The 57,348-nt window shown below is 70.7% G+C and carries 51 protein-coding genes (1 of these 51 only partly in view); 19 read left to right on the top strand and 32 right to left on the bottom strand.

Annotated features, from left to right (window positions below; translation table 11 throughout):
• A protein-coding gene (gene gltB, locus ACFYWY_RS30380) for a glutamate synthase large subunit (protein WP_389192015.1) crosses the window boundary here: on the bottom strand, positions 1–3,036 show its 5' portion. Its footprint begins 1,530 nt before the window's first position; only the first 3,036 of its 4,566 coding nucleotides appear in the window; the start codon lies at positions 3,034–3,036; the stop codon falls past the left edge of the window.
• 492 nt (positions 3,037–3,528) lie between these two features.
• Positions 3,529–4,257 carry a VIT1/CCC1 transporter family protein gene (locus ACFYWY_RS30375; protein WP_389192012.1) on the bottom strand — a complete coding sequence of 243 codons (729 nt, stop codon included), beginning with the start codon at positions 4,255–4,257 and terminating at the stop codon, positions 3,529–3,531.
• 207 nt (positions 4,258–4,464) lie between these two features.
• Between ACFYWY_RS30375 and ACFYWY_RS30370 the strand changes: the two genes are divergently transcribed.
• The 7 genes from ACFYWY_RS30370 to ACFYWY_RS30340 all read left to right on the top strand — a co-directional run bounded on the left by ACFYWY_RS30370 (position 4,465) and on the right by ACFYWY_RS30340 (position 12,362).
• A complete protein-coding gene (locus ACFYWY_RS30370) occupies positions 4,465–5,523 on the top strand; it encodes an ADP-ribosylglycohydrolase family protein (RefSeq protein WP_389192010.1) in 1,059 nt (352 codons plus the stop codon).
• 80 nt (positions 5,524–5,603) lie between these two features.
• Positions 5,604–6,878 carry an ADP-ribosylglycohydrolase family protein gene (locus ACFYWY_RS30365; RefSeq protein ID WP_389192116.1) on the top strand — a complete coding sequence of 425 codons (1,275 nt, stop codon included), beginning with the start codon at positions 5,604–5,606 and terminating at the stop codon, positions 6,876–6,878.
• Positions 6,844–8,007 (top strand): ADP-ribosylglycohydrolase family protein, encoded by a 1,164-nt coding sequence (locus ACFYWY_RS30360; protein WP_389192007.1) that lies wholly within the window; start codon positions 6,844–6,846, stop codon positions 8,005–8,007. Before ACFYWY_RS30365 ends, ACFYWY_RS30360 begins: the two co-directional genes overlap by 35 nt.
• On the top strand, positions 8,004–9,479 hold the full coding sequence (locus tag ACFYWY_RS30355; RefSeq protein WP_389192004.1) for an ADP-ribosylglycohydrolase family protein: 1,476 nt from the start codon (positions 8,004–8,006) through the stop codon (positions 9,477–9,479). Before ACFYWY_RS30360 ends, ACFYWY_RS30355 begins: the two co-directional genes overlap by 4 nt.
• Positions 9,476–10,363, top strand: a complete 888-nt coding sequence (gene rbsK, locus ACFYWY_RS30350; RefSeq protein WP_389192001.1) for a ribokinase — start codon at positions 9,476–9,478, stop codon at positions 10,361–10,363. The genes ACFYWY_RS30355 and rbsK overlap by 4 nt, the downstream gene beginning before the upstream one ends.
• Positions 10,360–11,565 carry a CaiB/BaiF CoA transferase family protein gene (locus ACFYWY_RS30345; RefSeq protein ID WP_389191998.1) on the top strand — a complete coding sequence of 402 codons (1,206 nt, stop codon included), beginning with the start codon at positions 10,360–10,362 and terminating at the stop codon, positions 11,563–11,565. The genes rbsK and ACFYWY_RS30345 overlap by 4 nt, the downstream gene beginning before the upstream one ends.
• On the top strand, positions 11,562–12,362 hold the full coding sequence (locus ACFYWY_RS30340) for an HpcH/HpaI aldolase/citrate lyase family protein (RefSeq protein WP_389191995.1): 801 nt from the start codon (positions 11,562–11,564) through the stop codon (positions 12,360–12,362). The genes ACFYWY_RS30345 and ACFYWY_RS30340 overlap by 4 nt, the downstream gene beginning before the upstream one ends.
• 140 nt (positions 12,363–12,502) lie before the next feature.
• Here the strand turns inward: ACFYWY_RS30340 and lgt are convergent, their stop codons facing one another.
• The 11 genes from lgt to hisI all read right to left on the bottom strand — a co-directional run bounded on the left by lgt (position 12,503) and on the right by hisI (position 21,934).
• Positions 12,503–13,468: a prolipoprotein diacylglyceryl transferase gene (gene lgt / locus ACFYWY_RS30335; protein WP_389191993.1), complete on the bottom strand. Its 966-nt coding sequence runs from the start codon at positions 13,466–13,468 to the stop codon at positions 12,503–12,505.
• Positions 13,469–13,606: 138 nt separating this feature from the next.
• On the bottom strand, positions 13,607–14,449 hold the full coding sequence (locus ACFYWY_RS30330; RefSeq protein ID WP_389191990.1) for a DsbA family protein: 843 nt from the start codon (positions 14,447–14,449) through the stop codon (positions 13,607–13,609).
• A gap of 63 nt (positions 14,450–14,512) precedes the next feature.
• The gene (gene trpA, locus ACFYWY_RS30325; protein WP_389191987.1) at positions 14,513–15,328 is read right to left on the bottom strand and encodes a tryptophan synthase subunit alpha; all 816 of its coding nucleotides are present in this window, start codon (positions 15,326–15,328) and stop codon (positions 14,513–14,515) included.
• Positions 15,325–16,614, bottom strand: coding sequence for a tryptophan synthase subunit beta (gene trpB / locus ACFYWY_RS30320; RefSeq protein WP_389191985.1), 1,290 nt, complete (start codon positions 16,612–16,614; stop codon positions 15,325–15,327). The genes trpA and trpB overlap by 4 nt, the downstream gene beginning before the upstream one ends.
• A 526-nt stretch (positions 16,615–17,140) precedes the next feature.
• Positions 17,141–17,413, bottom strand: coding sequence for a tryptophan biosynthesis modulator TrpM (trpM, locus tag ACFYWY_RS30315; protein WP_389191983.1), 273 nt, complete (start codon positions 17,411–17,413; stop codon positions 17,141–17,143).
• A gap of 8 nt (positions 17,414–17,421) precedes the next feature.
• Entirely contained in the window at positions 17,422–18,231 is an 810-nt protein-coding gene (trpC, locus tag ACFYWY_RS30310; protein WP_389191980.1) for an indole-3-glycerol phosphate synthase TrpC, read from the bottom strand.
• Positions 18,232–18,380: 149 nt separating this feature from the next.
• A complete protein-coding gene (locus ACFYWY_RS30305) occupies positions 18,381–18,818 on the bottom strand; it encodes a DUF2752 domain-containing protein (protein ID WP_389192113.1) in 438 nt (145 codons plus the stop codon).
• A 134-nt stretch (positions 18,819–18,952) separates the two neighbouring features.
• Complete coding sequence (locus ACFYWY_RS30300; RefSeq protein ID WP_389191978.1) at positions 18,953–19,234, bottom strand: HGxxPAAW family protein; 282 nt, start codon at positions 19,232–19,234, stop codon at positions 18,953–18,955.
• A 140-nt stretch (positions 19,235–19,374) separates the two neighbouring features.
• Positions 19,375–20,022 carry a TIGR02234 family membrane protein gene (locus ACFYWY_RS30295; RefSeq protein WP_389191975.1) on the bottom strand — a complete coding sequence of 216 codons (648 nt, stop codon included), beginning with the start codon at positions 20,020–20,022 and terminating at the stop codon, positions 19,375–19,377.
• Between the two features lie 17 nt (positions 20,023–20,039).
• Positions 20,040–21,557, bottom strand: coding sequence for an anthranilate synthase component I (locus ACFYWY_RS30290; RefSeq protein WP_389191972.1), 1,518 nt, complete (start codon positions 21,555–21,557; stop codon positions 20,040–20,042).
• 11 nt (positions 21,558–21,568) lie between these two features.
• Entirely contained in the window at positions 21,569–21,934 is a 366-nt protein-coding gene (hisI, locus tag ACFYWY_RS30285; RefSeq protein WP_389191969.1) for a phosphoribosyl-AMP cyclohydrolase, read from the bottom strand.
• Positions 21,935–22,018: 84 nt separating this feature from the next.
• On the opposite strand from hisI, the gene ACFYWY_RS30280 reads away from it, so the two are divergent.
• A complete protein-coding gene (locus ACFYWY_RS30280; protein ID WP_389191966.1) occupies positions 22,019–22,654 on the top strand; it encodes a TIGR03085 family metal-binding protein in 636 nt (211 codons plus the stop codon).
• Positions 22,655–22,780: 126 nt separating this feature from the next.
• Here ACFYWY_RS30280 and hisF read toward each other — a convergent pair whose 3' ends face one another.
• From hisF to hisD, 8 genes are all read right to left on the bottom strand, one after another.
• Positions 22,781–23,536 carry an imidazole glycerol phosphate synthase subunit HisF gene (hisF, locus tag ACFYWY_RS30275; RefSeq protein WP_389191963.1) on the bottom strand — a complete coding sequence of 252 codons (756 nt, stop codon included), beginning with the start codon at positions 23,534–23,536 and terminating at the stop codon, positions 22,781–22,783.
• Positions 23,533–23,943, bottom strand: coding sequence for a RidA family protein (locus ACFYWY_RS30270; RefSeq protein ID WP_389191960.1), 411 nt, complete (start codon positions 23,941–23,943; stop codon positions 23,533–23,535). Before ACFYWY_RS30270 ends, hisF begins: the two co-directional genes overlap by 4 nt.
• Positions 23,940–24,665 carry a bifunctional 1-(5-phosphoribosyl)-5-((5-phosphoribosylamino)methylideneamino)imidazole-4-carboxamide isomerase/phosphoribosylanthranilate isomerase PriA gene (gene priA / locus ACFYWY_RS30265; protein ID WP_389191958.1) on the bottom strand — a complete coding sequence of 242 codons (726 nt, stop codon included), beginning with the start codon at positions 24,663–24,665 and terminating at the stop codon, positions 23,940–23,942. Before priA ends, ACFYWY_RS30270 begins: the two co-directional genes overlap by 4 nt.
• A complete protein-coding gene (hisH, locus tag ACFYWY_RS30260) occupies positions 24,665–25,306 on the bottom strand; it encodes an imidazole glycerol phosphate synthase subunit HisH (protein WP_389191954.1) in 642 nt (213 codons plus the stop codon). The genes priA and hisH overlap by 1 nt, the downstream gene beginning before the upstream one ends.
• Positions 25,303–25,470 (bottom strand): hypothetical protein, encoded by a 168-nt coding sequence (locus ACFYWY_RS30255; protein WP_389191951.1) that lies wholly within the window; start codon positions 25,468–25,470, stop codon positions 25,303–25,305. Before ACFYWY_RS30255 ends, hisH begins: the two co-directional genes overlap by 4 nt.
• A gap of 220 nt (positions 25,471–25,690) precedes the next feature.
• Positions 25,691–26,293 carry an imidazoleglycerol-phosphate dehydratase HisB gene (hisB, locus tag ACFYWY_RS30250; protein ID WP_389191949.1) on the bottom strand — a complete coding sequence of 201 codons (603 nt, stop codon included), beginning with the start codon at positions 26,291–26,293 and terminating at the stop codon, positions 25,691–25,693.
• Positions 26,290–27,414 (bottom strand): histidinol-phosphate transaminase, encoded by a 1,125-nt coding sequence (locus ACFYWY_RS30245; RefSeq protein WP_389191946.1) that lies wholly within the window; start codon positions 27,412–27,414, stop codon positions 26,290–26,292. Before ACFYWY_RS30245 ends, hisB begins: the two co-directional genes overlap by 4 nt.
• Positions 27,393–28,724 (bottom strand): histidinol dehydrogenase, encoded by a 1,332-nt coding sequence (gene hisD / locus ACFYWY_RS30240; RefSeq protein ID WP_389191943.1) that lies wholly within the window; start codon positions 28,722–28,724, stop codon positions 27,393–27,395. The genes ACFYWY_RS30245 and hisD overlap by 22 nt, the downstream gene beginning before the upstream one ends.
• Positions 28,725–28,952: 228 nt before the next feature.
• Between hisD and ACFYWY_RS30235 the strand changes: the two genes are divergently transcribed.
• The 4 genes from ACFYWY_RS30235 (at position 28,953) to ybaK (ending at position 32,938) form a co-directional block, all read left to right on the top strand.
• Complete coding sequence (locus tag ACFYWY_RS30235) at positions 28,953–30,554, top strand: oxidoreductase (protein ID WP_389191940.1); 1,602 nt, start codon at positions 28,953–28,955, stop codon at positions 30,552–30,554.
• Between the two features lie 102 nt (positions 30,555–30,656).
• On the top strand, positions 30,657–31,679 hold the full coding sequence (locus tag ACFYWY_RS30230; RefSeq protein ID WP_389191937.1) for a hypothetical protein: 1,023 nt from the start codon (positions 30,657–30,659) through the stop codon (positions 31,677–31,679).
• A gap of 2 nt (positions 31,680–31,681) precedes the next feature.
• Entirely contained in the window at positions 31,682–32,428 is a 747-nt protein-coding gene (locus tag ACFYWY_RS30225; protein WP_389191935.1) for an LON peptidase substrate-binding domain-containing protein, read from the top strand.
• Between the two features lie 15 nt (positions 32,429–32,443).
• The gene (ybaK, locus tag ACFYWY_RS30220) at positions 32,444–32,938 is read left to right on the top strand and encodes a Cys-tRNA(Pro) deacylase (protein ID WP_389191932.1); all 495 of its coding nucleotides are present in this window, start codon (positions 32,444–32,446) and stop codon (positions 32,936–32,938) included.
• Between the two features lie 419 nt (positions 32,939–33,357).
• Here ybaK and ACFYWY_RS30215 read toward each other — a convergent pair whose 3' ends face one another.
• Genes ACFYWY_RS30215 through ACFYWY_RS30200 form a run of 4 tightly spaced genes read right to left on the bottom strand, consistent with a single transcriptional unit; the run spans position 33,358 to position 37,144 of the window.
• The gene (locus tag ACFYWY_RS30215; protein WP_389191929.1) at positions 33,358–34,017 is read right to left on the bottom strand and encodes an ABC transporter permease; all 660 of its coding nucleotides are present in this window, start codon (positions 34,015–34,017) and stop codon (positions 33,358–33,360) included.
• Between the two features lie 34 nt (positions 34,018–34,051).
• Entirely contained in the window at positions 34,052–34,876 is an 825-nt protein-coding gene (locus ACFYWY_RS30210) for an ABC transporter permease (protein ID WP_389192110.1), read from the bottom strand.
• A 14-nt stretch (positions 34,877–34,890) separates the two neighbouring features.
• Positions 34,891–35,865 carry an ABC transporter ATP-binding protein gene (locus ACFYWY_RS30205; protein ID WP_389192108.1) on the bottom strand — a complete coding sequence of 325 codons (975 nt, stop codon included), beginning with the start codon at positions 35,863–35,865 and terminating at the stop codon, positions 34,891–34,893.
• A gap of 37 nt (positions 35,866–35,902) precedes the next feature.
• A complete protein-coding gene (locus ACFYWY_RS30200) occupies positions 35,903–37,144 on the bottom strand; it encodes an NYN domain-containing protein (RefSeq protein ID WP_389191926.1) in 1,242 nt (413 codons plus the stop codon).
• A gap of 242 nt (positions 37,145–37,386) precedes the next feature.
• Here ACFYWY_RS30200 and ACFYWY_RS30195 point away from each other — a divergent pair, with 242 nt between their 5' ends.
• Positions 37,387–37,566, top strand: a complete 180-nt coding sequence (locus tag ACFYWY_RS30195) for a hypothetical protein (protein ID WP_389191923.1) — start codon at positions 37,387–37,389, stop codon at positions 37,564–37,566.
• A 76-nt stretch (positions 37,567–37,642) separates the two neighbouring features.
• Here the strand turns inward: ACFYWY_RS30195 and dnaE are convergent, their stop codons facing one another.
• Positions 37,643–41,182 carry a DNA polymerase III subunit alpha gene (gene dnaE / locus ACFYWY_RS30190; RefSeq protein ID WP_389191919.1) on the bottom strand — a complete coding sequence of 1,180 codons (3,540 nt, stop codon included), beginning with the start codon at positions 41,180–41,182 and terminating at the stop codon, positions 37,643–37,645.
• A 204-nt stretch (positions 41,183–41,386) separates the two neighbouring features.
• Between dnaE and ACFYWY_RS30185 the strand changes: the two genes are divergently transcribed.
• The 4 genes from ACFYWY_RS30185 to ACFYWY_RS30170 all read left to right on the top strand — a co-directional run bounded on the left by ACFYWY_RS30185 (position 41,387) and on the right by ACFYWY_RS30170 (position 46,272).
• Positions 41,387–42,721, top strand: coding sequence for a DUF2252 domain-containing protein (locus tag ACFYWY_RS30185; RefSeq protein WP_389191916.1), 1,335 nt, complete (start codon positions 41,387–41,389; stop codon positions 42,719–42,721).
• A gap of 80 nt (positions 42,722–42,801) precedes the next feature.
• The gene (locus tag ACFYWY_RS30180; protein WP_389191913.1) at positions 42,802–43,491 is read left to right on the top strand and encodes a hypothetical protein; all 690 of its coding nucleotides are present in this window, start codon (positions 42,802–42,804) and stop codon (positions 43,489–43,491) included.
• 77 nt (positions 43,492–43,568) lie between these two features.
• A complete protein-coding gene (locus ACFYWY_RS30175) occupies positions 43,569–44,384 on the top strand; it encodes a DsbA family protein (RefSeq protein WP_389191910.1) in 816 nt (271 codons plus the stop codon).
• Between the two features lie 235 nt (positions 44,385–44,619).
• Positions 44,620–46,272, top strand: coding sequence for an alkaline phosphatase D family protein (locus ACFYWY_RS30170; protein ID WP_389191907.1), 1,653 nt, complete (start codon positions 44,620–44,622; stop codon positions 46,270–46,272).
• 93 nt (positions 46,273–46,365) lie between these two features.
• Here ACFYWY_RS30170 and ACFYWY_RS30165 read toward each other — a convergent pair whose 3' ends face one another.
• Positions 46,366–46,935, bottom strand: a complete 570-nt coding sequence (locus ACFYWY_RS30165; RefSeq protein ID WP_389191904.1) for a dienelactone hydrolase family protein — start codon at positions 46,933–46,935, stop codon at positions 46,366–46,368.
• A gap of 37 nt (positions 46,936–46,972) precedes the next feature.
• Between ACFYWY_RS30165 and ACFYWY_RS30160 the strand changes: the two genes are divergently transcribed.
• Positions 46,973–48,121: a mechanosensitive ion channel family protein gene (locus ACFYWY_RS30160; protein WP_389191902.1), complete on the top strand. Its 1,149-nt coding sequence runs from the start codon at positions 46,973–46,975 to the stop codon at positions 48,119–48,121.
• A gap of 14 nt (positions 48,122–48,135) precedes the next feature.
• On the opposite strand, the gene ACFYWY_RS30155 is transcribed toward ACFYWY_RS30160, so the two are convergent.
• The 5 genes from ACFYWY_RS30155 to ACFYWY_RS30135 all read right to left on the bottom strand — a co-directional run bounded on the left by ACFYWY_RS30155 (position 48,136) and on the right by ACFYWY_RS30135 (position 53,461).
• Entirely contained in the window at positions 48,136–49,722 is a 1,587-nt protein-coding gene (locus ACFYWY_RS30155; protein ID WP_389191899.1) for a Na+/H+ antiporter, read from the bottom strand.
• Between the two features lie 265 nt (positions 49,723–49,987).
• On the bottom strand, positions 49,988–50,461 hold the full coding sequence (locus ACFYWY_RS30150; RefSeq protein WP_389191896.1) for a GNAT family N-acetyltransferase: 474 nt from the start codon (positions 50,459–50,461) through the stop codon (positions 49,988–49,990).
• Positions 50,458–51,399 (bottom strand): RluA family pseudouridine synthase, encoded by a 942-nt coding sequence (locus ACFYWY_RS30145; RefSeq protein ID WP_389191893.1) that lies wholly within the window; start codon positions 51,397–51,399, stop codon positions 50,458–50,460. The genes ACFYWY_RS30150 and ACFYWY_RS30145 overlap by 4 nt, the downstream gene beginning before the upstream one ends.
• Positions 51,400–51,416: 17 nt before the next feature.
• Positions 51,417–51,983 carry a signal peptidase II gene (gene lspA, locus ACFYWY_RS30140; protein WP_389191890.1) on the bottom strand — a complete coding sequence of 189 codons (567 nt, stop codon included), beginning with the start codon at positions 51,981–51,983 and terminating at the stop codon, positions 51,417–51,419.
• A 59-nt stretch (positions 51,984–52,042) separates the two neighbouring features.
• Positions 52,043–53,461: a TraR/DksA family transcriptional regulator gene (locus tag ACFYWY_RS30135; RefSeq protein WP_389191887.1), complete on the bottom strand. Its 1,419-nt coding sequence runs from the start codon at positions 53,459–53,461 to the stop codon at positions 52,043–52,045.
• A gap of 571 nt (positions 53,462–54,032) precedes the next feature.
• On the opposite strand from ACFYWY_RS30135, the gene ileS reads away from it, so the two are divergent.
• Positions 54,033–57,170, top strand: coding sequence for an isoleucine--tRNA ligase (gene ileS / locus ACFYWY_RS30130; RefSeq protein WP_389191884.1), 3,138 nt, complete (start codon positions 54,033–54,035; stop codon positions 57,168–57,170).
• Positions 57,171–57,348: the final 178 nt, after the last annotated feature.

Here is a 57,348-nt window from a genome sequence, read left to right as displayed (position 1 = left end):
CTTGAGGTCGTGGATCAGCTGAGCCAGGTCCTCGATGGAGTAGATGTCGTGGTGCGGCGGCGGGGAGATCAGACCGACGCCCGGGGTCGAGTGCCGGGTCTTGGCGACCCAGGGGTAGACCTTGTGTCCGGGCAGCTGGCCGCCCTCGCCGGGCTTCGCGCCCTGCGCCATCTTGATCTGGATGTCGTCCGCGTTGACCAGGTACTCCGAGGTCACACCGAAGCGGCCGGAGGCGACCTGCTTGATGGACGAGCGGCGCTCCGGGTCGTACAGGCGCTCCGCGTCCTCGCCGCCCTCGCCGGTGTTGGACTTGCCGCCCAGCTTGTTCATGGCGATGGCGAGGGTCTCGTGCGCCTCGCGGGAGATCGAGCCGTACGACATGGCGCCGGTGGAGAAGCGCTTGACGATCGCGGAGACCGGCTCGACCTCTTCGAGAGGGATCGGCTGCCGGTCGGTCTTGAAGCCGAACAGGCCGCGGAGCGTCATCAGCCGCTCGGACTGCTCGTTCACCCGGTCCGTGTACTTCTTGAAGATGTCGTAGCTGCGCGAGCGCGTGGCGTGCTGCAGCCGGAAGACCGTCTCCGGGTCGAACAGGTGCGGCTCGCCCTCACGCCGCCACTGGTACTCGCCGCCGATCTCCAGCGCGCGGTGCGAGGCCGCGATGCCGGAGGCCGGGTAGGCCTTGGCGTGCCGGGCGGCGACCTCCTTGGCGACGACGTCGAGTCCGGCTCCGCCGATCTTCGTGGCGGTGCCGTTGAAGTACTTCTCCACGAAGGCCTCGTCGAGGCCGACGGCTTCGAAGACCTGCGCGCCGCGGTAGGAGGCGACGGTCGAGATGCCCATCTTGGACATGACCTTCAAAACGCCCTTGCCCAGGGCGTAGATCAGGTTGCGGATGGCCTTCTCGGGCTCCAGGCCCTCGATGAAGGTGCCGGCGCGGACCAGGTCCTCGACCGACTCCATCGCCAGGTACGGGTTGACGGCGGCCGCGCCGTAGCCGATGAGAAGCGCGACATGGTGCACCTCTCGTACGTCGCCGGCCTCGACCAGCAGACCCACCTGGGTGCGCTGCTTGGTGCGGATGAGGTGGTGGTGCACGGCGGAGGTGAGCAGCAGCGACGGGATCGGCGCGTGCTCGGCGTCCGAGTGCCGGTCGGAGAGGACGATCAGTCGGGCGCCGTCCTCTATGGCGGCGTCGGCCTCGGCGCAGATCTCCTCGATACGGGCCGCGAGGGCCTCGCCGCCACCGCTGACGCGGTAGAGACCGGAGAGGGTCGCGGCGGTCATCCCGGGCATGTCGCCGTCGGCGTTGACGTGGATGAGCTTGGCCAGCTCGTCGTTGTCGATCACCGGAAACGGCAGCGTGACCGACCGGCAGGAGGCCGCGGTCGGCTCGAGCAGATTGCCCTGCGGGCCCAGCGAGGAGTGCAGCGAGGTGACGAGCTCCTCGCGGATGGCGTCCAGCGGCGGGTTGGTGACCTGCGCGAACAGCTGGGTGAAGTAGTCGAAGAGCAGCCGGGGGCGCTCGGACAGGGCCGCGATCGGGGAGTCCGTACCCATGGAGCCGAGCGGCTCGCCGGCGGTCCTGGCCATGGGGGCGAGGATGACGCGCAGCTCCTCCTCGGTGTACCCGAAGGTCTGCTGGCGGCGGGTGACAGAGGCGTGGGTGTGGACGATGTGCTCGCGCTCGGGCAGGTCCTCGAGCTCGATCTCGCCGGCCTCCAGCCACTCCTGGTACGGGTGCTCGGCGGCGAGCGCGGACTTGATCTCGTCGTCCTCGATGATGCGGTGCTCGGCGGTGTCGACGAGGAACATCCTGCCGGGCTGGAGGCGGCCCTTGCGGACGACCTTGGCCGGGTCGATGTCGAGGACGCCGACCTCGGAGGAGAGGACGACGAGTCCGTCGTCGGTGACCCAGTAGCGGCCGGGGCGCAGACCGTTGCGGTCGAGGACCGCACCGACCTGGGTGCCGTCGGTGAAGGTGACACAGGCCGGGCCGTCCCAGGGCTCCATCATCGTGGAGTGGTACTGGTAGAAGGCGCGCCGGGCCGGGTCCATGGAGTCGTGGTTCTCCCACGCCTCGGGGACCATCATCAGCACGGAGTGCGGCAGGGAGCGGCCGCCGAGGTGGAGCAGCTCCAGGACCTCGTCGAAGGACGCGGAGTCGGAGGCGTCCGGCGTGCAGACCGGGAAGATCCGCTCCAGCTGCTCCGCCCCGAAGAGCTCGGAGGCGAGCTGCGACTCACGGGCGCGCATCCAGTTGCGGTTGCCCTTGACCGTGTTGATCTCGCCGTTGTGCGCGACGAAGCGGTACGGGTGGGCGAGCGGCCAGCTCGGGAAGGTGTTGGTCGAGAACCGCGAGTGCACGAGCGCGACGGCGGTCGCCAGACGACGGTCGGAGAGGTCCGGGAAGAAGGGCTCCAGCTGGCCGGTGGTCAGCATGCCCTTGTAAACGATGGTGCGGGCGGAGAGCGAGGGGAAGTAGACGCCGGCCTCGCGCTCGGCGCGCTTGCGCAGCACGAACGCCTTGCGGTCCAGCGCGATGCCCTTGGCGCCGTCCGTTCCGTCCGACACGAAGAGCTGGGAGAAGGCCGGCATGGTGGCGCGCGCGCCGTTGCCGAGCAGATCCGGGGTGACCGGGACTTCGCGCCAGCCGAGGACCGTCAGGCCCTCTTCTGCGGCGATCGTCTCGATGCGTGAGACGGCGTCCGCGGAGTCCTCGTACGGCAGGAAGGCGATTCCGACAGCGTACGAACCGGCTTCGGGAAGATCGAACTTGCTGACCTCACGCAAGAACGCGTCCGGGACCTGAAGCAGGATGCCCGCGCCGTCACCCGAGTCGGGCTCTGAGCCGGTGGCACCGCGGTGCTCGAGATTACGCAGTACGGTCAGCGCCTGCTCGACCAGCGCATGGCTGGCAACACCGGTGAGGGTGGCCACGAACCCGACGCCGCATGCGTCGTGTTCGTTACGGGGGTCGTACAGCCCCTGGGGGGCGGGGCGACCGTCCATGGGCGACCAGGCGTCGGAACGCATTGGCACTCCCGTCGTCGTCGTGGCATATGCAACTGCCGAGGGACGACGTTGGCCCTCCGCGAAATTTCGTGCAGGTTACATGATGGAGTGCTTCTCGGAAAGTGGATAGGTCATTCCAACATGCGGACACCGCGCATAGCGGTGAAGGTGGGGCACAGTCGGACAGATCAATGCCCGTGGGCCCGTCGCAGAGCAGGCTTCATTGCCGGCAGCGCCTACGGCTCATGCCCAGTGATTAAGGGGCCGAAACCGCGGAGTAACGGCTGCATGTGTAGCGCCATGCACAGTGTCTCACCTGAGGCGGTTTTGGTAGAGGGGGCGTACGTCACAACCTTGGGCGCGACCGGCCCGGGAACGCACGCGAAGGCACCGCCGCCCTGGTGGGAGGCGGTGCCCTGGTGGGAGGCGGTGCGTCCGGCTCGGATGTTTTTGCCGCGCCCAGGGGCCGCGGATGTGGGGGCTGCGGGTGCTGCGGGGGCTGCGGGGCTGCGGTCAGAGGGCCGCACCGAAGAGCGTCCCGAGTCCGTAGGTGACGGCCGCCGCCGCGCCACCGAGGAGCAGCTGGCGCAGTCCGCTGTACCACCAGCGGCGGGCGGTGACCCGGGCGACGAGCGCGCCGCAGGCGAAGAGCCCGGCCAGCGCGAGCAGCACCGCGGGCCACAGGGAGCTCGCGCCGAGCAGATACGGCAGTACGGGCAGCAGCGCGCCCAGCGCGAACGAGCCGAAGGACGAGACGGCGGCGACGGTCGGCGAAGGCAGGTCGTCCGGGTCGATGCCCAGCTCCTCGCGGGCGTGGATCTCCAGCGCCTGCTCCGGGTCCTTGGAGAGCTGCAACGCCACCTCGCGGGCGAGTGCGGGCTCGACGCCGCGGGCCACGTACAGCGCGGCGAGCTCCTCCATCTCGTCGACCGGGTGCTTGCGCAACTCCCGCCGCTCCACGTCCAGTTCGGCCTCGACGAGCTCCCGCTGGGAGGCCACGGAGGTGTACTCGCCGGCCGCCATCGAGAATGCGCCCGCGGCGAGTCCGGCGAGCCCCGTGATGACGATGGCCTGCTGGGACACGGCGCCGCCCGCGACTCCGGTCATCAGGGCGAGGTTGGAGACCAGTCCGTCCATCGCGCCGAAGACCGCGGGGCGCAGCCAGCCGCCGCTGACATCACGGTGGGTGTGGTTGTCGCGGTGCGCCACGTGGAGCGACGCCTCGGTTTCGATGATGGACACAGGTCTCCCCTTCTCCGGGAGCGGGCCCGGTGGTCCCGCTCCCACCAACACCCTCGAAAATACGCACGATGTAAGGGGCGCGCCAGCAAGGCAGGCCGTACTTACCTGTAGTCAGGCGGGTGACAGAAACGTTTCTCAGACTCGTCGCCCGCCGCGTGTGGCACAGATGCAGGAACAGGCTCGGCGCGCGCGAAAGGGGCCCGCCCCATGGAGTTGATTGCATGCAATCCCGCCGATCCCGCCGCCCGCGCCCCCACAGCCCCTGTAACGGCCGCCGCCGTACTCCGCGACCGAGCCTGCGGCGCACTGCTCGGCCTCGCGGTGGGCGATGCGCTCGGCGCTCCCGCGGAGAACTTGCGGCCGTCCGAGATCCGCCGCCGGTGGGGCCGTATCGAAGGCTTCGTGAGCGAGGACCCGGCGGGTACGGACGACACGGAGTACGCGATCTTCTCCGGGCTGCTGCTGGCGCGGCACGGCTCGGCGCTGACCGTCGCGCATGTCGAGAAGGCGTGGCACCACTGGATCGCGGATCTGGACGAAGGCCCGTTCCGCGGGGCGGGGTTCAGCGAACGCGGCACCCTGGAGAACCTGCGGCGCGGGCTCGCCGCCCCGATCTCGGCCCAGCACCGGCACGCGTGGAGCGACGGGCTGGCGATGCGCGCGGCGCCGTTCGGCGTCTTCGCGGCGGGCCACCCGGCGGAGGCGGCGCGGCTGGTCGCGATCGACGGCACCGTCAGCCACGACGGCGAGGGCATCTACGGCGGCCAGGCGGTGGCGGCGGGCGTCGCCGCGGCGATGGCGGGCGCGGGCCCGGCCGGAGTGATCGGCGCGGCGCTCTCCGTGGTCCCGATGGACTCCTGGACGGCCCGCTCCCTGCGCCGCGCGGTGGTCGCGGCCCAGCGCACCCACGCGCACACCCTGGCGATGGAACGGGCGGTCCGCTCGGCGGTGGTGATCGGCGGCTATCCGTGGACGGACCTGGCCCCTGAGGCGGTGGGCCTGGCGTTCGGCGCGTTCGCGGCGGCCCGCGGGGACTTCCGTACGTCGGTTCTCACCGCGGTCAACATGGGCCGCGACGCGGACACCACGGCGGCGGTCGCGGGCGCGCTGGCCGGGGCGATGTCAGGGGCCACGGCGATCCCCCCGGAATGGTCCTCGGCCATCGGCCCGGTCCGCGGCAGCTGCCTCCCGTCGATGACCGGGTACCACGTCCTGGACATCGCGGAACTGCTCACCCCGGACGACGACCCGCAGGCGGCGTCATGACGTGCGAGCCGCGGTGGCGCGAGGACGCGGGACGCGAGGGGCCTGCCCCGGCAGCCCCGCCGCCGAGCACCGAGTCGGGCATGCCGCGACGCCCGGACACGGCGCGTGGCATCGCTCCCGAGAACCCGCCCGCGACGCGTAAAGCGCCGCGCGCCGTCGGCCGGGCCCCGGGCCTGCGCGCAGGCTCCGGGCGCCGTGGGCCGGCTCGGGGCATCGAAGGGCTGCTTCTCGGGCTCGCCGCGGGGGACGCCGCCGGGTGGCCTTCCGCGCGGCATCGCGCCGCGCGGATGCCCGAGTGGACCCGGCGGCTCACCCGTGAGCTCGACGACTTCGCCGAGCAGAACGCGACCACCACGCTGCCCGTCCCCATCGCCCTCAACCAGCCCCCCGAACCCCTCCGTCTCGGCCCCTCCGACGACGCCGAGTGGGCCGCCTTCGCCGCCGAGACCGTGCTCACCGCCGCCGGTGATCTCTTCGCCGGGCTCGCGCCCGGCCGCCGGATGCGCGCCGCCGTCGATCTCGCCTGGAATTCCCTCGCCAGCGAGGTCGCCGCGGCCGCCGACCGCGCCCCCGAGGTCGAGTCCGCCGTACTCCCCCTCCGCGCCCGGATCTCCGTACGCGCGGGGCTCGGCAATCTCGCCACCGGCCTCCGCCCGCCCGCCACCGGCCACGACAATCCGCACTTCTTCGACGACGCCGCCTGCGTACGCGCCGCCGTCCTCGCCGTCGTCCACCCCGGCGACCCGGCCGCCGCCGCCGCGCTCGCCGAGTTCGACGCGCGTTACAGCCAGGACGGCGACGGGGTGCACGGCGCCCGGGCCATGGCCGCCGCCGTGGCCGCGGCGCTCGGCGGCGCGCCGGTCGACGACGCCGTCGACGCCGCCCTCGCCGAACTCCCCGACGCCACCGAGATCGGCCGCAACGCCCGGCACGCCGTCAAGCTCGCCCGCGACGCCCACGGCGCCTTCGAACTCGTACCGCTCCTCGAGCACCAGATCGTCGACCACGTCTACAGCTACGGCATCGCCGCCGCAGAGACCGTCCCCGTCGCCCTCGCCGTCGCCACCGCCGCCCGCGGCCGGGTCTCGGAAGCCGTGCCCGCCGCCGCCTGTCTGTCCCGCGTCGCCGACTCCGCGCCCGCCCTCGCCGGCGCCCTGACCGGCGCACTCGGCGGCGGCGATGCCGTGCCCGCCACCTGGCGCGACGCCTGCCGCATTCTGGCCGGCTGCGCGCTCCCCCGGCTCGCCGGCACGGATCTCGTCGAACTCGCCGGGCTGCTCGCACACACGGAACTGACCGCCCCGGGTGGACAATTCCGGCATGACGACGACACTCGCGACGCTCACACTCGATGACCGGATCAGCGGCAGCCTGATCGGCGCGGCGGTCGGTGACGCGCTCGGCGGCCCGGTCGAGGGCTACACCCCGGAGCAGATCGTGGAGCGGCACGGCGGCCGCATCCACGGCATCGTCGGCCCGTGGCACGGCGACGACTGGCGCACCGCCCGCCCCATCGCGCCCTACCACAAGGGCGACGGACACGTCACCGACGACACCCTCATGACGCACGCGCTGATCCGCGTGTACACCACCGTCCGCGACCACCTCGACGCGTACGCGGTCGCCGACCATCTGGTCCCCGACCTGATCTCGAATCCCCGCTGGATTCCGGAGCTCGAGTCGGAGGCGCTCCCCGTGCATCGCGTCTTCCTCGCCGAGAAGTGGTTGGTGGCCCGCCTCCACTACGGGCACAACGACCCGCGCGAGGCGGGCGTCGGCAACATCGTCAACTGCGGCGCGGCGATGTACATGGCCCCGGTGGGCCTGGTCAACGCGGCGCATCCGGCCGCCGCCTACGCCGAGGCCATCGACATCGCGGGCGCGCACCAGTCCTCGTACGGACGTGAGGCGGCGGGCGTCTTCGCGGCGGCGGTCGCCGCGGCGTGCCTGCCCGACGCGACGCCCACGACGGTCGTGGACGAGGCTCTCTCGCTGGCCAAGGACGGCACGAGCGCGGCGATCGAGGCGGTGGCCGAAGTCGCCCCGCACCACACGGACTTCGAGTCGGCACTGGCCCCGCTCCGGACGGCCGTCGCCCCCTTCGACACGGTCGGGCCGGAATACCGCGCCCCGTCGCTGGCCGCCCGCCGGCCCTCCCGCCTGCACGCCATCGAGGAGCTCCCGATCGCCCTGGGCATGCTTCTGGTGGGCGACGGCGACTACCGCCGTACGGTCCTCGGAGCCGTCAACTACGGCCGCGACTGCGATTCGATCGCCACGATGGCAGGGGCGATCGCGGGCGCGCTCCACGGCGAGTCCGCGGTGCCGAGTGACTGGGCGAAGACGGTCGCCGAGGCCAGCCGCCTCGACCTGCACGCACCGGCGGCGGCGCTGACCGCGGTCACCCGCGAGGTCTTTGCCCGCGACACGACCCGCCGCCGCGCCCACGAATCGGCGTTCGCCCATATGACGGATCCGCGATGACCGGCCTCCGCCTCACCTGGGTCCAGCCGGAGGACCTGGTGTGCCACGAACTGCGCCAGGCGGACGAGGACGGCCGCGACACGACGGAGATCCGCACCCGCTGGGCACGCGCGGGCGGCCCCCTGTCCCCGCCGCGGGACGGAGCGTCTGCGTCACCGGCGTCCCCGGAGCTGAGGGCCCTGGCGTACGAGCTCCTGGACGAACTGGCCCTCCTCCCGTCCCCGTTGACGGAACAGGAGCCCACATCTCTCGCATCGATCAAGGCCGGCTGCCCGGCCTGGCCCACGCGCGAAGCGCCGAGCAGCCGGGGGCCCGGGGGCTCGCCCCCGGTTCCGGGATCTGGGTACTCCCCCTGGCTGCGCCGGAGGAACCCCCACCCGGGCGCGGCTCCGGGGGAGGGCGGGAGAGGGGAAAGACACCGCCCCGACGCCCTGCACGCCTCCTGGCTCGGCCGCGCCATCGGCTGTCTCCTCGGCAAGCCGGTCGAAAAGCTCCCCCTCAGCGCCATCCGCAGCCTCGCCCGCGCCACCGGCAACTGGCCCCTCCACACCTGGTTCACCGCCAAAGGCCTCCCCCAGGACCTCGCCGCCGCACACCCCTGGAATCGCCGGTCCGCCGGCACCTCACTCGCCGAGAACATCGACGGGATGCCCGAGGACGACGACCTCAACTACCCCCTCCTCAACCTGCTTCTCCTCCAGCGTCACGGGAAGGCGTTCACCACCGCCCAGCTCGCCCAGCTCTGGCTCGACGAACTCCCGGCCGGCCGTACCTTCACCGCCGAGCGCGTCGCCTTCCGCAATCTCCTCTCCGGCGTCGAACCCCCGCTCACGGCCGGCCACCGCAACCCCTTCCGGGAGTGGATCGGCGCCGCCATCCGCGCCGATGTGCACGGCTGGACGCACCCCGGCGACCCCGCCGCCGCCGCCGCGCAGGCCCATCGCGACGCGTCGCTCACCCACACCGCGAACGGCGTCTACGGCGCGATGTTCATCGCGGCCGCCATCGCCGCCGCGGCCGGCGGCCGGAGCGACGTCCACCAGTGTCTGCGGACCGGCCTCGCCGTCGTCCCCCCGCGCTCCCGGCTCGCCGAGGCCATCCGCCTCGGCATCGACACCGCCCGCGCGGAACCCGAATTCGACACCGTCGTGGACCGCCTCCACACCGCCCTCGGCCACCACCACTGGGTCCACGTCATCCCCAACGCAGCCCTCCTCTCCGCCGCCCTCACCCACGCCGACGGCGATTTCACCGGCTCCGTCTGCCGTGCCGTCTCCGGGGGCTGGGACACCGATTCCAACGGCGCGACCGCCGGCTCCATCGCCGGCCTGCTCGCCGGCCACCCCGCCGCGATCCCCGACCGCTGGAGCACCCCCCTCAAGAACCGTCTCGCCACCTCCGTCGCCGGCTTCGACGGCATCGGCTTCGACACCCTCGCCCACCTCACGCACCAGGAGGCAGTCCGCCCATGACCGGCATCGCGGTGCTCGGCAGCACCAACATGGACCTCGTCGCGTACGTCTCGCACGCGCCGAAACGCGGAGAGACCGTCACCGGGAGGGAGTTCCGTACGATCCCCGGCGGCAAGGGCGCCAACCAGGCCGTCGCCGCGGCCCGCGCAGGCGGCGACGTCGCGATGATCGGCGCGGTCGGCTCGGACGACTTCGGCGTACGGCTGCGGCACACGCTCGAATCGTCCGGCGTCGGCACCGACCTTCTGCGCACCGCGGAAGGCCCCTCCGGCACCGCGCACATCGTCGTCGACGACGAAGGCGCCAACTCGATCGTCGTGATCCCCGGCGCGAACGGCACCGTCACCTCCCTCGCCCCCGGCGACGAGGCCCTCATCGCCGGGTCCAGCGCGCTGCTCCTCCAGCTCGAACTCCCCCTGAGCGCCGTGCTCGACGGCGCAGAAGCCGCGCGCCGGCACGGTGTACGGACCGTCCTCACCCCCGCCCCCGCGCAACCCCTTCCCCCCGAACTCCTCGCCGTCACCGACCTGTTGGTGCCCAATGAGCACGAGGCGGCCACCCTCGCCGGGGTCGCCGACCCGCACATGGCCGCCGCGGCGCTGCTGCGTCAGGTCCCCGAGGTCGTGATCACGCTCGGCTCGGCGGGCAGCCTGTACGCGGCCAGGGGCGCGGACCCCGTCAGCGTGCCCGCGCCCCGCGTACGGGCCGTCGACACGACCGGCGCCGGCGACACCTTCGTCGGCGCCCTCGCCGTCGCGCTCGTCGAGGGCCGGCCGGTACAACAGGCCCTCACCTGGGCCTCGGCCGCCGCCGCCCTGTGCGTGCAGCGCCCCGGCGCCTCCACCTCCATGCCGTACCGCTCAGAGATCGACGACGCCTCATGACCCTCACTCCCCCGCCGGCCGCTCCCCTCTCCGGCCTGCGCGTCCTCGATCTGGCCACTCTCTTCGCGGGCCCGCTCGCCGCCACCATGCTCGGCGACTTCGGCGCGGAGGTCATCAAGGTCGAGCACCCCACCCGGCCCGATCCCTCCCGGGGCCACGGCCCCGACAAGGACGGCGTCGGCCTGTGGTGGAAGCTGCTCGGCCGCAACAAGCGCACCCTCACCCTCGATCTGTCCACCCCCGGCGGCCACGAGACCCTCCTCCGTCTCGCGAAAACCGCCGACGTGATCATCGAGAACTTCCGTCCCGGCACCCTGGAGAAGTGGCAGCTCGGCTGGGAGGAGCTGAGCACGGCCAACCCCCGCCTCGTGCTGACCCGCGTCACCGGCTTCGGACAGTTCGGCCCCTACTCCCACCGGCCCGGCTTCGGCACCCTCGCCGAGGCGATGAGCGGCTTCGCCTCCATCACCGGCGAGCCCGACGGTCCGCCCACCCTCCCTCCGTTCGGCCTCGCCGACTCGATCGCGGCGCTCGCCACCGCGTACGCCGTCATGACCGCGCTCACCGCCCGCACCGCCACCGGCCGCGGCCAGGTCGTCGACATGGCGATCATCGAGCCGATCCTGACCGTGCTCGGCCCGCAGCCCCTCTGGTACGACCAGACCGGGTACGTACAGGCACGGACCGGCAACCGCTCCTGCAACAACGCCCCGCGCAACACCTACCGCACGGCCGACGGCTCCTGGCTGGCCGTCTCCACCTCCGCCCAGTCCATCGCCGAACGCGTCATGCAGCTGGTCGGCCGCCCGGACCTGGTCGACGAGCCGTGGTTCAGCACCGGCAGCGGCCGTGCCGAGCACGCCGACGTACTCGACGAGGCGGTCGGCGGCTGGATCGCCGGCTGCACCCGCGCCGAAGCCATGGCCGCCTTCGAGAAGGCAGAAGCGGCGATCGCTCCGATCTACGACATCCGTGACGTCTTGGAAGACCCCCAATACCAAGCGCTCGGCACCATCGCCGAGGTCCCCGACCCCGAACTCGGCACTCTTCGGATGCAGAACGTCCTCTTCCGGCTCTCCGAGACCCCCGGTGCCATCCGCTGGGCGGGCCGCCCGCACGGCGCCGACACGGACGACGTCCTCACCGAACTCGGCCTGTCCCGCGCCGAAATCACCGCTCTGCGCACCCAGGGCGCCCTATGACCACCCCCCTCACCTGGCTGTACGCCCCCGGGGACCGGCCCGAGGTCGTGCACAAGGCCCTCGCCTCCAACGCCGACGTCGTGATCGTCGACCTGGAGGATGCCGTGTCCCCCGACCGCAAGAAGTACGCCCTGGCCGCCACGGCCGAACTTCTCGCTTCCCCCCAGACGCTTCCGGTCCATGTCCGCATCAACACCCCCCATGATCTCGAGGCCCTGACCCCGCTCCCCGGCCTCTGTGCTCTGCGTATCCCCAAGGTCGCACACGCCACTGACATCCGGCGGATCGCGGCCCGCGCCCCCGGCGTCCCCCTCTATGCGCTCCTCGAATCCGCCCTCGCCATCGAGCACGCGTACGCCATCGCCACCGCACACCCCGCCGTCCACGGCATCGCCATCGGCGAGGCCGACCTCCGCGCCGACCTCGGCATACGGGACGGCACCGGCCTCGACTGGCCGCGCACCCGCATCGTGGTCGCCGCCCGCGCGGCCGGTCTCGCGCCCCCGGTCCAGTCCGTCTTCCCCGACATCCGCGACCTGGACGCCCTCTACGCCTCCTGCACCCACGGCCGCGCTCTCGGCTTCCTGGGCCGGGCGGCCATCCACCCCCGCCAGCTCCCGGTCATCGAGCGGGCGTTCCGCCCCACGCCCGAGGAGATCGAAGCGGCGGAGGAGGTCGTCAAGGCGGCCGCAACTGACGAGGGCGCGCTGGCCCTGCCGGACGGCCGCTTCGTGGACGCCGCGATCGTGGCCGCGGCGCAGCGGACCCTCGCCCTCGCGCGACGCGAGGGCGGATAGGAACGGAGGAGCACAGGGAGCGGAGGAGCCGCGTAACGCACGAGGCCGCCGGGACCCTCTCGGTCCCGGCGGCCTCGTCACGCGAGTCATGCAGGTTGCGCGAGTCGCGCAAGTCGCGCGAGCCTCACAGATGCCCGCGGTCAGCCCTTCTTGGCCGACTCCGCGTCCGCGCCCGAGTCGTCCGCGGCGCTCTCGTCCCCGTACGCCGGGTCCGTCGCCAGGTCCTTCGCCGGGTCGCCCGCGGCGTCGTCCGCCTCCGGCTTCGCAGCCGCCGCCTTCGCCGACTTGTCGGGCCTCTCCGGCTCGACGATCTCCTCGCGCCCGGGCCGCACCCGCGCCGAGATCACCATGTACGTCACCGCCAGCACGAAGACGATGATCGAGGTCCACACATTGAGGCGCAGCCCCAGCACGTGGTGCGCCTCGTCGACCCGCATGTACTCGATCCAGGCCCGGCCCACGCAGTACGAGGCGACGTACAGCGCGAACGCCCGGCCGTGTCCCAGCTTGAAGCGCCGGTCGGCCCAGATGACCAGCAGCGCGACACCGATGCACCACAGGGACTCGTACAGGAACGTCGGGTGGTAGAGGCCCGCCTCGCGGTTCGTACCCTCGGTGATCTCGAGGGCCCACGGCAGATCCGTCGGCCTGCCGTACAGCTCCTGGTTGAACCAGTTGCCCCAGCGGCCGATCGCCTGCGCTATGGCGATGGCGGGCGCGAGGGCGTCCGCCCAGGCCGGCAGCGGGATTCCGCGGCGGCGGCAGCCGATCCAGGCGCCGACCGCGCCCAGCGCGATCGCGCCCCAGATACCGAGGCCGCCCTCCCAGATCTTGAAGGCGTCGACCCAGTTCTCACCCTCGCTGAAGTACAGCTGGTAGTCGGTGATCACGTGGTACAGCCGGCCGCCGACGAGGCCGAAGGGCACCGCCCAGACGGCGATGTCGGCCACGGTGCCGGCCTTGCCGCCGCGAGCGATCCAGCGCCTGTTGCCGTACCAGACGGCCGCGAAGACACCGATGATGATGCAGAAGGCATAGCCGCGCAGCGGGAGCGGTCCGAGGTGGATCACTCCGGTCGACGGACTGGGAATGTAGGCAATATCCATGGCAGGACCGACGCTACCCTGCCGGGTGGGACGCACGGCAACCCACCCGGCAACGTATGGATAACGAGCCGCACCCCGGGCGTACGTCGATATACACCGATGTGTGCCGATGTACGCCGGGAGGCCGCCCGGAAGCCGTCAGGAGGAGGCCGGGGCGCCCGGACTCGGCGTGGACCGGTCGGTGCCCGGCTTCTTGCCCTTGTTCGCCTCTTCGACCCACTTCTTGAAGTTGGCGACGGAGATCTGCTCAGTGCCCTTCTGCGGGAAGACGGACTCCCCGTTGAGCAGCACGGTCGGGGTACCGCGGAAGCCGCCATTCTTGAAGGCGGTGTTCGACTTGGCCACCCAGCTGTTGTGCTTGCCTTCCTCCACACAGCTGCGGAATTCGGGGGTGTCCAGGCCCTGGACCTTGCCCGCGAGCTCGACCAGCTTGCTGTTGTCTGCGAAGGCGTCGTCCGTCTCCGGCGGCTGGTTCTGATACAGAACGTCGTGGTACGGGACGAACTTCCCTACGTCCTGCGCGCACGCCGCGGCGTTCGCCGCGTGCAGCGAGCCGCTGCCGCCCATGTTCCCGTCGATGATGGTGGCGAGGTGGTACTCGATCTTGAGCTTCCCCGCCTGCTCCAGCTCATGGATGGTGTCCCGGAAGCCGTTCTCGAAAGCGGCGCAGGCCGGGCAGCGGAAGTCCTCCCACACCGTGAGCGTGGACGGGGCGTCGCTCGCGCCCACCGGGATCGAGAGCTGGTCCTTGCCCTGCACGCCCGCGGGCGCGAGGAGCGGACCGGCGTCCGAGCCGCCGTCCTTCTTCTTCCCGGCGTTCGCGGCGATCACGCCGACGACGGCGGCGAGGCCGAGGACGCCGACCACCGCGGCGGAGACGATCAGCAGCCGCCGTCGTTTCTCACGGGCCTTCTCCGACTCACGTTTCTGTTGGAGCCGCTCGCGCGCGGTCCGCTTCCGTTCCTGGTTCTTCTCGCTCACATCCCGCAAACGAACCGGGGAGGCATGTGCATGCCTCCCCGGTCCCAGATCCACCCTTATGGGCTACGCGGTCCGGCGCACGCCTTCGGCGAGCTCGGCCGCCAGTTCCCGTACCGCCACCAGACCCGCGGCCCGGTCAGGTGCGTCGAGGAGCAGCTTGACGAACGCGGACCCGACGATCACGCCGTCCGCGAAGGAGGCGACCTCGGCGGCCTGCCCGGGGTTGGAGACGCCGAGGCCGACGCAGACCGGCAGTTCGGTGGTGGCGCGGGTGCGCCGCACCAGGTCCTGGGCCTGCGCGCCCACCGACTCGCGGGTGCCGGTCACGCCCATCAGCGAAGCCGCGTACACAAAGCCGGAACCGACCGCCGTGATCTTCGCCAGCCGGGCGTCCTTGCTGCTCGGCGCGACGACGAAGACAGTGGCGAGGCCGTGCTTCTCAGCGTGCTCGCGCCACACTCCGGACTCCTCGACCGGCAGGTCGGGCAGGATGCAGCCGGCCCCGCCCGCATCGGCGAGCTCGGCGGTGAAGCGCTCGATGCCGTAGCGGTCGATCGGATTCCAGTACGTCATCACGAGGACCGGCTTGCCGGTGGCCTCGTGCGCCTCACGGACCGTACGCATTACATCGGCGATCTTGACGCCGCCGCGCAGGGCGATGTCGTCGGCGGTCTGGATGACGGGGCCGTCGAGGACGGGGTCGCTGTGCGGCAGCCCGACCTCGACCACGTCCGCGCCGCCTTCCAAGACGGCCTTGACGGCCTCGATCCCGCCGTCGACGGTCGGAAAGCCGGCCGGCAGGTAGGCGATGAGCGCGGCCCGGTTCTCGGACCTCGCCGCCGCCAGAGTGTCGCTCAGCAGCTGAATGTTTCCGCTCACTTGGCGTCCCCCTCGATCTCGGCGATCTCGCCGGCCGCGTCGGCCTCGACTGTGGCCGCGTCCGTTTCGTACAGCCCGAAGTAACGGGCGGCCGTGTCCATGTCCTTGTCGCCGCGGCCGGACAGATTGACGAGGATCAGCCCTTCCTTGCCCAGCTCCTTGCCGATCTCCAGCGCACCGGCCAGCGCGTGCGCGGACTCGATGGCCGGGATGATGCCCTCCGTACGCGACAGCAGGCGCAGTGCCTGCATGGCGTCGGCGTCGGTCACCGCGCGGTATTCGCCCCGGCCGCTGTCCTTGAGGTACGAGTGCTCCGGGCCGATGCCCGGATAGTCGAGCCCGGCCGAGATCGAGTACGGCTCGGTGATCTGGCCCTCCTCGTCCTGCAGGACGTACGAGCGCGAGCCGTGCAGGATGCCGGGCTCACCCGCGGTCAGGGTGGCCGCGTGCTCGCCCGAGTCGATGCCGTGACCTGCGGGCTCGCAGCCGATGAGGCGTACGGCGGCGTCGGGGATGAACGCGTGGAACAGCCCGATCGCGTTGGACCCGCCGCCGACGCAGGCGACGGCCGCGTCGGGGAGGCGTCCTGCGCGCTCCAGGATCTGTCGGCGGGCCTCTACCCCGATGACCCGGTGGAAGTCGCGGACCATGGCGGGGAAGGGGTGCGGGCCCGCGACCGTACCGAAGAGGTAGTGGGTGTGGTCGACATTGGCGACCCAGTCGCGGAACGCCTCGTTGATGGCGTCCTTCAGCGTGCGGCTGCCGGACTTCACCGGGATGACCTCGGCGCCGAGCATCCGCATCCGGGCCACGTTCAGGGCCTGGCGCTGGGTGTCGATCTCGCCCATGTAGATGGTGCACTCGAGGCCGAAGAGCGCGCAGGCGGTCGCGGTCGCGACGCCGTGCTGGCCGGCGCCGGTCTCTGCGATGACCCGGGTCTTGCCCATGCGCTTGGTGAGCAGCGCCTGGCCCAGCACGTTGTTGATCTTGTGCGAGCCGGTGTGGTTGAGGTCCTCCCGCTTCAGGAAGACCCGCGCCCCGCCGGCGTGCTCGGCGAACCGGGGCACCTCGGTGAGGGCGCTGGGGCGGCCCGTGTAGTTGACCATCAGGTCATTGAGCTCGGCGACGAAGGCGGGGTCGGTCTTGGCCTTGTCGTACTCGACGGCGACCTCGTCGACCGCGGCGACGAGCGCCTCGGGGATGAACTTGCCGCCGAAGGCGCCGAAGTAGCCCTCGGCGCTGGGAATTTGACCCTCCGGGTCCGGGATGAAGAAGTCGCTCGACATGCGACGTGCTCCTTGTCGGGGCGGTTGCCCCAGATGTCTGGTGTGCAGGGACACGGTATGCGTGCGCGATCGGCGGGTCTTTCCCCCACCCCGCCCCATCCCGTAACTGGGGGCAAGCCCCCAGACCCGTCCCCAACGCCCTGCGGGCGTGGGGACCCCCGGTACGCCCTTCGGGCGTGTCCTCAATCTCCCCCCAGACTTCGTCCGGGGGGACCCCCAACAGGCTTGATTTCCGCCGGCCCGGCGGAAACTCAAGCCCCGCCGACGATTGAGGCGCGGGGTCCGGGGCGGAGCCCGGAAACCAAGCCTCGCCGGGTCTGGGGCGGAGCCCCGGAAACCAAGCCCCGGCCGGCGTTTGAGGCGCGGGGTCCGGGGCGGAGCCCGGAAACCAAGCCCCGCCGGCGATTGAGGCGCGGGGTCCGGGGCGGAGCCCGGAAACCAAGCCCCGCCGGCGTTTTAGGCGCGGGGTCCGGGGCGGAGCCCCGGTTGGGAAGGGGCAGCGGGGGAAACCCCCCGCCGCAGCGGCCTAGCGGCCTTCGCGCGCGCGGTCCTCACGCCATCGCATTCCGTTGACCTGGCCCGGCTCGGAGCCGATCACATACCGCACCCGGCGGCCGTGCACCCGGCGGGCCGGGGCCCGGCAGCCGCGGGGCTTGCAGCCTCTGGCCAGCCGCGCGTACCGGTCGCCCGCGGCGGCGAGCGCCGCTCCGCGGGGAGCCTTGACCGTCCTGCACACGTCGCCCGACGCCGGACGCGTCGGCGTCCGGTACTGCGGGGCCACAAGGCCGAGGGCGGTCATGGGGTCGGTCAGCTCCGCCCGTGACGCAGTGCCGGGTGCGCGCCCGCGGCGACCAGGTCGGCAACCGCCGACTTCGGGTCGCGGCCGGTGACCAGGGACTCGCCGACCAGCACCGCGTCGGCGCCCGCGTTCGCGTAGGCGATCAGGTCGTGCGGACCGCGCACACCGGACTCGGCGATCTTGACGATGTGCGCCGGAATCTCGGGGGCGACCCGCTCGAACGTCGAGCGGTCGACCTGCAGCGTCTTCAGATCGCGGGCGTTCACGCCGATGATCTTCGCTCCGGCCTCCACCGCGCGCTCGACCTCGTCCTCGTCGTGCACCTCGACCAGGGGCGTGAGCCCGATCGACTCGGCGCGCTCGATCAGCGAGACCAGGGCTTCCTGCTCCAGCGCGCCGACGATCAGCAGGATGAGGTCGGCGCCGTACGCCCTGGCCTCCCACAGCTGGTACGCGGTGACGATGAAGTCCTTGCGCAGCACCGGGATGTCCACCCTGGCGCGGACGGCTTCGAGGTCGGCGAGCGAGCCGCCGAAGCGGCGCTGCTCGGTCAGTACGGAGATGACGGCCGCGCCACCCGCCTCGTAATCGGCGGCGAGCCCGGCCGGGTCGGCGATCGCGGCCAGTGCGCCCTTCGACGGGCTGGAGCGCTTGACCTCGCAGATCACATGGACGCCCTCGCCACGCAGCGCGGCGACGCCGTCCTTGGCCGCAGGAGCCTTGGCGGCGCGCTCCTTGAGCTCGTCGAGGCTCACACGCGCCTGCCGCTCTGCGAGGTCGGCGCGAACGCCTTCGATGATCTCGTCGAGCACACTCACGCGAGCGGCCCCCTTCCGGACGGTTCAGATGGATCAGGATCAGCCATGTCGATGGTATCCGCAGGACGGCCCGGGCCTCGCATCCGGTTGACGCCCGTCCCACTACCTGGGACTTTGCGGGTCCGGGGTCGTCCCCCGGACGGACACGGTCAAGGCGCGAGCGCAGAGCCGAAGGGCAGGTTCCGGATCACGCTGAAGACCAGGAGCAGACCACCGAGCGACCACCACCACACCGGCGCGACGGCGGTCCGCAGGGGCACGCCCCGTACGGCGTGAATCAGCCACACCACCCACACTACGGCGAAGATTCCGTAGCCCGCGACGGCCATGGCATTGGCCCCCAGGGCGGTGGTCAGATCGCCGTGGATGAAGGCGTGGGCGCTGCGCAGCCCGCCACAGCCCGGGCAGTAGATCCCGGTGAAGCGGAGCAGCGGGCAGACCGGGTAGTGGCCCGGTTCGTTGGGATCGACCGTGCCGACATACGCGAAGGCCGCGGCGACCCCGGCGAGGGTGGCCAGGGGCGTCGCCAGTCGCCGTGCGAGCGGGGCGGGGCCGGGCTCACGGGCGGGTGCGGCGGAGGAAGGCATGGCGTCCACCCCGTGATTGTCTCCGTTGATACGGAAGGGCGCATACGGAAAATGCGGCTGCCCGAAGGCGCACACGGAGAGGCGCAACCCGGCAACGCTGGGCTGCGCCTCGCAGCGTGGAGCCTACGGCAGCGTCAGGAGGACGCCTGCGCCGTGGCGGGCTGGGCCGTGGCGACCTGCGTCTGACCCGCCTGCGACCTCGCCCGTACCTGGGCCTCCGACTCCTTCGGCATGCCGAGCCCGGCGGCCTTCATGGCCATGCCGACGACGCCGCCGAGGATGATCACGGCCATTCCGGCCCAGAAGCCGAGCGGATTGGCCGCCACCATGAAGACGCCCGCGACACAGAAGCCGATGAAGGCGATGGTGACACCGGTCCAGGCGGCCGGGGTGTGTCCGTGGCTGCTGCCCGCCATAGGTTTGCTCCTTGTTGATGCTCTGCAGAATGCTCTGCTGACTGCGCTGCTGACTGCTCTGTGGCGAGCTTCCGCTCTCCCCTTAGCCGGATGCTCACGGGCCATTGTCCCGTACGCCGGAACATGCTCCGCTCTGGGGGTCACGCTTCCCGCGTCGGGTCCTCACCGCGGTCCAGGGCCTTCCACAGGTCCTCGGGCCGGTCCGGGTCCACGACCGGGGCCTTGCGGGGCCGGGGGGTGCCGTCGCGCTCGTACCGGCCGGACATCGTGGGCCACTGCCTGCCGTAGCGCAGCGCGAGCAGGCCCGCGAGCAGGATCAGCAGGCCGCCGGCCACGGTCACATAGGGCCAGGCGGTATGGGTGAGCGCCTCGACCGTGGCGGCCGCGTCGCCCGTGGTCTTCGCCGCCTTCTCGTCGAGGGCCGTGCTGTCGGAGGCCCCGAGGAAGGCGGCGAGCGCCGCGCCCGCGCCGCTCAGGGCGAGCAGTGCGGCGACGAGCAGCCGGCCCGCGCTGCGGACCGCGAAGACGGCGACGAGGGCGGCCAGACCGACGATGGCGAGCGCCGTCGGCACACCGGTGACATCGCCGCCGTCGGCGTCGAGCGGCAGCGTGCCGCCGCCGACGGCTGCCGTGCCCTCGGCCCAGACCTGGCCGGCGGCGAGCAGTACGACGGTGGCGCCGACGGCGCCGAGGAACAGGGCAGCGGCGAGGCTGCGGCGGCTGCCGGTGGCGGCGGATGCCGATGGGGCACGGGGCTGGGGTACGGGTACAGCGCTCACGCACCCCACTATCCCTTACCGCCCAGTCAGCTGTTGAGGCGGTTCGCGGTATGTACGGCGCGGAGCACCGCGGCCGCCTTGTTGCGGCACTCGGTGTCCTCGGCGACCGGGTCCGAGTCGGCCACGACCCCCGCTCCGGCCTGCACGAACGCCGTGCCGTCGCGCAGCAGCGCGGTACGGATGGCGATCGCGGTGTCGGAGTCACCGGCGAAGTCGAGGTAGCCGACGCAGCCGCCGTACAGTCCGCGCCGCGAGGGCTCGAGCTCGTCGATGATCTGCATCGCGCGCGGCTTGGGGGCGCCGGAGAGGGTGCCGGCGGGGAAGCAGGCCGTCAGCACGTCGAAGGCGGTACGGCCCTCGGCGACCTGGCCGGTCACCGTCGAGACGATGTGCATGACGTGGGAGTACCGCTCGATCGACATGAAGTCGACGACCTCGACGCTGCCGGGCTCGCAGACCCGGCCCAGGTCGTTGCGGCCGAGGTCGACCAGCATCAGGTGCTCGGCGCGCTCCTTGGGGTCGGCCATCAGCTCGTCGGCGAGCGCCTGGTCCTCCTGCGGGGTGGCGCCGCGCGGCCGGGTCCCGGCGATGGGGTGGACCATGGCGTGCCCGTCCTCGACCTTGACGAGCGCCTCGGGGCTGGAACCGACGACATCGAAGCCATGGAGGCGGAAGAGGTACATGTACGGGCTGGGGTTGGTGGCCCGCAGCACGCGGTAGACGTCCAACGCGCTTGCCGTACAAGGGGTTTCGAACCTCTGGGAGGGCACGACCTGGAAGGCCTCGCCGGCCCGGATGCGCTCCTTGATGTCCTCGACGGCGTCCTGGTAGTCCTCGCCGCCCCACAGCGCGGAGAACTCCGGCAGCTCGGAGGGCGGCAGCACGGCGGGAGCGGACGCCAGCGGCCGGGTCAGATCGGCCTCCATGGCGTCCAGGCGCGCGACGGCGTCGGCGTATGCCTCGTCGACCCCGGTGTCGAGGTCGTTGTGGTTGATCGCGTTGGCGATCAGCAGGACGGTGCCGTCCCAGTGGTCGAGCACGGCGAGGTCGGAGGTGAGCAGCATGGTCAGCTCGGGGAGCTTCAGGTCGTCGCGCTCGCCGGGGCCGATCTTCTCCAGCCTGCGGACGATGTCGTACCCGAGATAGCCGACCATGCCGCCGGTGAAGGGCGGCATTCCGGAGGCGAGGCCGTGCGTGGGGGAACCTCCCACGCCGCTGGGTGTAGGGGGGGTGTGCAGGGCCTCGACTGTGGCGCGCAGGGCCTGCAGGGGGTCGCCGTCGACCGGGACGCCGACCGGCGGCGTGCCCAGCCAGTGCACCTGGCCGTCGCGTTCGGTGAGGGTCGCGTCGGAGCGTACGCCGATGAAGGAGTACCGGGACCAGGAGCGGCCGTTCTCGGCGGACTCCAGCAGGAAGGTGCCTTCGCGCTCGCCGGCGAGCTTGCGGTAGAGCCCTACCGGGGTGTCGCCGTCGGCGAGGAGCTTGCGGCTGACGGGGATGACACGGCGGTCGGCGGCGAGCTTGCGGAAGGTGTCGAGATCCATGGCGTCCGACCCTACTGGCCCAGCGGGAGTACGTCGGCGTCGAAGCAGGTACGGTCCCCGGTGTGGCAGGCGGCTCCGACCTGGTCGACCTTGACGAGGACCGCGTCTGCGTCACAGTCCAGAGCGACGGCCTTGACGTACTGGACGTGGCCGGATGTGTCGCCCTTGACCCAGTACTCCTGGCGGCTGCGGGACCAGTAGGTGCAGCGGCCGGTGGTCAGGGTTCGGTGCAGGGCCTCGTCGTCCATCCACCCGAGCATCAGCACCTCACCGGTGTCGTACTGCTGGGCGATGGCCGGAACCAGGCCGTCGGCGCTGCGCCTGAGGCGGGCGGCGACGGCGGGATCGAGGGAGCTGGCGGGGACACTGCTGGTCATACGGCCATTGTGCCGTGCCCGGCGGGTGCGGCGGGCGGTGCGTCCACTGGGCGGACCCGGTGTGGCCGCCGTAGGCTGGGGAGCATGTCGACCCATGCCAAGCGTGAACGACTTCTGCTCGCCGACCTGTTGGAGACGGCGGGCCCCGATGCTCCGACTCTGTGCGAGGGCTGGAAGACCCGCGATCTGGCCTCCCATGTGGTGGTGCGAGAGCGGCGGATGGACGCTGCGGGCGGGATTCTGCTCGGCGCGCTGAAGGACCGGCTGGAACGGGTCCAGGCGGAGTTCGCATCGAAGCCGTACGAGGAGCTGATCCAGCTGATCCGTACGGGCCCGCCGCGGATGTCTCCGTACGGGATCAAGCAGCTCGACGAGGCGGCCAACACCGTCGAGTTCTATGTGCACGCCGAGGACGTGCGGCGGGCCGAGCCGGACTGGACGCCGCGGGAGCTGGACCGGGTCTTCGAGGACGCCCTGTGGTCGCGTCTCGAGAAGGCGGCCAGGCTGCTGGGCAGAAAGGCGCCGGTCGGGCTCGTGCTGCGGCGTACGAACGGGCAGACGGCGGTCGCCCACCGCGGCACCCCGGTGGTGACGGTGACCGGGGAGCCGGGTGAGCTGACGATGTTCGCCTTCGGGCGGCGGGACGTGGCGCGGGTGGAGCTGGAGGGCGACAAGGAGGCGATCGCGCGGCTGCGCGAGGCCGAGGCGTTCGGGATGTAGGTCACCCGTACGCACCCGTACGTCGCCGGTGCAGGTCACCCGTACGGCAGACGGCAGCGGTGCCGCCGGTGGCGTCGATCGTCGATGTCCTGCCACGCCAGGGACTGCCGCGCCAGGACCTCGAGGTCAGCGGACGGGGTGCCCCGCCTCGCGCAGGACATCCTTGACCTGGGAGATCCGCAGATCGCCGAAGTGGAACACGGACGCCGCCAGCACCGCGTCCGCGCCCGCCGCGACGGCCGGGGGGAAGTCCGCCGGCTTGCCCGCGCCGCCGCTCGCGATGACCGGGACGGACACATGCTTACGGACCGCCGCGATCATCTCGATGTCGTAGCCGTCCTTCGTGCCGTCGGCGTCCATCGAGTTCAGCAGGATCTCGCCCGCGCCCAACTCGGCGGCCCGGTGCGCCCATTCGACGGCGTCGATGCCGGTGCCCTTGCGGCCGCCGTGCGTGGTGACCTCGAAGGAGCCATCGGCGGTACGCCGCGCGTCGACCGAGAGCACCAGCACCTGGCGGCCGAAGCGCTCCGCGATCTCGCGGATCAGCTCGGGACGTGCGATCGCGGCGGTGTTCACGCCCACCTTGTCCGCGCCCGCGCGCAGCAGCTTGTCCACGTCGTCGGCGCTGCGCACGCCGCCGCCCACGGTCAGCGGGATGAAGACCTGCTCGGCGGTGCGGCGCACCACGTCGTACGTTGTCTCACGGTTGCCGGACGAGGCCGTGATGTCGAGGAAGGTCAGCTCGTCGGCGCCCTCGGCGTCGTACAGCTTGGCCATCTCGACGGGGTCGCCCGCGTCGCGCAGGTTCTGGAAGTTGACTCCCTTGACGACCCGGCCGTTGTCCACGTCCAGGCAGGGGATGACTCGGACCGCGAGGGTCATTCGGCACCTCCTCTGTAGGCCTCGACCTCGACCTCGACGACCAGGCTCGGGTCGACAAAGCCGGAGACGATGAGCATCGACGCGGCCGGGCGGACCTCGCCGAACAGTTCCTTGTGGGCGCGGCCGACGTCGTCCACGTCCCGGGCGTGCGTGATGTACATCCGCGTACGCACCACGTCTTCGCGGCCGAGGCCGAGCTGCTTCAGCGCGTCGAGGGCGACACCGAAAGCGGTCATCGCCTGGTCGTAGGGACCGCCCGCGGCGATCTGACCGCCCACGACCGAGGTGCAGCCGGAGACCAGGACCAGGCCGTTCGGCAGCTGGACGGCGCGGGAGTAGCCGAAGGCCTCCTCCCACGGCCCGTCCGAGCCGATGCGCCGTACGGAATCAGACTGTGAACCGGTCATGCCGACACCACCGCGAGTGCCTCTTCGAGGGTGAACGCCTTCGCGTACAGCGCCTTGCCGACGATCGCGCCCTCGACGCCCTCGGGCACCAGCGAGGCGATCGCCCGCAGATCGTCGAGCGAGGAGACGCCGCCGGAGGCGACGACCGGCTTGTCGGTGGCCGCGCAGACGTTCTTCAGGAGTTCCAGGTTGGGACCCTGGAGGGTGCCGTCCTTGGCGATGTCGGTGACGACATAGCGGGCGCAGCCCTCGGAGTCGAGCCGGGCGAGCGTCTCGTAGAGGTCGCCGCCGTCGCGGGTCCAGCCGCGGCCGCGCAGCGTCGTGCCGCGTACGTCCAGGCCGACCGCGATCTTGTCGCCGTGCTCGGCGATGACCTTGGCGACCCAGTCGGGGGTCTCCAGCGCGGCCGTCCCGAGGTTGACCCGGGTGCAGCCGGTGGCCAGCGCGGCCGCGAGCGAGGCGTCGTCGCGGATGCCGCCGGAGAGCTCGACCTTGATGTCCATCGCGCCGGCGACCTCGGCGATCAGCGCCCGGTTGTCGCCGGTGCCGAAGGCCGCGTCCAGGTCGACCAGATGCAGCCACTCGGCCCCCGCGCGCTGCCAGGTCAGGGCGGCCTCCAGCGGAGAGCCGTACGACGTCTCCGTACCGGACTCACCGTGCACGAGGCGGACGGCCTGGCCGTCGCGGACGTCGACGGCGGGGAGGAGTTCAAGCTTCGGCATTACAGCGTCTCAATCCAGTTGGTCAGCAGCTGGGCGCCGGCGTCGCCGGACTTCTCGGGGTGGAACTGGGTCGCCCACAGCGCGCCGTTCTCGACGGCGGCGACGAAGCGCTCGCCGTGCGTGGCCCAGGTGACCTGGGGCGCGCGGATGGCGGGATTGGTGACTTCCAGGCTCCACTCGTGCACGGCGTAGGAGTGCACGAAGTAGAACCGGGCATCGGGGTCGACTCCGGCGAAGAGCTTGCTGTCGGCCGGAGCCTCGACGGTGTTCCAGCCCATGTGGGGAACGATCGGAGCCTTCAGCGGGCCGACCGTGCCGGGCCATTCGTCGAGGCCCTCGGTCTGAACGCCGTGCTCGATGCCGCGCGCGAAGAGGATCTGCATGCCTACGCAGATGCCCATGACCGGGCGGCCGCCGGAGAGCCTGCGGTCGACGATCCACTCGCCGCGGGCCTTCTTGAGCCCTTCCATACAGGCGGAGAAGGCGCCGACGCCGGGGACGAGGAGCCCGTCGGCGTTCATGGCCGCGTCGTAGTCACGGGTGATCTCGACGTCCGCGCCGACGCGGGCCAGCGCCCGCTCGGCGGAGCGGACATTGCCGAATCCGTAGTCGAAGACGACGACTTTCTTCGGAGTGCTCATACCCAGATCCCCTGAATCCGCAGGACGCCGGCGACCAGGCACATCACGGAGGCGATGGTGACAAGCGCGATCAGGCCCTTCGGCATCTTCTGCTTGGAGAAGGAGTACACACCGCCGGCGAGGAAGAGCCCGACGACGATGAGAATGGTGGAGAGGCCGGTCATGTGGTTGCTGCGCCCTTCTGGTTCTCACCCAGAGCCTTCGGCCTGGGGGTGCCCCCATCTCCGCCCGCGCGGCGCAGAGGTGCCGCCATCGCAGTCGCCTGCGGCCCGGCGGCCGCGCGTGCGTCGCTCACTGCGCCGTTTTCGTTCGCTTCTCCGCCCGCGCGGCGCAGAGGTGCCGCCATCGCAGTCGCCTGCGGCCCGGCGGCCGCGCGTGCGTCGCTCACAGTGCGCCCTTCGTGGAGGGAAGAATGCCCACCGCTCGCGGGTCGCGCTCGGAGGCGTACCGCAGAGCGCGGGCCAGCGCCTTGAACTGGCACTCCACGATGTGGTGCGCGTTGCGCCCGTACGGGACGTGGATGTGCAGCGCGATCTGGGCCTGGGCGACGAAGGACTCGAAGATGTGACGGGTCATGGTCGTGTCGTACGAGCCGATCATGGGCGCCATGTTCTCTGGCTCGGTGTGCACGAGGTACGGGCGGCCCGAGAGGTCCACGGTGACCTGGGCGAGGGACTCGTCCAGCGGCACGGTGCAGTTGCCGAATCGATAAATTCCCACCTTGTCGCCGAGCGCCTGCTTGAAGGCGGCGCCGAGCGCGAGGGCGGTGTCCTCGATGGTGTGGTGCGAGTCGATGTGCAGATCGCCCTCGGTCTTCACGGTGAGGTCGAACAGGCCGTGGCGGCCGAGCTGGTCGAGCATGTGGTCGTAGAAGCCGACCCCGGTCGACACGTCGACCTTTCCGTTGCCGTCGAGGTCGATCTCGACGACGACGGACGTCTCCTTGGTGGTGCGTTCCGCTCTTCCAACACGGCCAACGCGGCTCATGCGTCGTACTCCTTCTTCAGCTGACGAACCGCGTCGAGAAACGCGTCGTTCTCTTCGGGGGTGCCGGCGGTGACCCGCAGCCATCCGGGCACTTGGTTGTCACGGACCAGGACGCCCCGGTCGAGGATCTTCTGCCAGGCCTCATGGCTGTCGGCGAAGCGGCCGAACTGCACGAAGTTGGCGTCCGATTCGGTGACCTCCCAGCCAATCGCACGCAGCTCGGTGACCAGCCGGTCCCGCTCGCGCTTCAGCTGCTCGACATACCCGAGCAGCGTATCGGTGTGCTCCAGCGCGGCCAGCGCGGTGGCCTGGGTGACGGCGGAGAGGTGGTAGGGCAGGCGCACCAGCTGGACGGCGTCGACCACTGCGGGGTGCGCGGCCAGATAGCCCAGGCGCAGACCGGCCGCGCCGAAGGCCTTGGACATGGTGCGCGAGACCACGAGGTTCGGCCGGCCCTCGATCAGGGGCAGCAGCGAGGCGCGGTGGCTGAATTCGACGTACGCCTCGTCGACGACCACCAGGGACGGCTTGGCGGCCTGGGCCGCCTCGTACAGCGCGCGGACGGTGCCGGCCTGGACCGCGGTGCCCGTCGGGTTGTTGGGCGAGGTGATGAAGACGACGTCCGGCCGGTGCTCGGCGACGGCCTCGCCTGCCGCGTCGACGTCGATCGTGAAGTCGTCGCGGCGCGGTCCTGAGATCCAGTCGGTGCCGGTGCCGCGCGCGATGAGTCCGTGCATCGAGTACGAGGGCTCGAAGCCGATGGCGCTGCGGCCGGGGCCGCCGAAGGTCTGGAGCAGCTGCTGGATGACCTCGTTGGAGCCGTTGGCTGCCCAGACGTTGGCGAGGCCGACCTCGTGCCCGGCAGTACGGGTGAGGTAGCGGGCGAGCTCGGTGCGCAGTTCGACGGCGTCCCGGTCGGGGTAGCGGTTGAGGCCGCGCGCGGCCTCCGCGACCCGCTGGGCGATCCGCTCGACCAGCGGCTCGGGCAGCGGGTAGGGGTTCTCGTTGGTGTTCAGCTGTACGGGGACGTCGAGCTGGGGCGCGCCGTAGGGGGACTTGCCGCGAAGCTCGTCGCGGATGGGCAGATCGTCGATTCCGGTCACTGCTGAGGCACCTTCCATCCGAAGCGTGCCTTGAGGGCGGCGCCGTGCGCGGGCAGGTCCTCGGCCTCGGCGAGCGTGACGACATGGTGCGTCACCTCGGCGAGCGCGTCGCGTGTGTAGTCGACGATGTGGATGCCGCGCAGGAAGGACTGGACGGACAGGCCCGAGGAGTGGCAGGCGCAGCCACCGGTCGGCAGGACGTGGTTGGAGCCCGCGCAGTAGTCGCCGAGCGAGACGGGCGCCCACGGGCCGACGAAGATCGCGCCGGCGTTGCGGACCCGGGCGGCGACCGCGGCGGCGTCGGCGGTCTGGATCTCCAGGTGCTCAGCGCCGTACGCGTTGACGACCCGCAGGCCCTCTTCGACGCCGTCGACCAGGACGATCGCGGACTGCTTGCCGCTCAGCGCCGGGACGATCCGGTCCTCGATGTGCTTGGTGGCCGCGACCTGCGGCTCGAGTTCCTTCTCGACCGCGTCCGCCAGCTCCACGGAGTCGGTGACCAGCACGGCGGCGGCCATCGGGTCGTGCTCGGCCTGGCTGATCAGGTCGGCGGCGACGTGCACCGGGTCGGCGGTCTCGTCGGCGAGGATCGCGATCTCGGTCGGGCCGGCCTCGGTGTCGATGCCGATCCGGCCGGTGAAGTACCGCTTGGCGGCGGCGACCCAGATATTGCCGGGTCCCGTCACCATGTTCGCGGGGGCGCATCCGTCGGGTCCCGCGGTGCCGTACGCGAACATGGCGACGGCCTGGGCGCCGCCCGCGGCGTACACCTCGTCGACGCCGAGCAGCGCGCAGGCGGCCAGGATCGTGGGGTGCGGCAGTCCCCCGAAGGCTTTTTGCGGCGGAGACGCGAGCGCGACGGATTCGACGCCCGCCTCCTGCGCCGGCACCACGTTCATGATCACGGAGGAGGGGTAGACGGAGCGGCCGCCCGGTGCGTACAGACCGACGCGCTCGACCGGCACCCACTTCTCTGTGACGGTGCCGCCGGGGACGACCTGGGTGGTGTGCTCGTCGCGACGCTGCGCGCGGTGCACGATCCTGGCGCGCCGGATCGACTCCTCCAGAGCGGCCCTGACCTTGGGATCCAGCTGCTCCAGGGCGTCCGCGAGCGCCGCGGCGGGCACGCGTACCCGGTCCAGCTTCACACCGTCGAATTTCTCCGCGTACTCGATCAGCGCCGCCGTGCCGCGATGATGCACGTCCTCGCAGATGGGCCGCACCTTCTCCAGGGCGGCTTCCACGTCGAACTCGGCACGGGGCAGCAGGTCGCGCAGGGTGGCACCCTCGGGGAGAGCGTCGCCACGCAGATCGATTCGATAGATCACAGAGCAATTCTCTCAGACCGGATTCAGCCGCTGGTCTCCGTATCACTGGCTGATACACCCGCCCGGCTCCGCACCACCACCCCCTCGGCGAGGCTCCCCCGACTTCGTCCGGGGGGGGACCCTCATACGCGACCCCCCTGCGCCGGAAGTTGTTCATGACCACTAGCGTTCAGTCCGTCACTCAGCGGGAAGAACAGCTGTACGAACCAACGAAGCGGAGGAGCGGCAGTGACCGAGCCGCTGGACGACGGGCCTCCGAATGGACTGAGCCCGACCGAGCTCCACATGTGGAACGCATTCCGGAACGGAAGTACGTACGACCTCAGCGACCCGAATCCCCTGCTGAACGATCCCTTCTCGCCACGCCCCTGGGGCCCCGAGCGCAGCGTCCGCGCGTCCATCGTCGCCCGGCTGCTGCTCAGCGGCCCCAGCGCACAGCCCGGCCGGGTCGCCGCGCTGAAGCTCCGCGGGATCCAGATCACCGGCACCCTCAAACTCGCCGGCGGCAGCATCGCGCCCTACGTCGAGCTGAACGGCTGCCGCTTCGAGAGCGAAATACTGATGCCCGAGGCGCACTTCACCACGGTGCGCATGGTCGGCTGCGCGATCCCGCGGATCGAGGCGGCCCGGCTGCGTACCGAGGGCGATCTGCATCTGCCGCGCTGCCGCATCGAGCACGGCATCCGGCTCACCGACGCGCAGATAGGCACCGACCTGCTGATCAACCAGATCCATGTCCGGCCGGACCGTCGGGGCCGGGCGATCACCGCCGACGGCATGTCGGTCGCCCAGGACTTACAGGCCGAACTGATCGAGACGTACGGCGAGTTCAGTCTGCGCGGCGCCAAGGTCGGGGTCTCACTGAGCCTGCGCGGCAGCCGGCTGCGCGCGGCCGGGGAGCGGCGCGCGCTGAACGCGCCGCAGCTGAGCGTGGAGCGGACGCTCTATATGACGGGCGCGTGGGTGAGCGAGTCCACGGGCAACCAGGGCTCCACTCCCCCGTTCGGCATCGGCAGTTCCGCGACTCCGGCGCGCGGCACCCGGCTGCAGCCCTTCCAGTGCCACGGCGGGGTGCGGCTGGACGACGGCCGGTTCGGCGACGCGGTCGATCTGCACCATGCGCGGTTCGTGCTGAGCTCGCGCGAGGAGCTGTCGCTGCGCCGGATCGCCACTCCGGAGCTGCGCTTCAACGCGGAGCGCCCGGAAGAGGGCCGCGTCGTGCTGAACGGCGCGAAGATCGTGACGCTGATCGATCTGGCGGCGAGCTGGCCGGGGCCCGGCGGCCTCGCGATGGGCGGCTTCGTCTACGAGAACCTCGTGCCGTACGAGGAGTTCCCGCTCAGCCGCCGCCTGGAGTGGGTGGCCTCGGCGACTCCGGAGTACTCCCCGGAGCCGTACGAACGACTGGCGACCGTCCTGCGCAACAGCGGTGAGGACGCGGACGCCCGCGAGGTGCTGCTCGCCAAGCAGCGCCGCCGCCGGGAGACGCTGCCGCTGGCCGCGAAGCTGTGGGGCTATCTGCAGGACTGGACGGTGGCGTACGGCTACCGCCCGGGCCGGGCGGCCCTGTGGATGGCGGTCTTATGGGCGGCGGGCGCGGTGGCCTTCTCCCAGATCGATCCCGCGCCGATCAAGGCCGAAGAGCATCCGCGGTGGAACGCCGCGCTCTACGCCCTGGACCTGCTTCTGCCGGTGATCAATCTCGGCCAGGACGGCTACTGGCAGCTGAACGGCCGCTGGCAGTGGGCGTCGGCCGCGCTGATCCTGCTCGGCTGGATCCTCGCGACGACGGTCGCGGCGGGCGCGTCCCGCCTTCTCCGGCGCGGCTGAGGCACTTTCTTTACGCTCTCTTGGCTTTCGCCAGGACAACCATTCCGCCGCTACGAACTCTTCACAGCTGCCCTCTGGCGCGCCTCCGACCTGCAGTTTTCAATGGTATGCACCATGTCATTGCTCCGCGCCCTGATCCGCACCGCGCGCATGATCCGTCATACGCCGCTGCTCGCCGACGGCCTGCCGCCCGACGAGGCGGTACTGCTCGACGCCCCCGACGAGCGGCTGAGCCCGGCGCTGGTCGCGGCTGCCCTCGGGGAGTACGAACCGGCCGCCAAGCTGCTGGCGACCACACGTGAATCGGCCGAGTGGGAGAACCGCGACCGGTACGTGATGCGGCTCGCCGCGTTCGCGTACAGCCGCGACGAGTGGCTCACGTCCTGGCTCGCCGCCACGCCGCGCGACCCCGACGCGCTGGTCGTCAAGGCGGAGCTCGCGGTCCGCAAGGCCTGGGAGTCGCCGGCCAGGGCCGAGCGGCTGCGCGAGATCGGTCCGCTGATCGACGCGGCGGCGGAGGGCGATCCGCACGATCCGGTGCCGTGGCGGATCTCGCTGGACCACGCGCGCGGCACCCATGCCACGCACACGGCGTTCGAGTCGCTGTGGGAGCGGGCCGTGCGGCGCTCCCCGCACCACTACGGCTGTCATGTCGCGGCCCTGCAGTATCTGTCCGCGCAGTGGTACGGCTCACACCGCGAGTGCTTCAACTTCGCCGAGCAGGCGGCGGCGGACGCGCTTCCGGGCTCGCTGGTGCAGGCGCTGCCGGTAAGGGCGGCCTTCGCGCAGCAGCTGAGCGGGGACACCACCTCCGTGCAGGACGACCGGATCGACGCGGCGGCGGATCTGGCGATCACGCTCTCCGCGGAATACCCGGCCGGGGATCCGTGGCCCGCGGAGGTCCGCAATCTGCTGGCGTACGTGCTGGTGGGGCGGGGGCGGTGGACCGAGGCGCTGGAGCAGTTCCGGCTGATCGGCCCGTATGCGACGTCGTTTCCCTGGAGTTATGCCTCCGACGACGCACTGGGCCAGTTCCTCGATGCGAGGGACGGTGTACGGATCGAGATCGCCTCTGCGATGCCAGTGCGTGGACGGGGCGGACGAAGCAGGTCGTTCGGCCATTAGGCTTGACCGTTGTGACCGCAAGCCTCCCCCTCTTCCCGCTGAACTCGGTGCTGTTCCCGGGCCTCGTCCTGCCCTTGAACGTGTTCGAGGAGCGTTATCGCGCGATGATGCGCGAACTGCTGAAGACGGACGAGTCCGAGCCGCGCCGTTTCGCGGTGGTCGCCATCCGCGACGGCCGCGAGGTGGCACCCACCGCGCCCGGCATGCCGGACCCGACCGCGCTGCCCGAGCGCGGCCCGGCAGCAGGCTTCGGCGACGACCCGATCCAGGCCTTCCACCGGGTGGGCTGCATCGCGGACGCGGCGACGATCCGCGAGCGCGACGACGGCAGCTTCGAGGTGCTGGCGACGGGCACGACCCGGGTCAAGCTCCTCTCGGTCGACGCGAGCGGCCCGTATCTGACGGCCGAACTGGAGGAGATCCCGGAGGAGTCGGGGGACGGCGCGGGGGCGCTCGCCGAGGGCGTGCTCCGTGCCTTCCGCAGCTACCAGAAGCGGCTGGCGGGCGCGCGGGAGCGGTCGCTGTCCACGGCTGCGGATCTGCCGGACGAGCCGTCGGTGGTCTCGTACCTGGTCGCCGCGGCGGCGGTGCTGGACACCCCCGCGAAGCAGCGGCTGCTGCAGGCCCCGGACACGGCGTCCCGGCTGCGTGAGGAACTCACCCTGCTGCGCTCGGAGACCGCGGTGATCCGCCACCTGCCCTCGCTGCCCGCGGTCGATCTGACCCGGGCGCCGACGAGCCCCAACTGACGGGAGTCTGCTGCGGTGCCGAAGAAGCCCAAGAAGCCCGGCGGTACGCCGGCGACGGTCGCCCTGACCGCGGCGGGCACGGACTTCACGGTCCACGCGTACGACCACGACCCCGCGTCGCCCTCGTACGGCGAGGAGGCCGCGCAGGCCCTCGGGGTCTGTCCCGACCGGGTCTTCAAGACCCTCGTCGCGGACGTCGACGGCGAACTGACGGTGGCCATCGTCCCGGTGGCGGGGCAGCTGGACCTCAAGGCGCTGGCCTCGGCGGTCGGCGCGAAACGCGCGACGATGGCCGACCCGGCTGCGGCGGAACGCACGACGGGCTATGTCCGCGGCGGCATCTCGCCGCTTGGCCAGCGCAAACCCCTCCGCACGGTCCTGGACGCGTCCGCGTCCCAGCACCCGACGATCTGCGTCTCGGCGGGCCGCCGCGGGCTGGAGGTCGAACTCTCCCCGTCGGACCTGGCCGCGCTCACCTCAGCGGTCCTGGCTCCGATCGGCCGCGCGTAGGACCACGCCCGCGGCGGCCAGATCCCGGGGCTCCGCCCCGCACCCCGCGCCTCAAACGCCGGCGAGGCTTGTTTCGGGGCTCCGGGGCTTGATATTGCCCCGGGCGGCTGCTTTTCGGGGCTCCGCCCCGGACCCCGCTCCTCAAACGCCGGCGGGGCTTGATATTGCCCCGGCGCCGACCTGAGGTTCCAGCCGGCGAGGCTTGGTTTTCGGCCGGGCGGGCTTGGAGTTCTCGCCGGACGGGCGGAACTCTTAAGCCCGTTGGGGGTCCCCCCCGGACGAAGTCAGGGGGAGATGAGGACAACGCCCGGAGGGCGTACGGGGTCTGGGGCAGAGCCCCAGTTACGGGATGGGGGTACCTCCCACGGCCTCCAGGCCGTAGGGGGAGGGCGGGGTGGGGAACAAACCCGCCGCAGGCGTCAGGCCGGTCCCGGCGGCTGCTCCGGCCCCGGCACCCCGTACCCCGCCCCCCACTCCGGCTCCGGATCCCGCGGGCCGAACAGCGCCGTCAGCGCCAGGTGGACCACCATCGCCGCCACCGGCCACGCCAGCACCGCACCCTTCGCCCTCAGCTCCAGGTACGCGTCGAAGGGCACCCCCTCGCCGACCGCCCTCGCATGCGCGACCACATCATGCGTGGGGCCGAACCACACCCCGATCCCCCAAGCCAGCAGCGATCCCAGCAGGCCGCCCAGCGCCAGCGCCACCACCAGGGCGATCCCCCCGCGCCTGCGGATCCAGAAGACCGCCGCCGCGCTCACCGCGCCGAAGGCGAGTGCCAGCAGCACGAACACTCCGTCCGCGGCCACCGCCTCCTCGCCCTCCGTGTCCTTGAGGAAGACCGCCTTGCCGTTCGAGATCAGCGGCACCCGTGGCGCCAGCCACAGCCACAGCAGCCCCAGCGCCACGCCCAGAATGGTCACGGCCACCAGCACCACGGCCGCGTCCCGCAGGTCCGTCTTCAGGTCCGGGTCATCCTCCGCCCCCTTGGCGTGCAAGGGTCCGTGCCCGGTCGGCGGGGAGTGCCACGGGTCGTTGTCCGGCGGAGGCTGGTGAGGCGGAGTCAGAGGTGCGGTCACACCGCCATCGTGCCAGGCGGGTCCGGACGCTGCCTCACCGGACTGCCGCCCGCCGGTATGCCCACGTCGCGACCGTCAGCGAGACGACACCCACCAAAGCGCAGACCGCGAGGTCCAGCCCGACGACCGCCCAGTCCGGACGCGCGTCGAAGGTCCGTGCGAGAGCCTCGACGCCATACGTGGAGGGCAGCAGATCACGGGCGTACGAAACCGGCCCGGGCAGCCTGTCGGCCGGCAGCACACCGAGCAGCAGAGCCGCTGACATGCCCAACTGCCCGAACAGCGTGGCCAGTTCCTGGCGCGGCGCGAGCAGCCCCAGCGCCGCGCCGAAACCGGCGAGGGCGGCGCCGGACAGCGGAATGACCGCGGCGAGCACCCATAGATGCGTCAGCGGCAGCTGGAAGAGGACGCTGCCGACGACGGCGGTGACGACCGTGCCGGGCACGGTGAAGGAGGCGTACGCACCGGCCGCACCGAGCACCACCGCAGCGGGCGGCACCGGCAGCGTGGCGTAGTGGTCGAGACCACCGCTGGCCCGCAGCTGCCCGAAGTACTGCGAGAGGAGATTGAGCGCGACGAACGCGACGACGAGGACGCTCGACCCGGCGACGACGGCCCGCGCCTCCGCGCCCCCGTCGACGACCCCCCGCATCAGGACCATGATCCCGATCGACTGGAAGGTCGCCACGAAGAGCAGCGGGATCCGGGCGACCCGCGCCCGCGACAGCTGAGCGCGGTACACGGCGCCGAGCGCGGGCAGCAGCCGCGCCCGTGGCGCGAGCGGCGCGGCGACCGCGGCCACGGCGCTCTTCTCCACCCCGATCCGCCCGGACACCGCCTCCGCGGGCACGATGCTCACGCCTTGACCGATGCTCACGCCTTGACCAGCCCCTTCGTCGCGTTCCCGCCGAGCGCCAAGTACACGTCCTCCAGGCTCGGCGTGGCCAGCGTGAAGTCGTCGAGCGCCGCGAACGCCGCGCCGCCCGTCACCGCCGCGACAGCCGCCCGCGCCTCGTCGGGCGCGAGCCTGAGCACCCAACGGCGCCCGTGCTCCTGCGCGGACCCGCGCAGCGCGGCGACCTCTGGCACGTCCAGCGGCGCCCGCTCCCGCCACACCAGCTCGACCCGCACCTCGCCGGCGACCCGGTCCTTGAGCCCGGCCGGGGTGTCGCAGGCGATGACGCGACCCCGCTCCAGCACGGCGACCCGGTCCAGGACGGTCTCGGCCTCGATGACGTTGTGGGTGACGAGGATGACGGTCGCCCCGTTCTCCGCCCGCCGCCGGTCGACCGCGGCCCACACCGCGCGCCGCGCGACGGGATCCATGCCGGTGGTCGGCTCGTCCAGTACCAGGACCGGCCGCTCGCCCACGAGCGTCGCCGCGAAGCAGGCCAGCCGCCGCTGTCCGCCGGAGAGTTTCTTCAGGGGGCGCGCGGCGAGCCCGGTCAGCCCGAGCTCCTCCAGTACGGCGTCCCGCTCGGCCCGCGCGTCCCGCAGGGAAAGGCCGCGCAGCCGCCCGGTCGTCTCTGCGGCCAGCGCGACGGTCAGCTCGTCGAGCGCGGTGGACTCCTGCCCGAGGTAGCCGATGAGCCGGGCGGCCCGCTCCGGGTGGTGTACGAGATCGTGGCCCAGCACCTCGACGCTGCCGGCGTCCGGGCGCATCAGCCCGGTGAGCTGTCGTACGAGGGTGGACTTGCCGGCGCCGTTGGGCCCGAGCAGGCCGAAAATCTCGCCACGCCGGACCACCAGCGAAATCCTGTCAGTGGCACGCACCTCGGGCGTCCCGGGGGTGCCTCGGCGGCCGCGCGCGGCGGGGTACGTCTTGACCAGCTCCCGCACCACGCACACCGTACTCACAAGGGACGAGCCTAAGGGGTCGGCGGTACTACTCCCCCGCGGGGGCGTGTTCCGCGGCCGCCCGCACGTCGATCTCGCGCCAGAATCCGGCCCGGATGGCATAGCGGTCGTGCTCGTCGATCTGGTCGTCCTTGTGCGCGAGGAGCCCGAAGCGCGCGGCGTACCGCAGCAGTTCGCCGTCGATGCGGTGCGGGATCCGCGGGTACATGGTGGACAGCTTCTGCACATGGCCCGCCTCCGGCAGCCGTTCCATCCAGCGCCGGGCGAAGACCTGGCCGACCTCGAAGGGGTCGCCGCCGACCGTGGTGATGTCCTCCTCGCGGTCGGCCCAGCGCTGCTCGGCGCTGGTGAGTTGGGCGAGCGTCGGCAGGGACGCGGTCTCGGGCGGCTCACCGAGCGCCCCGCCGCCGGCCCGTTCGACCCAGCCCTTGTCGGAGGACCAGCGCAGGGTGGCGCTCGTCGGATGCGGCGCGGGGTGCTGGCCGGGGGCGCGCAGACCCGCCAGGTCCTTGGGGGTGGGAACGCCCTTGGACGCGGCGGGGGCGGGGACCGGCTCGGCGCCGTTCTCTGTGGGGGCCGGCTGCGAGCCGTTCCGTACGGCATCGGCGGCGCGCTCCTGGGAGGCGGCGAGCGCCGACTCCGGCAGCGGCGCGGAGAGGATCGCGGCGATCTCGGGGCCGGGCGCCGGCTGCGGGGCGCAGATGCCGGTGAGTTCCTTGGCCCGTACGGCCCGGGTGATCCAGGCCCGGTCGAGCACCCGTCGCTCGTCGGCCTCGGCGACCAGGTCCTCGGACTGGTTGTAGTCGCCGTCCGCGGCCTGCACGGCCCAGAGGTGGACGGCGACGCCGTGCTCCTTGGCGGACATCAGACCGGGCAGCAGATCTCCGTCGCCGGTCACCAGCACCACGTCGGAGCAGGCGCGATTTCTGGCCAGCTCGGTGAGTTCGGCGTGCATGGCCGCATCCACGCCCTTCTGCGCCCAGCGGCCGTCGCTGCGGGTCAGTGCGCCCAGCCGGACCGTCACCCGCGGCATGACGCGCAGCCGCCGGTGCTCCGGCTGCGGTACGCGATCGGGGGCGCCGTCGAACCAGTAGATACGCAGCAGCGGGCGCTCCGTATCGGCCTCGGCGAGTTCGCGCAGGCCTTGGATGAGGGCGGCGTGGTCGACGGTGATGCGGGAACGCGCCGGTTCCCCGGCGAGAAGACTCGCGGCGGCGCCCAGCAGATATCCGGCGTCCACCAGGACAACGCAGCGGTCCACGCGTTCCACCCTCTTTCGGGAACTTGGGGATCGGGGAAGGGTCCGGATCGGGGATTGTTCCGGGTTTCCTTCGAGTCTGCCCGACCACGGGAGGGTTAACGGCCGGAACTCGATCATCGGCGTGGCGGAACCCGGCCCGAGGCGCGACAAGCGCCCTTTACACACCGCAATGATCCAAAATGCGGCGCTTCATCCCGTATGTGACTCTGACAGCGGCCCTGGCCCCGAGAATCCCCACAGGAGGCATCACCATGGCCAAGAACAAGAACCGCAAGCAGAGTGGTCAACAGGACCGCTCGTCGCCCGCGGAGCGCGGCAGCGAGCAGGCCAAGTCCACCGCGTACGAGTCCCACGCGCAGCCCCAGTCCCAGGCTCAGGGCAGCCCGGCGGACGTTGCCCGTAAGCACCAGCGGCGCTTCGGCCACAACTGATCGCGGCACTGAAAAGACGAAAGGGGCGCGCCCGTGACGACGGGCGCGCCCCTTGACGCGTATGTGCGTATCGGCGCTAGCCGGCCAGGCAGGACGGGCCGAGCAGCACCTTCAGATCGCCGAAGAGCGCCGGGTCCGGCTGCACGCGGTGCCGGTCGAGCCGGAGCACCGTGGTCTTGCGGGGGCCCTGGAGCTTGATCCGTACCTCGGTGTTGCCCTTGTGGTGGCTGAGGATCTCACCGAGCCTGCTGATCATCGGCGGCGTCACCTTCACCGTCGGGATGGTGACGATCACCGGCGCGTTCGTGCCGGCCGACGAGAGGTCCGGGACCATCAGCTCCATGGCGACAAGCCGCGGGATGTCCTCGCGCTTGTCGAGCCGTCCCTTCACGAAGACCACGGTGTCCTCGACGAGCTGCGTGGACACCAGCTGATAGGTCGCCGGGAAGAACATGCACTCGATGGAACCCGCCAGGTCCTCGACCGTCGCGATCGCCCAGGCGTTGCCCTGCTTGGTCATCTTGCGCTGCAGGCCGGAGATGATTCCGCCGATGGTGACGACCGCGCCGTCGGCGTGCTCGCCTCCGGTGAGCTGGGAGATGGCGGCGTCCGACTTGTCGCTCAGGACATGCTCGATGCCGAACAGCGGGTGGTCGGAGACATAGAGGCCGAGCATCTCGCGCTCCTGCGCGAGCAGATACGACTTGTCCCACTCGATGTCGGAGAACTCGACGTCGAGCCCGAAGCCCGGCTCGTCGCTCTCCTCGTCGCCCATCCCGCCGAACAGGTCGAACTGTCCCTCGGCCTCCTTGCGCTTGACCGCCACCACGTTGTCGATCATCGGCTCGTGGTGGGCGACCAGGCCCTTGCGGGTGTGGCCCATCTCGTCGAAGGCGCCGGCCTTGATGAGCGATTCGACGGTCCGCTTGTTGCAGACGACGGCCTCGACCTTGTCGAGAAAGTCCGGGAAGGAGATGTACTTCCCCTTGGACTTGCGGGAGCGGATGATCGAGTCCACGACGTTCGTGCCGACGTTCCGCACGGCGGAGAGGCCGAAGAGGATCACATCGTCGCCCTGCGCGGCGAAGTTCGACTGCGACTCGTTCACATTGGGCGGCAGCACCTTGATGCCCATGCGGCGGCATTCGTTCAGATAGACCGCGGACTTGTCCTTGTCGTCCTTCACGGACGTCAGCAGCGCGGCCATGTATTCGGCCGGGTAGTTCGCCTTGAGATACGCGGTCCAGTAGGTCACCAGGCCGTACGCCGACGAGTGCGCCTTGTTGAACGCGTATCCGGCGAAGGGGACCAGCACATCCCACAGTGCCTGGACCGCCTGATCCGAGTAGTTGTTCTTGCGGGCGCCTTCCTGGAAGAGGACGAAGTTCTTCGCCAGCTCCTCGGGCTTCTTCTTGCCCATCACGCGACGGAGGATGTCGGCCTCGCCGAGGGAGTACCCGGCGATGATCTGGGCGGCCTTCTGCACCTGCTCCTGGTACACGATCAGGCCGTAGGTGACGCCGAGGACCTCCTTGAGAGGCTCCTCCAGCTCCGGGTGGATCGGTGTGATCTCCTGCTGGCCGTTCTTACGGAGCGCGTAGTTCGTGTGCGAGTTCATGCCCATCGGACCCGGCCGGTACAGGGCAGAGACGGCGGAAATGTCCTCGAAGTTGTCGGGCTTCATCAGCCGCAGCAGCGAACGCATCGGGCCGCCGTCGAACTGGAAGACACCGAGCGTGTCGCCGCGGCAGAGCAGTTCGTACGTCGTGGGGTCGTCCAGCGGGATCGAGAGCAGGTCCAGCTCGACGTCCTTGTTCGCCTTCACCATCTTGACGGCGTCGTCCATGATGGTGAGGTTTCGCAGGCCCAGGAAGTCCATCTTCAGCAGGCCGAGCGACTCACAGCTCGGGTAGTCCCACTGCGTGATGGTGACGCCGTCGGTGTGCCTGACCCACACAGGCACATGGTCGGTGATGGTCTCGCTGGACATGATCACGCCGGCGGCGTGCACACCCATCTGCCGGACCAGTCCCTCGACGCCCTTGGCGGTGTCGATGACCTTCTTCACGTCCGGTTCGTTCTCGTACATCCCCCGGATCTCGCCCGCCTCGCTGTAGCGGGGGTGCTTCGGGTCGGTGATGCCGTTGAGGTCGATGCCCTTGCCGAGGACGTCGGCGGGCATCGCCTTGGTGAGCCGGTCACCCATCGCGTACGGGTAGCCGAGCACCCGCGCGGAGTCCTTGATGGCGTTCTTCGCCTTGATCTTGCCGTACGTGCCGATCATGGCGACCTTGTCGGCGCCGTACTTCTCGGTGACGTACCTGATCACCTCACCGCGCCGGCGCTCGTCGAAGTCGATGTCGACATCGGGCATGGAGATGCGCTCGGGGTTGAGGAAGCGCTCGAAGATCAGTCCGTGCTCGATCGGGTCGAGGTCGGTGATGCCCATGGCGTACGCGACGATCGAGCCGGCCGCGGAGCCCCGGCCGGGGCCCACCGCGATTCCGTTGTTCTTGGCCCACATGATGAAGTCGGCCACCACGAGGAAGTACCCCGGGAAGCCCATGTCGATGATGATGCCCATCTCGTACTCGACCTGCTTGAGCCGGTCGTCCGGGATGCCCCCCGGGTAGCGCCGGGCCATGCCGCGCATGGTCTCCTCGCGGAACCAGGTCACCTCGGTGTAGCCCTCGGGCACCTCGAACTTCGGCATCAGGTTCCGCTCCTGGAACCAGCCCTCGGTATCGATCTGCTCGGCCACCAGAAGGGTGTTGGCGCAGCCCTTCTGCCAGGCGTCCGAGGAGTCCACGGCGTACATCTCGTCCGTGGACTTCAGGTAGTAGCCGGTGCCGTCGAAGCGGAAGCGGTCGGGGTCCGAGAGGTTCTTGCCGGTCTGGATGCACAGCAGCGCGTCGTGCGCGCCGGCCTCGTCGGCGTAGGTGTAGTGCGAGTCATTGGTGACGAGGGGCGGGATGCCGAGCTTCTTGCCGATCTCCAGCAGGCCGTCGCGGACCCGGCGCTCGATCTCGATGCCGTGGTCCATCAGCTCCAGGAAATACTTGTCCTTGCCGAAGATGTCCTGGTACTCGGAGGCGGCCTTGAGAGCCTCGTCGAACTGGCCGAGACGCAGCCGGGTCTGGAGTTCGCCCGAGGGGCAGCCGGTGGAGGCGATGAGCCCCTCCGACCACTGGGCGATGGTCTCCTTGTCCATACGCGGCCACTTCTGCAGCCAGCCCTCGGCGTACGCGTCGGAGGAGAGCCGGAAGAGGTTGTGCAGACCGGTCCTGTTGGCCGCCCAGATCGTCTTGTGGGTGTAACCACCCGAACCGGAGACGTCGTCCCGCTTCTGGTGCGGCTGGCCCCACTGGATCTTCCGCTTGTTCCGCCGGGACTCCGGAGCGACATACGCCTCGATGCCGATGATCGGCGTCACACCGGCCTTCTTGGCCTGATGGAAGAAGTCGTACGCGCCGTGGAGGTTGCCATGGTCGGTCATGGCGATGTGCGTCATGCCCATTTCGTTGCAGGCATTGAACATGTCCTTGAGCCGCGCAGCACCGTCCAGCAGGGAGTACTGGGTGTGGACGTGAAGGTGCGTGAAAGGCGGCTTGGTCACGGCTTCAGGCCTCCGGAGAACGGTGGATGACAGGCTGCGGGCAGTCTGGGTGGACAGCCTGGAAGTCTACGTGTTGGCACTGACAGTCGGCGGGCACTCCCGAGTACCTTCGAGCGTTGCACCTTTGGATTCCGCTCTCGCTCCGCTCGACCGGCGAGACGGAATCCCTCGTCCTATTTGTCATGCACCAGGAGGCACCCAGCGATGTCGGTACCGCGATCCGCCGAGGCCACAGCTGAAGAACGCGGTGAGGAGATCCTCGCCGTCTTCGACACCGCCTTCGGCCAGCTGCTGGCCGCCGACCCCGCCGCCTTCCGGGTCAAGTTCCGGAAAATGGCCGCCTCGGCGTTCGCGTTCTACCGGGGCACCGCCTGCCTGTTCTACAACGACCTGGGGCGGGAGCGGCACGGCGGCCCGTACCTCGACGAGCGCACCGGCCGGGTGTGGATCCACGGCGATCTGCACGCCGAGAACTTCGGCACCTACATGGACGCCAACGGCCGCCTGATCTTCAACGTCAACGACTTCGACGAGGCGTACGTCGGCCCCTTCACCTGGGACCTCAAGCGGCTGGCCGCATCGCTGGCGCTGATCGGCTACACCAAGGCGCTCAGCGACGAGCAGATCACCGAGCTGGTGCTGATCTACGCCGCCGCCTACCGCGAGCGCATCCACGCCCTGGCCGCCGGCGCGAAGAACGACGAGGTGCCGCCCTTCACGCTGGACACCGCAGAGGGCCCGCTGCTCGACGTGCTGCGTGACGCCCGCTCGCTGACCCGGTTCTCCCTGCTCGACTCGATGACCGAGATCCGCGACTTCGAGCGCCGGTTCGCACCCGGCGGCGGCTCGATCGAGCTGGACGCGGCCACCCGCTACAAGGTGCTCGCGGCCTTCGACGGCTATCTGGAGACGCTGCCCGAGTCCAGCCTGACCCGGCCCGACTCCTACCGCGTCAAGGACGTCGTCGGCCGTCGCGGCGTCGGCATCGGCTCGGCCGGCCTGCCCTCGTACAACATCCTGCTCGAAGGCAACAGCGACGCCCTCGAGAACGATGTCGTGATCTATATGAAGCAGGCCCAGACCCCCGCGGTCTCCCGGCATATCGACGACGCGGCCGTGCGGGAGTACTTCCAGCACGAGGGCCACCGCACGGTGATCTCGCAGCGCGCGCTCCAGGACCACGCCGACCCGTGGCTGGGCTGGACCGAGCTGGACGGATCGGGTCAGCTGGTCGCCGAGGTGTCGCCGTACGCGGTGGATCTGGACTGGGGCGACATCGACGACCTGGAGGAGATCGCGGCGGTCGTCGCCGACCTGGGCAGGGCGACGGCCACGATGCACGGCGCGGCGGACGACGAGAGCGGCCACTCGCTGGTGCCGTTCTCGACGGAGCGGGCCATCGACGCGGCGATCGCGGCCGACGAGGGCGGGTTCGGCGAGCTCCTGGTGGAGTTCGCGCACAGCTACGGCGTGCGGGCGCGGGCTGACCACCAGATCTTCGTCGACCTGTTCCGCAACGGCCGGATCCCGGGTCTCTGAGCTTCGATCACCGGGCTCCACCCTCGTGAGGCCGGATCCTTAGGAGCCGCTTACCCGGCCCCATGGGAGACTCCCGGGTGATGGACATATCAGGAATGCAGCTCAGGGGGGTGCGGGCAGCGATCTTCACGGCACTGGTCGTGACGCTGTCCGCCGCCTCCCATGTGCTGCTCTCCCAGGCCCCGCTGCCGCTGACCACCGTCGCGGGTCTTTCGGCCGGCGTCTTCGCCGTCGCGTACGCCCTGTCGGGCCGGGAGCGCGGCTACTGGCGGATCGCGAGTCTGCTCGTCCCGCTGGAACTGGCCGCGGACACCGTCTTCACCACCGGCCAGGACGTCTGTTACGGCCCCGGCGGCGGCCCGGTCGCCGGTTCGCTGCGCGCGGTCGGCCTCGATGTGCTGTGCGGCGGGAGCGTCGGCGCCCAGCTGCCCGCGGTGGCGGTCGCCGACCGCGGCGCAGCCGCCCTGCTGCACTCCACCGACCCCGCCGCCCTGCCGTGGCTGCTGCTCGCCGCCCATGTGTCGGTGGGGCTGCTGGCCGCGGCCTGGCTGCGGCACGGCGAGTCCGCGCTGTCCGGCCTTGTGCGGGCGGTGGGCGCCTTCGCGTTCCGGCCGCTGCTGCTGGCGGTCACCGCGGCGGGTACGGCGCACCGGCCCGTACGCCGCGGAACGCGTCCCGCGCCGCGCCGCCCCGGCGTCTCCCGCACTCGTCTGCTGGTGCACTCCGTCGGACGGCGGGGACCGCCGCGCTCGGCCGCAGTCTTCGCCTGAGCCCGCAGTCCCCCTCTTCAGCAATCCCCCGATCTTTTCCGTATCTCTCGATACGGCATCACACGGAGCGAATCAGCATGAGTGCACGTAACAGCCAGGCCAACAAGGCGGCGGCCCGCGAGCGGCTGCGCCAGGAGCGTGAGCGCCAGGCCAAGAAGGACAAGACCCGGCGTCAGCTGGTCGTCATAGGCTCGACGGTCGTGGTGCTCGCGATCGCGGGCGGCATCGGGTACGCCGTGATGCAGGCCAACAAGCCGAGTCACTGGGAGTCGGTGAAGGACGAGAAGAACGTCGCCGCGCCGAAGAACACCGAGGGCGAGAACGGCACGACGGTCGTCATAGGCAAGCCGGCCGCGAAGAAGACGCTGGAGCTCTACGAGGACTCGCGCTGCCCGGTCTGCGCGACCTTCGAGCAGACGGTCGGCGCGACGGTGAAGAAGGACCTCGACGCCGGTAAGTACAAGATCAAGTACGTCGGCGCGACCTTCATCGACAACGCCACCCAGGGCGAGGGCTCGAAGAACGCTCTGTCCGCGCTGGGCGCGGCCCTCAATGTCGGTCCCGAGGCTTTCATGGAGTACAAGGCCGCCCTCTACTCGGCGAAGTACCACCCCGAGGAGAGCGACGACAAGTTCGCCAAGGACTCGTACCTGCTGGAGGTTGCCGACTCGGTGACGGCGCTCAAGAGCAACGCCGAGTTCAAGAAGAACGTCGAGGACGGCACTTTCGACGCCTGGGCCATGAAGATGTCCGCGGCCTTCGACGACAGTGGGGTCACCGGCACGCCGTCGCTCAGGATGGACGGCAAGAAGGTCACCGCGGACGGTACCGACAACCCACCCATGACGGTGGAGCAGTTCAACGCCGCGGTCGACAAGGCCATCAAGGGCTGAGGTCACCAAAGGCCGAGGCCACCAAAGGCCGAGGTCACCAAAGGCCGAGGTCACCAAAGGCCGAGGTCACCAAAGGCCGAGGTCACCAAAGGCCGATTACATCCGATTACGGCTGGTTTCACCCGAGTTACCGACCGACCGGGAGGCAACGCGCCGGTTGACCGCTTCCGATGGGCGGGCGAACTTTCCCTGTTCGCTCGCCCATTCGGCTTACCGGTCAGTAGTCTGATCGGCCGTGACCAGTCGACTTCCCTCAACTCCCAGCCGCCGCACGGTCGTCAAGGCCGCTGCCGCCACCGCTGTCGTCGCCGCGCCCGCCATCGCGGTCGCCACCTCCGCCAACGCCGCCTCCGCCCAGGAGGCCCCGGCCTTCCTGCACGGAGTAGCCTCCGGCGACCCGCTGTCCGACGGTGTACTGCTCTGGACGCGTATCACCCCCACCCCCGATGCCGTGCCGGGCTCGGGCAAGGGCCCCGACACCGCGGTGAGTTGGGAGGTCGCCGAGGACAAGGCCTTCACCCGGGTCGCCGCCCGCGGCGCCACGACGTCGAAGGCAGCCTCCGATCACACCGTCAAGGTGGACGTAAGGGGCCTGCGCCAGGCCACCGCCTATTACTTCCGGTTCACCGTCGGCTCGAGCGTCTCTCCCGTCGGCCGCACCCGCACCACCCCGGCCACCGATGCCGCAACGCCCGGTGTCCGCTTCGGTGTTGTCTCCTGCGCCAACTGGGAGGCGGGCTACTTCTCCGCGTACCGGCATCTGGCAGCCCGCGCCGACCTGGACGCGGTCCTCCATCTCGGCGACTACGTCTACGAGTACGCGACCGGCGGCTACCCGGCCGAGCAGTACGTCATACGCCAGCACTCGCCGAAGCACGAGATCACCACGCTCGCGGACTACCGCACCCGTCACGCCACGTACAAGACGGACGCCGATCTGCAGGCGCTGCACGCCGCCCACCCGGTGATCGCGATCTGGGACGACCACGAGTTCGCGAACGACACCTGGTCGGGCGGCGCGGAGAACCACACGCCGGGCGCCGAGGGCGAGTGGGCCGCGCGCGCCGCCGCCGCGCGCCAGGCCTACTTCGAGTGGATGCCCGTACGCGCGTCGACCGAGGGCACCGTCTACCGCCGGCTGCGCTTCGGCAAGCTCGCCGATCTGCATCTGCTGGACCTGCGGTCCTTCCGCTCGCAGCAGTCGACCATCGGCAACGGCGACGTGGACGACCCGGACCGTACGCTCACCGGCCGCGCGCAGCTGGACTGGCTGAAGGCCGGGCTCGCCGGTTCGGACGCCGCGTGGAAGCTGGTCGGCACCTCGGTGATGATCTCGCCGGTCGCGTTCGGGTCCGTACCGGCCCATCTGCTGGCGCCGATCGCGGAGTTGCTGGGACTGCCCAAGGAGGGCCTCGCGGTCAACGTCGACCAGTGGGACGGCTACACGGACGACCGCAAGGAGCTACTGAAGCACCTGACGGACCGCGGGATCAAGAACACCGTCTTCCTCACCGGCGACATCCACATGGCCTGGGCGAACGACGTGCCGGTCAAGGCGGCGACGTATCCGCTGTCGCAGTCCGCCGCGACCGAGTTCGTGGTGACGTCCGTGACCTCCGACAATCTGGACGACATCCTCCATGTCGCGCCGGGCACGGTCTCGCTGATCGCCTCCGCGGCCGTCAAGGCGGCCAACCGCCATGTGAAGTGGCTGGACATGGACAACCACGGCTATGGCGTCCTCGACGTCACCGCCGAGCGCTCGCAGATGGACTACTACGTCCTGTCCGACAGGACGAAGCAGGACGCCACCACGAAGTGGGCCCGCTCCTACCGGACGCTGTCCGGTACGCAGCGCGTCGAGCGGGTCAGCCAGCCGGTGCGCTGACGCGGGGCCGGAGCACCCGTAAGGCCAGTGGGCCTCGCGCGGACGAACGCGGAGACGCGTACCGCGCGGGGCCTTTGTTCTCGTCGGCCCTGGCTACAGCGTTTCGAGGAAGCCCAGCGCGGTCCGCCACGTCTGCTCCGCCGCGGCCTCGTCGTAGTCGGGCAGATCGGGGTCGGTGTACAGGTGCCCGGCGCCCCGGTATCGGTAGATCTCCACATCCGCGCCGGCCCGCTGCATCTGCAGATACCAGGCGTTCAGCCAGTCGTGCGACTCGAAGGGGTCCGGGTCCGCGACATGCAGCTGTACGGGCAGGTCGTCCGCACTCGCACCCTCCGCGATGTCGGACGTACCGTGCATGAGCAGCAGCCCGCGCGCCTTCTCGTCGCCCAGCGCGAGGTTCTGCGCGATCGAACCGCCGAGCGAGAAGCCCGCGTACACCAGACCCTCCTCGGAGTACGGCGCGGCGGCGAGGACCGCCCGGCGCAGCAGCTCCTCCTTGCCGGTCTTCTCCTTAAGCTCCATGCCTTCCTCCACGGTCTCGGCGGTTTGGCCGTCGAAGAGGTCGGGCACGCGAACCTGGTGCCCGGCGGCGCGCAGCCGATCGGCTGCGGCGTGCACTGCCGGACGCAGACCGTAGACCGAATGGAAAAGCACGATGTTCATTCGGCCATCCTGCCAGTTCCCGTTAGCGTCGGAGTTTATGGACAACGTACTGCGCCCGTTGACCGTGGTCGGCGGCTCTCTCGTGCTCACGCTGCTGCTCGGCTGGGTCGTCGACCTGCTGCTGCGCCGGGTGGACGCCCGTCACCCCGAGACCCCGCTGTGGGGGCTGCTGCGCCGCTGCCGGCTGCCGTTCCAGGTCGTCCTGCTCACCGCGCTGCTGAGAGGGACCTACCGCGAGACGAAGTGGCAGCCGCTGAAGGACCACGAGGCGGCTGTCGGCCAGGTCCTGTCGCTGGTGCTGATCAGCGCGGGAGCCTGGCTGGTGGTACGGATCGTCTCTGCCGCGGTGGAGTCGTCGTACGCCCGTTACGCCTCCTCGACCCGCGATCCGGCCCGGGTACGGCGGGTGCGCACGCAAGTGACGCTGATCATGCGGATCGTCACGGCGCTGGTCGTGGTGGTGGCGGTGGCCGCGATGCTGCTGACCTTCCCGGGCATGGAGAAGGTCGGCGCGTCGATGCTGGCCTCCGCGGGCATCATCGGCATCGTCGCGGGTGTCGCGGCGCAGTCCACGCTCGGGAATCTCTTCGCGGGCTTCCAGATCGCGTTCGGCGACATGGTGCGGATCGGCGACACGGTGGTGGTGGACGGGGAGTGGGGCACGGTCGAGGAGGTCACGCTGACGTTCCTCGCGGTGCGGACGTGGGACGAGCGGCGCATCACCATGCCTGTGTCGTACTTCACCAGCAAGCCGTTCGAGAACTGGTCGCGCGGCGGAGCGCAGATGACCGGGACGGTCTTCTTCCACCTGGATCACTCGGCGCCGGTGGGCCTGATGCGCGAGAAGCTCCACGACATCCTGCGGGAGTGCGCGGCCTGGGACGGCCGGGACTGGAGTCTGGCGGTCACGGACACCACGCCGAACACGATGCAGGTGCGGGCGGTTGTGACGGCGAAGGACGCGGACGACGTCTGGACGGCGCGGTGCACGGTGCGAGAGCAGATGATCGCCTGGCTGCACGAGAAGCATCCGTACGCGCTGCCACGCGTGGCGACGTCCCCGGCGGCGCTGCCCCCGGGCGGCGCGTGGCCAAGGGCCCCACGGTCGGCTCCGGACGCGCATGTGCCGTCCCCGGACGGTGAGGGCCACGAGGGCGGCGCCCATCCCCGCACGGGCAGGGGCTGACGCCCAACACCCCCTCACCGCAAGCTGCGTACGTCCAGATGCCGAAGCACCCTGTCCACCACCTCCGGGTCCGCGCCCGGCTCGTTGCGGGCCGACAGGACCTCGTGGCGGGCGGCCGACAGCATCTCCCGCTGGATCCGCTGCACCGTCCTGAGCCGGTCCGCCCGCTTCGCGAACCACTCCCGCCGCTCGTCGTCGACGATGTCCGGGCTGATCCTCGTCCCGATGTCGTACGCCCTGCGCAGCAGCCGTTCGCTGATGTCCTCCGACAGGTCCTCCACCTCCTCGATCTCCCTGAGCCGGTGCTTCGCCGCCTTCGCCGCGCGGACCGCGAGCTTCCGTTCCAGCTCGCGGTCCGCGTCCGTGTCCGCCCGCACGCCGAGTCGCCGCACCAGCCACGGCAGGCTCAGTCCCTGCAGCACAAGTGTCGCCAGGATGACCGCGAACGCGATGAAGATGATCTCGTCCCGGCCCGGAAAGGGCGCCCCGCTGTCCGTTTTCAGCGGAATGGCGAGGGCCAGCGCGACCGATGCCACGCCCCGCATCCCCGCCCACCACATGATGACGGTCTCCCGCCAGCTCACGGGGATCTCCTCGTCGTAGTCCCGCAGTCTGTGCAGTCGCTTGGCGATCCAGGTCGCAGGCATCAGCCACAGCAGCCTTACGGCCACGACGACCACGATGATCGCGGCGCTCCAGCCCAGAAGCTGTATCTCGCGCCCGTGCGCCGTGCCGAAGACGTTGTGCAGTTCGAGGCCGATGAGGCCGAACGCGACCCCGGTCACCAGAGTGTCGACGACCTGCCAGAACGTGTTCCCGGCCAGCCGTCCCATCACATCGTCCGCGTCGGCGGTGTGCTCGGCGAGGAAGAGCGCGGTGATCAGGACGGCGAGCACGCCCGATCCCTTCAGCTCCTCCGCCATCACATAGCTGACGAACGGCACCATCAGCGACAGGCCGATCTGCAGCGTCGCATCGCCGAGCAGACCCATCAGCTTGTTGGAGAGCCAGCCGAGCGCGAGCCCGACCGCGAGGGCCACCACGCCCGACAGCGCGAAATCCCCCACCGCGCCCGGCCACGAGAACGTCCCGCTCACCGCCGCCGCGATGGCCACGTGGTACAGCACGATCGCCGTGACGTCGTTGAACAGCCCCTCCCCCTCAAGGATGGAGATCAGCCGCCGCGGCAGCCCGAGCGACCCGGCGACCGCGGTCGCCGCGACCGGATCGGGCGGCGCCACCAGCGCGCCGAGCGCAAACGCCGCGGCGAGTGGCAGCCCGGGCACGATCGCGTGGGCGACGGCCGCCACCGCGGCCATCGTGATGAACACCAGCGCGACCGCGAGCAGCAGGATCGGCCGGATGTTGGCCGTGAACTGCCGCCAGGAGGTGCGCTGTACGGCCGCGTACAGCAGCGGTGGCAGCAACAGCGGCAGGATGAGGTCCGGCGGCACCTCGACGTTCGGCACGAAGGGCAAGAACGCGAGGACGATCCCGGCCACCGTCATCAGCACGGGCGCGGGCAGCCGGAGCCGCTCCCCCAGCGGCACTGTCACCACGGCCCCGAGCAACAGCAAGAACAGCAGCGCCAATTGGTCCACGGTGTGTCCTCCGGCGGCTCGAAACCTCAACGATCAAGACTTCAAGCCTGCCACGCAAATAACCCCAATCACCCCGACATCCCCTGTGGCCAACTTCTCTGAGGGCGGAGGGCGGCCAGCCGGGCCCACCGCGGGACGTCACGGCAACGGCGAGTGGACGAGGTGGGCTTGCCGTACTGAGGCGTCGGGCCGTACTGAGGGACCGGCCGTACTGAGGCGTCGGGCCGTACTGAGGGCCGGCCGCGCGGGGAAACCCCGTCCCCCGCTAGAGCGCCCGCCGCATCGCCGTGTGCCCGATTCCCGCGTCCAGGAACTCCGCCCCGTACGCCACGTACCCCAGCCGCTCGTAGAACCCCAGCGCCTGCGTCTGCGCATGCAGGTCCACCGCGGCCAGCCCACGCTCCCGCGCCGCCTTCTCGATCGCCCGTACCAGCGCCACGCCCACGCCGAGCCCCCGCGCCGCCTTGCTCACCGCGAGGCGGCCCAGGGAGCCCACCGACGGGTCGCCGCCCGTCTTGTCCGCCGCGGCGTCGCCATGCAGCAGCCGTCCCGTGCCCAGCGGCTGCCCGTCCGCGCCGACCGCCAGTACGTGCACCGTGTCCGCGTTCTCCGCGTCGAACTCGTCGTACTCGATCTCCGCCGGCACCTGCTGCTCGACGACGAAGACTTCCTTCCTGACCGCGAAGCACGCCTCCCGGTCGGCCGGGCCGACGGCGGCCCTCACGACGAAGGAACTCACGCGCTCTCCGCCCCTATCGTGTCCAGCGCCGACTGCAGATCCTCCGGGTACGCGCTCTCGAACTCCACCCACTGCCCGTCCGACGGATGCTCGAAGCCCAGCCGCACCGCGTGCAGCCACTGCCTGGTCAGCCCGAGCCGCTTCGCCATCGTCGGGTCCGCGCCGTACGTCAGGTCGCCCACGCACGGGTGCCGGTGGGCAGCCATGTGCACGCGGATCTGGTGCGTACGCCCCGTCTCCAGCTTGATGTCCAGCAGCGACGCCGCCCGGAACGCCTCGATCAGGTCGTAGTGCGTGACCGACGGCTTGCCCTCCGCCGTCACCGCCCACTTGTAGTCGTGGTTCGGGTGCCGCCCGATCGGCGCGTCGATCGTCCCGCTCAACGGATCCGGGTGCCCCTGGACCAGCGCGTGATACCGCTTGTCCACGATCCGGTCGCGGAACTGCGCCTTCAGCAGGGTGTACGCCCGCTCCGACTTGGCGACGACCATCAGCCCGGAGGTGCCGACGTCCAGCCGGTGCACGATCCCCTGCCGCTCCGCCGCGCCGGACGTCGAGATCCGGTACCCCGCGGCCGCCAGACCGCCGATCACGGTCGTGCCGCTCCAGCCGGGACTCGGATGCGCGGCCACGCCGACCGGCTTGGCGATCACGACGATGTCGTCGTCGTCGTGCACGATCTCCATGCCCTCGACCGGCTCGGCCACGATCTGCACCGGCGCGGGCGCCTGCGGCATCTCGACCTCGAGCCACGCACCGCCGTGCACACGTTCGGACTTTCCGACGACCGAGCCGTCGACCTGCACCTTCCCGCCGATTGCCAGCTCGGCCGCCTTCGTACGGGAGAACCCGAACATCCGTGAGATGGCGGCGTCTACGCGCTCGCCCTCAAGGCCGTCGGGTACGGGCAGGGTGCGGATCTCGGGAACTGTACTCACCCGTCGAGTATGCCTTGTCAGTCCTTGTGGACAGTCCCGTCAGGGTCCAGCCCCTTGAACGACAGGATCACAATCAGGATCCCGCCGCAGACGATCGCGGAGTCGGCGAGGTTGAAGACCGCGAAGTGCGCGGGCGCGATGAAGTCGACGACTGCTCCCTCGAAGACCCCGGGTGCCCGGAAGATCCGGTCGGTGAGGTTGCCGAGCGCACCGCCGAGAAGCAGACCGAGGGCGAGTGCCCACGGCAGGCTGTAGAGCTTGCGCGCGAGGCGGGCGATCACGACGATCACCACCGCCGCGATGCAGGTGAAGATCACGGTGAAGGCCTCGCCGATGCCGAACGCCGCGCCCGCGTTCCGTACCGCCTCGAACTTCAGCAGATCACCGATGATCTCGATCGGCTCGTGATGCTCCAGCTTGGCCACCACGAGCATCTTGCTGCCGAGGTCGAGCAGGTAGGCGACGAGCGCAACAGCGAACAGCACGGCGATCCGCCGCTTGCCCTTGGGCTGCTCGGCGGGCGCCGCAGCCTCGTCGGCGCCCACTGAATCCGACGTACCGATGATGCGCTCCGCCTCTGCCACGTGAGTCCCTCAACCTAGGTGCCTGACTGAGCACGAGGGTACGGCACACACGTACGGACTCAGCCTCGGCGTTCCTGCTTCTGCTTGTCCTCCACGCACAGTGTGGCGCGCGGGAAAGCCTGCATACGGGCCTTTCCGATCGGCTTGCCGCAAATCTCGCAGAGCCCGTACGTCCCGGCGTCGAGCCGGACCAGCGCGCGCTCGGTCTGTTCCAGCATCTCGCGCGCATTGGCGGCGAGGGCCATCTCGTGCTCGCGCGTGATGTTCTTGGTCCCGGTGTCGGCGTCGTCGTCGCCCGCGCCGTCCCCGGAGTCGCGCATCAGACCGACCAGCGCCTCTTCCGAGGAGCTGATCTCGTTCGTCAGGCGGACCACCTCGCTCTCCAGTCCGGCGCGCGCTTCGGCGACCTCATCCGCCGTCCATGGGTCCTCGCCGGGCCGTACGGCGAGCTCTCCGGGCGGCGTCGCGGCCACTGCAGGCGTCGGGGGCACCGCCACCGCGCTGTCGCCGGCTGTCGATGCCACACCCGCGGTCTTCTTTGCTCCCACCGTCCTGGCTCCTGTCTGCTCCGCGGCCGCAGCCGCCCCCTTGGCCGCGACTGCGGCCTTCTTCGCGGCCTTCTTGGCCACGGCTTTCCTGGCAGGTGCCTTCTTCACCGGCGGCGCCTGGGCCGACGGCACGGCAGTCTCCTCCACGACCGTGGCCTTCTTGGCGGTCGCGTCCTTGGCGGTGGCGTCCTTGGCGGTCGCCTTCTTCGCGGCGGTTTTCGTGGGGGTCGCCTTCTTGGTGGTCGCGTCCTTCGGGGTCTTCTTCGCCGGCGCCTTCTTCGCGGCTTTCTTGGCCGTGGCCTTCGTGGCCACGGCCTTCCTCGCGGTCGTCTGCACGGTCGTCGTCTTTGTCGCGGTCGTGTTCGTGGGGGTCGCCTTCTTCGTCGCAGTGGCCTTCTTCGGGGTGGCCTTCTTCGGGGTGGCTTTCTTGGCAGCCGCTCTCTTGGGCGGTGCCTTCTCGGCAGCCGCTTTCTTGAGCGGTGCCTTCTCGGCAGCCGCTCTCTTGGGCGGTGCCTTCTCGGCAGCCGCTCTCTTGGGCGGTGCCTTCTTGGGCGGTGCCTTCTTGGGCGGTGCCTTCTTGGGCGGTGCCTTCTTGGCGGGAGCCTTGTCGGCGGGAGCCTTCCTCGCAGCCGCCTTCCGGGGCGGTGCCTTTCTGCCCCCTGATGTCTTGGCGGGAGCCTTGTCCGTGGAGTCCTTCCGGGGCGGTGCCCTCCTGGCCCCTGAAGGCTTGGCGGGAGCCTCGTCCGCGGGGGCCTTACCCGCCGACACCTTCCTCAGCGTCGCCGTCGCCGCCGATGTCTGCTTGCCGGTCCTCTTCGCCGCGGCCCTCTTCGCGACGGTGCCCTTCTTGCCGCTCGCATCCTTGGCCGCCGCGTCTGCGGCGCTGGATTTTGCGGACGCCGTCTTCTCGGCGGGCTTCTTCGCCACCATGGCCGCGGCCCCTTCACATATTGTGATCTTGCTCGCGAGTCGGTGCTGGGACGATAAATCGACACCAGCCCCGCGGCAAACGGGGCACGCCGCCGCATGGGCCCGCCCCGGCCTGCGACAAGGCGAACCTGCATCGGTTGTGCCCAGCTCCCCGCCCGGTAATCCGCCACTGGGGCGGAGCCGGACTCCGCCGGGGCGGTATGGCCATTCGGGTCATTCGCGCACCCCGGGGGCGGGCCGCGCCCGGTCCGGCGTAAACCGGTCGGCCGCCCTCCGTACGGGCCCGTACACTGGGCGAAGCGAAAGGCGTGGATGGGGACGAGTAGCTTCGTACGCAGCCATGAGCGACCCGGGGACGGTGAGAGCCCGGGGGCGAGCGCGAGGTGAAGCATCACCCCTGAGCCGCCGGAAGAAAGCCCACGGGACGACCGCGGGCGAGTAGACCCGGCATCGCGACCCCAATGAGGGGGCTCACCGGTCACGGCCGGCGGGCCAAGGAGGGTGGTACCGCGGGAGCACGCGCTCTCGTCCCTCCGACGGAACAGACATTGTCCGTTGGAGGAGCTCGCCGATGACGCCACCCCAGTACAACCAGGTGCCCGCCCAGGTCGACCTGCCCGCGCTCGAGCACGCCGTGCTCGACTTCTGGCGCGAGAGCAAGGTTTTCGCCAAGAGCCTCGCGCAGTCCGAGGGCCGCCCCGAGTGGGTGTTCTACGAGGGCCCGCCGACCGCGAACGGCATGCCCGGAGCGCACCACATCGAGGCCCGCGTCTTCAAGGACGTCTTTCCGCGCTTCCGCACGATGCGCGGCTATCACGTCGCCCGCAAGGCCGGCTGGGACTGCCACGGTCTGCCGGTCGAGCTCGCCGTCGAGAAGGAGCTCGGCTTCTCCGGCAAGAAGGACATCGAGGCGTACGGCATCGCGGAGTTCAACGCCAAGTGCCGTGAGTCCGTGACCCGTCACACGGACGCGTTCGCCGAGCTGACGACCCGCATGGGTTACTGGACCGACCTCGACGACGCCTACCGCACCATGGACCCGTCCTACATCGAGTCGGTCTGGTGGTCGCTGAAGGAGATCTTCAACAAGGGCCTGCTGGTCCAGGACCACCGTGTCGCCCCCTGGTGCCCGCGCTGCGGCACCGGCCTCTCGGACCACGAGCTGGCTCAGGGGTACGAGACGGTCGTGGACCCGTCCGTCTTCGTCCGCTTCCCGCTGACGAGCGGCCCGCTGGCCGGCGAAGCGGCCCTCCTGGTGTGGACCACGACCCCCTGGACCCTGGTCTCCAACACGGCGGTCGCCGCACACCCCGACGTCACGTACGTCGTCGCGACGAACGGCGAGGAGAAGCTCGTCGTCGCGCAGCCGCTTCTCGAGAAGGCCCTCGGCGAAGGCTGGGAGACCACCGGCCAGTCCTTCACGGGCGCGGAGATGGAGCGCTGGACGTACGACCGCCCCTTCGAGCTGGTGGAGTTCCCCGCCCCGGCCCACTACGTCGTCAACGCCGAGTACGTGACGACCGAGGACGGCACCGGTCTGGTCCACCAGTCCCCCGCCTTCGGTGAGGACGACCTCAAGGTCTGCCGCGCTTACGGCCTGCCGGTCGTGAACCCGGTCCGCCCCGACGGCACCTTCGAGGAGGACGTCCGGCTGGTCGGCGGCGTGTTCTTCAAAAAGGCCGACGAGACGCTCGTGCCCGATCTCCAGGCCCGTGGCCTGCTGTTCAGGCACGTTCCGTACGAGCACAGCTACCCGCACTGCTGGCGCTGCCACACCGCGCTGCTCTACTACGCGCAGCCGTCCTGGTACATCCGCACCACCGCCATCAAGGACCGTCTCCTCGAGGAGAACGAGAACACCAACTGGATCCCGGACTCGGTCAAGCAGGGCCGCTACGGCGACTGGCTGAACAACAACATCGACTGGGCGCTCTCCCGTAACCGCTACTGGGGCACGCCGCTGCCGATCTGGCGCTGCGAGGACAACCACCTCACCTGCGTCGGCTCGCGCGCCGAGCTGACGGAGCTGACCGGCACCGACCAGTCGGCGCTGGACCCGCACCGTCCGTACATCGACGATGTGACGTTCCCCTGCCCGACCTGCCGGCAGACGGCCACGCGCGTCCCGGAGGTCATCGACGCCTGGTACGACTCGGGTTCGATGCCCTTCGCGCAGTGGGGCTATCCGTACAAGAACAAGGAGCTCTTCGAGAAGCGCTACCCGGCGCAGTTCATCTCGGAGGCCATCGACCAGACGCGCGGCTGGTTCTACACACTGATGGCCGTCGGCACGCTCGTCTTCGACAAGTCCAGTTACGAGAACGTCGTCTGCCTGGGCCACATCCTCGCCGAGGACGGCCGCAAGATGTCCAAGCACCTGGGGAACATCCTGCAGCCGATCCCGCTGATGGATCAGCACGGCGCGGACGCGGTCCGCTGGTTCATGGCGGCCGGCGGCTCCCCGTGGGCCGCGCGCAGGGTGGGCCACGGCACGATCCAGGAGGTCGTGCGCAAGACCCTGCTCACGTACTGGAACACGGTGGCCTTCCAGGCCCTGTACGCGCGCACGTCCAACTGGGCGCCGTCCGCGGCGGATCCGGCACCGGCGGAGCGCACGGTCCTGGACCGCTGGCTGCTGAGCGAGCTCGGCGCGCTGGTGGACCAGACGACCCAGGCGCTGGAGGCGTACGACACTCAGCGTGCCGGAAAGCTCCTGTCGGCCTTCGTCGACGACCTGTCCAACTGGTACGTACGCCGCTCGCGCCGCCGCTTCTGGCAGGGCGACGCCGCCGCGCTGCGTACGCTGCACGACGTCGTCGAGACTGTGACGCGTCTCATGGCCCCGCTCACCCCCTTCATCACGGAGCGGGTCTGGCAGGACCTGATCGTCCCGGTGACGCCGGACGCCCCGGAGTCGGTTCATCTGTCGACCTGGCCGGCGGCCGATCTGGACGCCATCGACCCCACCCTCTCCTCCCAGATGGCGCTGGTCCGCCGCCTGGTGGAGCTGGGCCGCGCCACCCGCGCGGAGTCCGGGGTCAAGACGCGTCAGCCGCTGTCCCGGGCGCTGGTCGCGGCGGCGGGCTTCGAGTCCCTCTCCCCCGAGCTGCACGCGCAGATCACGGAGGAGCTGAACGTCTCGTCCCTCGCCTCACTCTCCGAGGTCGGCGGCTCGCTGGTCGACACCACGGCCAAGGCGAACTTCCGCGCGCTGGGCAAGCGCTTCGGCAAGGGCGTCCAGGCGGTCGCTAAGGCGGTCGCCGAGGCGGACGCCGCCGCGCTCTCGCTGGCCCTGCGCGAGGGCAACGCGACCGTCTCCGTGGACGGCGAGACGATCACCCTCTCCCCGGAGGAGGTCATCATCACGGAGACCCCGCGCGAGGGCTGGTCGGTGGCGTCCGACTCGGGCGCGACGGTCGCGCTGGACCTGGAGATCACTCCGGAGCTGCGGCTCGCGGGCCTGGCGCGTGACGCGATCCGCCTGATCCAGGAGGCGCGCAAGAACAGCGGCCTGGACGTCGCGGACCGCATCGCGGTGAGCTGGTCCTGCACGGACCCGTCCACGACCCAGGCCCTGACGGAGCATGCGGGCCTGATCGCGGACGAGGTCCTGGCGACGACGTTCACGACCACCCCGGCGGACGACACCTTCGGCACCCCGTTCGAGGACGAGGGTCTGTCCCTGACGTTCCGCCTCCGCAAGGCGTAACCGTCCCAGCGAGGGGCCCGGGCTACGGCTCGGGCCTCTTTGCTTTCCCCCACCCCGCCCCTTCCCGTAACTGGGGCTCCGCCCCAGACCCCCCACCACAAAAGCCGGTGGGGGGGGGGGTGGGGGGGGGGGGGGGGCCCCACACCCCCCCCGCCGGGCGTCACCCGCGCCCGGCGCG

The organism is Streptomyces sp. NPDC002870 (assembly GCF_042888505.1).
In the GTDB taxonomy this organism is placed as follows: domain Bacteria; phylum Actinomycetota; class Actinomycetes; order Streptomycetales; family Streptomycetaceae; genus Streptomyces.
The sequence above is the reverse complement of the archived record's forward strand: the minus strand, read 5'-3'. Positions and strand labels throughout refer to the sequence as shown.

Bases quoted from the DNA above. Each gene is read 5' to 3' on its own strand.
- ACFYWY_RS30185 (WP_389191916.1), top strand. From the start codon at position 41,387: ATGTCGGTACCGCGATCCGCCGAGGCCACAGCTGAAGAACGCGGTGAG.
- ACFYWY_RS30280 (WP_389191966.1), top strand. From the start codon at position 22,019: ATGTCGACCCATGCCAAGCGTGAACGACTTCTGCTCGCCGACCTGTTG.
- ACFYWY_RS30255 (WP_389191951.1), bottom strand. From the start codon at position 25,470: ATGACCGGCCTCTCCACCATTCTCATCGTCGTCGGGCTCTTCCTCGCC.
- ACFYWY_RS30345 (WP_389191998.1), top strand. From the start codon at position 10,360: ATGACCCTCACTCCCCCGCCGGCCGCTCCCCTCTCCGGCCTGCGCGTC.
- ACFYWY_RS30270 (WP_389191960.1), bottom strand. From the start codon at position 23,943: ATGACCGGTTCACAGTCTGATTCCGTACGGCGCATCGGCTCGGACGGG.
- ACFYWY_RS30360 (WP_389192007.1), top strand. From the start codon at position 6,844: ATGACGACGACACTCGCGACGCTCACACTCGATGACCGGATCAGCGGC.
- ACFYWY_RS30290 (WP_389191972.1), bottom strand. From the start codon at position 21,557: ATGGATCTCGACACCTTCCGCAAGCTCGCCGCCGACCGCCGTGTCATC.
- hisI (WP_389191969.1), bottom strand. From the start codon at position 21,934: ATGACCAGCAGTGTCCCCGCCAGCTCCCTCGATCCCGCCGTCGCCGCC.
- priA (WP_389191958.1), bottom strand. From the start codon at position 24,665: ATGCCGAAGCTTGAACTCCTCCCCGCCGTCGACGTCCGCGACGGCCAG.
- ACFYWY_RS30160 (WP_389191902.1), top strand. From the start codon at position 46,973: ATGGACAACGTACTGCGCCCGTTGACCGTGGTCGGCGGCTCTCTCGTG.
- hisF (WP_389191963.1), bottom strand. From the start codon at position 23,536: ATGACCCTCGCGGTCCGAGTCATCCCCTGCCTGGACGTGGACAACGGC.
- ACFYWY_RS30300 (WP_389191978.1), bottom strand. From the start codon at position 19,234: ATGGCGGGCAGCAGCCACGGACACACCCCGGCCGCCTGGACCGGTGTC.
- rbsK (WP_389192001.1), top strand. From the start codon at position 9,476: ATGACCGGCATCGCGGTGCTCGGCAGCACCAACATGGACCTCGTCGCG.
- ACFYWY_RS30195 (WP_389191923.1), top strand. From the start codon at position 37,387: ATGGCCAAGAACAAGAACCGCAAGCAGAGTGGTCAACAGGACCGCTCG.
- ACFYWY_RS30245 (WP_389191946.1), bottom strand. From the start codon at position 27,414: ATGGAAGGTGCCTCAGCAGTGACCGGAATCGACGATCTGCCCATCCGC.
- ACFYWY_RS30175 (WP_389191910.1), top strand. From the start codon at position 43,569: ATGAGTGCACGTAACAGCCAGGCCAACAAGGCGGCGGCCCGCGAGCGG.
- ACFYWY_RS30340 (WP_389191995.1), top strand. From the start codon at position 11,562: ATGACCACCCCCCTCACCTGGCTGTACGCCCCCGGGGACCGGCCCGAG.
- hisB (WP_389191949.1), bottom strand. From the start codon at position 26,293: ATGAGCCGCGTTGGCCGTGTTGGAAGAGCGGAACGCACCACCAAGGAG.
- ACFYWY_RS30305 (WP_389192113.1), bottom strand. From the start codon at position 18,818: ATGCCTTCCTCCGCCGCACCCGCCCGTGAGCCCGGCCCCGCCCCGCTC.
- ACFYWY_RS30365 (WP_389192116.1), top strand. From the start codon at position 5,604: ATGCCGCGACGCCCGGACACGGCGCGTGGCATCGCTCCCGAGAACCCG.
- ACFYWY_RS30180 (WP_389191913.1), top strand. From the start codon at position 42,802: ATGGACATATCAGGAATGCAGCTCAGGGGGGTGCGGGCAGCGATCTTC.
- trpM (WP_389191983.1), bottom strand. From the start codon at position 17,413: ATGACCGCCCTCGGCCTTGTGGCCCCGCAGTACCGGACGCCGACGCGT.
- ACFYWY_RS30135 (WP_389191887.1), bottom strand. From the start codon at position 53,461: ATGGTGGCGAAGAAGCCCGCCGAGAAGACGGCGTCCGCAAAATCCAGC.
- ACFYWY_RS30370 (WP_389192010.1), top strand. From the start codon at position 4,465: ATGGAGTTGATTGCATGCAATCCCGCCGATCCCGCCGCCCGCGCCCCC.
- ACFYWY_RS30355 (WP_389192004.1), top strand. From the start codon at position 8,004: ATGACCGGCCTCCGCCTCACCTGGGTCCAGCCGGAGGACCTGGTGTGC.
- ACFYWY_RS30230 (WP_389191937.1), top strand. From the start codon at position 30,657: ATGGTATGCACCATGTCATTGCTCCGCGCCCTGATCCGCACCGCGCGC.
- lgt (WP_389191993.1), bottom strand. From the start codon at position 13,468: ATGGATATTGCCTACATTCCCAGTCCGTCGACCGGAGTGATCCACCTC.
- ACFYWY_RS30165 (WP_389191904.1), bottom strand. From the start codon at position 46,935: ATGAACATCGTGCTTTTCCATTCGGTCTACGGTCTGCGTCCGGCAGTG.
- ileS (WP_389191884.1), top strand. From the start codon at position 54,033: ATGACGCCACCCCAGTACAACCAGGTGCCCGCCCAGGTCGACCTGCCC.
- hisH (WP_389191954.1), bottom strand. From the start codon at position 25,306: ATGAGCACTCCGAAGAAAGTCGTCGTCTTCGACTACGGATTCGGCAAT.
- trpB (WP_389191985.1), bottom strand. From the start codon at position 16,614: ATGTCGAGCGACTTCTTCATCCCGGACCCGGAGGGTCAAATTCCCAGC.